General features: G+C 45.1%; 51 protein-coding genes, 1 tRNA gene, 1 riboswitch and 2 other annotated features (1 of these 55 only partly in view). Of the genes, 3 read left to right on the forward strand and 49 right to left on the reverse strand.

Annotation, left to right across the window (positions count from 1 at the left end):
- The 7 genes from FQV26_RS11180 to FQV26_RS11210 all read right to left on the reverse strand — a co-directional run.
- Nucleotides 1–1,377: VanW family protein (locus FQV26_RS11180; RefSeq protein ID WP_146557551.1), on the reverse strand; the 1,377-nt coding region annotated here is incomplete at its 3' end.
- Nucleotides 1,370–1,777, reverse strand: a complete 408-nt coding sequence (locus FQV26_RS11185) for an MFS transporter (protein WP_146557552.1) — start codon at nucleotides 1,775–1,777, stop codon at nucleotides 1,370–1,372. The genes FQV26_RS11180 and FQV26_RS11185, both read right to left, overlap by 8 nt.
- A gap of 34 nt (nucleotides 1,778–1,811) precedes the next feature.
- Nucleotides 1,812–3,314: a hypothetical protein gene (locus FQV26_RS11190; protein ID WP_146557553.1), complete on the reverse strand. Its 1,503-nt coding sequence runs from the start codon at nucleotides 3,312–3,314 to the stop codon at nucleotides 1,812–1,814.
- A gap of 20 nt (nucleotides 3,315–3,334) precedes the next feature.
- Complete coding sequence (locus tag FQV26_RS11195) at nucleotides 3,335–3,808, reverse strand: PulJ/GspJ family protein (RefSeq protein WP_186759762.1); 474 nt, start codon at nucleotides 3,806–3,808, stop codon at nucleotides 3,335–3,337.
- A gap of 5 nt (nucleotides 3,809–3,813) precedes the next feature.
- On the reverse strand, nucleotides 3,814–4,410 hold the full coding sequence (locus FQV26_RS11200; protein WP_146557555.1) for a type IV pilus modification PilV family protein: 597 nt from the start codon (nucleotides 4,408–4,410) through the stop codon (nucleotides 3,814–3,816).
- 216 nt (nucleotides 4,411–4,626) lie between these two features.
- Nucleotides 4,627–6,330 (reverse strand): sensor domain-containing diguanylate cyclase, encoded by a 1,704-nt coding sequence (locus FQV26_RS11205; RefSeq protein ID WP_146557556.1) that lies wholly within the window; start codon nucleotides 6,328–6,330, stop codon nucleotides 4,627–4,629.
- Nucleotides 6,331–6,381: 51 nt separating this feature from the next.
- A complete protein-coding gene (locus tag FQV26_RS11210; RefSeq protein ID WP_146557557.1) occupies nucleotides 6,382–7,569 on the reverse strand; it encodes a bifunctional folylpolyglutamate synthase/dihydrofolate synthase in 1,188 nt (395 codons plus the stop codon).
- A gap of 72 nt (nucleotides 7,570–7,641) precedes the next feature.
- Between FQV26_RS11210 and FQV26_RS11215 the strand changes: the two genes are divergently transcribed.
- Entirely contained in the window at nucleotides 7,642–8,505 is an 864-nt protein-coding gene (locus FQV26_RS11215) for an ATP-grasp domain-containing protein (RefSeq protein WP_146557558.1), read from the forward strand.
- Nucleotides 8,502–9,299 carry an ATP-grasp domain-containing protein gene (locus FQV26_RS11220; protein ID WP_146557559.1) on the forward strand — a complete coding sequence of 266 codons (798 nt, stop codon included), beginning with the start codon at nucleotides 8,502–8,504 and terminating at the stop codon, nucleotides 9,297–9,299. Before FQV26_RS11215 ends, FQV26_RS11220 begins: the two co-directional genes overlap by 4 nt.
- 247 nt (nucleotides 9,300–9,546) lie before the next feature.
- Here FQV26_RS11220 and FQV26_RS11225 read toward each other — a convergent pair whose 3' ends face one another.
- The 36 genes from FQV26_RS11225 to zapA form a co-directional block, all read right to left on the reverse strand.
- Nucleotides 9,547–12,180 carry a valine--tRNA ligase gene (locus tag FQV26_RS11225; RefSeq protein WP_146557560.1) on the reverse strand — a complete coding sequence of 878 codons (2,634 nt, stop codon included), beginning with the start codon at nucleotides 12,178–12,180 and terminating at the stop codon, nucleotides 9,547–9,549.
- A 50-nt stretch (nucleotides 12,181–12,230) separates the two neighbouring features.
- Nucleotides 12,231–12,452 (reverse strand) — a binding site (T-box leader).
- Between the two features lie 21 nt (nucleotides 12,453–12,473).
- Nucleotides 12,474–13,523 carry an AbrB family transcriptional regulator gene (locus tag FQV26_RS11230; RefSeq protein ID WP_146557561.1) on the reverse strand — a complete coding sequence of 350 codons (1,050 nt, stop codon included), beginning with the start codon at nucleotides 13,521–13,523 and terminating at the stop codon, nucleotides 12,474–12,476.
- Nucleotides 13,524–13,690: 167 nt separating this feature from the next.
- Nucleotides 13,691–14,980: a glutamate-1-semialdehyde 2,1-aminomutase gene (hemL, locus tag FQV26_RS11235; protein WP_146557562.1), complete on the reverse strand. Its 1,290-nt coding sequence runs from the start codon at nucleotides 14,978–14,980 to the stop codon at nucleotides 13,691–13,693.
- Complete coding sequence (gene hemB, locus FQV26_RS11240; protein ID WP_146557563.1) at nucleotides 14,977–15,960, reverse strand: porphobilinogen synthase; 984 nt, start codon at nucleotides 15,958–15,960, stop codon at nucleotides 14,977–14,979. Before hemB ends, hemL begins: the two co-directional genes overlap by 4 nt.
- Entirely contained in the window at nucleotides 15,957–16,658 is a 702-nt protein-coding gene (locus tag FQV26_RS11245; RefSeq protein WP_146557564.1) for a uroporphyrinogen-III synthase, read from the reverse strand. Before FQV26_RS11245 ends, hemB begins: the two co-directional genes overlap by 4 nt.
- On the reverse strand, nucleotides 16,651–17,580 hold the full coding sequence (gene hemC, locus FQV26_RS11250; protein ID WP_146557565.1) for a hydroxymethylbilane synthase: 930 nt from the start codon (nucleotides 17,578–17,580) through the stop codon (nucleotides 16,651–16,653). The genes FQV26_RS11245 and hemC overlap by 8 nt, the downstream gene beginning before the upstream one ends.
- A gap of 17 nt (nucleotides 17,581–17,597) precedes the next feature.
- Entirely contained in the window at nucleotides 17,598–18,428 is an 831-nt protein-coding gene (gene ccsA / locus FQV26_RS11255) for a cytochrome c biogenesis protein CcsA (protein ID WP_146557566.1), read from the reverse strand.
- Nucleotides 18,429–18,512: 84 nt separating this feature from the next.
- A complete protein-coding gene (hemA, locus tag FQV26_RS11260) occupies nucleotides 18,513–19,886 on the reverse strand; it encodes a glutamyl-tRNA reductase (protein WP_146557567.1) in 1,374 nt (457 codons plus the stop codon).
- A 417-nt stretch (nucleotides 19,887–20,303) separates the two neighbouring features.
- Nucleotides 20,304–20,885: a ribosome biogenesis GTP-binding protein YihA/YsxC gene (yihA, locus tag FQV26_RS11265; protein WP_142827692.1), complete on the reverse strand. Its 582-nt coding sequence runs from the start codon at nucleotides 20,883–20,885 to the stop codon at nucleotides 20,304–20,306.
- Complete coding sequence (gene lon, locus FQV26_RS11270) at nucleotides 20,882–23,209, reverse strand: endopeptidase La (protein WP_146557568.1); 2,328 nt, start codon at nucleotides 23,207–23,209, stop codon at nucleotides 20,882–20,884. Before lon ends, yihA begins: the two co-directional genes overlap by 4 nt.
- A gap of 327 nt (nucleotides 23,210–23,536) precedes the next feature.
- Nucleotides 23,537–24,808, reverse strand: coding sequence for an ATP-dependent protease ATP-binding subunit ClpX (clpX, locus tag FQV26_RS11275; RefSeq protein WP_146557569.1), 1,272 nt, complete (start codon nucleotides 24,806–24,808; stop codon nucleotides 23,537–23,539).
- A 173-nt stretch (nucleotides 24,809–24,981) separates the two neighbouring features.
- A complete protein-coding gene (tig, locus tag FQV26_RS11280) occupies nucleotides 24,982–26,268 on the reverse strand; it encodes a trigger factor (protein ID WP_146557570.1) in 1,287 nt (428 codons plus the stop codon).
- 102 nt (nucleotides 26,269–26,370) lie between these two features.
- Nucleotides 26,371–27,351, reverse strand: coding sequence for a tetratricopeptide repeat protein (locus FQV26_RS11285; protein ID WP_146557571.1), 981 nt, complete (start codon nucleotides 27,349–27,351; stop codon nucleotides 26,371–26,373).
- Nucleotides 27,352–27,438: 87 nt separating this feature from the next.
- Nucleotides 27,439–27,738, reverse strand: coding sequence for a TIGR04104 family putative zinc finger protein (locus FQV26_RS11290; RefSeq protein WP_146557572.1), 300 nt, complete (start codon nucleotides 27,736–27,738; stop codon nucleotides 27,439–27,441).
- Nucleotides 27,739–27,922: 184 nt separating this feature from the next.
- Nucleotides 27,923–27,996, reverse strand: a tRNA-Arg gene (locus tag FQV26_RS11295).
- Between the two features lie 144 nt (nucleotides 27,997–28,140).
- Nucleotides 28,141–28,746 (reverse strand): XTP/dITP diphosphatase, encoded by a 606-nt coding sequence (locus FQV26_RS11300; protein ID WP_146557573.1) that lies wholly within the window; start codon nucleotides 28,744–28,746, stop codon nucleotides 28,141–28,143.
- Nucleotides 28,743–29,492, reverse strand: coding sequence for a ribonuclease PH (rph, locus tag FQV26_RS11305; RefSeq protein WP_146557574.1), 750 nt, complete (start codon nucleotides 29,490–29,492; stop codon nucleotides 28,743–28,745). The genes FQV26_RS11300 and rph overlap by 4 nt, the downstream gene beginning before the upstream one ends.
- A gap of 77 nt (nucleotides 29,493–29,569) precedes the next feature.
- Nucleotides 29,570–30,373 carry a glutamate racemase gene (gene racE, locus FQV26_RS11310; protein WP_146557810.1) on the reverse strand — a complete coding sequence of 268 codons (804 nt, stop codon included), beginning with the start codon at nucleotides 30,371–30,373 and terminating at the stop codon, nucleotides 29,570–29,572.
- Nucleotides 30,374–30,389: 16 nt separating this feature from the next.
- Nucleotides 30,390–30,842 (reverse strand): MarR family winged helix-turn-helix transcriptional regulator, encoded by a 453-nt coding sequence (locus FQV26_RS11315; RefSeq protein ID WP_146557575.1) that lies wholly within the window; start codon nucleotides 30,840–30,842, stop codon nucleotides 30,390–30,392.
- A gap of 75 nt (nucleotides 30,843–30,917) precedes the next feature.
- Nucleotides 30,918–31,385, reverse strand: coding sequence for an acyl-CoA thioesterase (locus FQV26_RS11320; protein WP_146557576.1), 468 nt, complete (start codon nucleotides 31,383–31,385; stop codon nucleotides 30,918–30,920).
- 232 nt (nucleotides 31,386–31,617) lie between these two features.
- Entirely contained in the window at nucleotides 31,618–32,388 is a 771-nt protein-coding gene (gene sdhB / locus FQV26_RS11325; RefSeq protein ID WP_146557577.1) for a succinate dehydrogenase iron-sulfur subunit, read from the reverse strand.
- Nucleotides 32,389–32,410: 22 nt separating this feature from the next.
- Complete coding sequence (gene sdhA / locus FQV26_RS11330) at nucleotides 32,411–34,159, reverse strand: succinate dehydrogenase flavoprotein subunit (protein WP_146557578.1); 1,749 nt, start codon at nucleotides 34,157–34,159, stop codon at nucleotides 32,411–32,413.
- Between the two features lie 45 nt (nucleotides 34,160–34,204).
- A complete protein-coding gene (locus FQV26_RS11335) occupies nucleotides 34,205–34,819 on the reverse strand; it encodes a succinate dehydrogenase cytochrome b558 subunit (protein ID WP_146557579.1) in 615 nt (204 codons plus the stop codon).
- Between the two features lie 409 nt (nucleotides 34,820–35,228).
- Nucleotides 35,229–36,455: an aspartate kinase gene (locus tag FQV26_RS11340; protein ID WP_146557580.1), complete on the reverse strand. Its 1,227-nt coding sequence runs from the start codon at nucleotides 36,453–36,455 to the stop codon at nucleotides 35,229–35,231.
- A gap of 139 nt (nucleotides 36,456–36,594) precedes the next feature.
- A riboswitch (Lysine riboswitch) is annotated at nucleotides 36,595–36,769 on the reverse strand.
- 37 nt (nucleotides 36,770–36,806) lie between these two features.
- Nucleotides 36,807–38,603: an excinuclease ABC subunit UvrC gene (uvrC, locus tag FQV26_RS11345; protein ID WP_146557581.1), complete on the reverse strand. Its 1,797-nt coding sequence runs from the start codon at nucleotides 38,601–38,603 to the stop codon at nucleotides 36,807–36,809.
- 54 nt (nucleotides 38,604–38,657) lie between these two features.
- Nucleotides 38,658–38,972, reverse strand: coding sequence for a thioredoxin (trxA, locus tag FQV26_RS11350; RefSeq protein WP_008431421.1), 315 nt, complete (start codon nucleotides 38,970–38,972; stop codon nucleotides 38,658–38,660).
- Nucleotides 38,973–39,128: 156 nt separating this feature from the next.
- Entirely contained in the window at nucleotides 39,129–40,094 is a 966-nt protein-coding gene (locus FQV26_RS11355; protein WP_146557582.1) for an electron transfer flavoprotein subunit alpha/FixB family protein, read from the reverse strand.
- A 125-nt stretch (nucleotides 40,095–40,219) separates the two neighbouring features.
- Nucleotides 40,220–40,993: an electron transfer flavoprotein subunit beta/FixA family protein gene (locus FQV26_RS11360; protein WP_146557583.1), complete on the reverse strand. Its 774-nt coding sequence runs from the start codon at nucleotides 40,991–40,993 to the stop codon at nucleotides 40,220–40,222.
- A gap of 20 nt (nucleotides 40,994–41,013) precedes the next feature.
- On the reverse strand, nucleotides 41,014–41,787 hold the full coding sequence (locus tag FQV26_RS11365) for an enoyl-CoA hydratase (protein ID WP_146557584.1): 774 nt from the start codon (nucleotides 41,785–41,787) through the stop codon (nucleotides 41,014–41,016).
- An 18-nt stretch (nucleotides 41,788–41,805) separates the two neighbouring features.
- A complete protein-coding gene (locus FQV26_RS11370) occupies nucleotides 41,806–42,390 on the reverse strand; it encodes a fatty acid metabolism transcriptional regulator FadR (protein WP_146557585.1) in 585 nt (194 codons plus the stop codon).
- A 96-nt stretch (nucleotides 42,391–42,486) separates the two neighbouring features.
- Nucleotides 42,487–44,178 (reverse strand): AMP-binding protein, encoded by a 1,692-nt coding sequence (locus tag FQV26_RS11375; protein ID WP_146557586.1) that lies wholly within the window; start codon nucleotides 44,176–44,178, stop codon nucleotides 42,487–42,489.
- Between the two features lie 279 nt (nucleotides 44,179–44,457).
- Entirely contained in the window at nucleotides 44,458–44,871 is a 414-nt protein-coding gene (locus tag FQV26_RS11380; protein WP_146557587.1) for a DUF350 domain-containing protein, read from the reverse strand.
- A gap of 23 nt (nucleotides 44,872–44,894) precedes the next feature.
- A complete protein-coding gene (locus tag FQV26_RS11385) occupies nucleotides 44,895–47,255 on the reverse strand; it encodes an endonuclease MutS2 (RefSeq protein WP_146557588.1) in 2,361 nt (786 codons plus the stop codon).
- 197 nt (nucleotides 47,256–47,452) lie between these two features.
- A complete protein-coding gene (gene polX, locus FQV26_RS11390) occupies nucleotides 47,453–49,159 on the reverse strand; it encodes a DNA polymerase/3'-5' exonuclease PolX (protein ID WP_146557589.1) in 1,707 nt (568 codons plus the stop codon).
- Nucleotides 49,160–49,213: 54 nt separating this feature from the next.
- A complete protein-coding gene (locus FQV26_RS11395; RefSeq protein ID WP_146557590.1) occupies nucleotides 49,214–49,750 on the reverse strand; it encodes a CvpA family protein in 537 nt (178 codons plus the stop codon).
- A gap of 5 nt (nucleotides 49,751–49,755) precedes the next feature.
- On the reverse strand, nucleotides 49,756–50,016 hold the full coding sequence (zapA, locus tag FQV26_RS11400; protein ID WP_065537053.1) for a cell division protein ZapA: 261 nt from the start codon (nucleotides 50,014–50,016) through the stop codon (nucleotides 49,756–49,758).
- An 82-nt stretch (nucleotides 50,017–50,098) separates the two neighbouring features.
- Between zapA and rnhC the strand changes: the two genes are divergently transcribed.
- Nucleotides 50,099–51,031 carry a ribonuclease HIII gene (rnhC, locus tag FQV26_RS11405; protein ID WP_146557591.1) on the forward strand — a complete coding sequence of 311 codons (933 nt, stop codon included), beginning with the start codon at nucleotides 50,099–50,101 and terminating at the stop codon, nucleotides 51,029–51,031.
- Between the two features lie 37 nt (nucleotides 51,032–51,068).
- On the opposite strand, the gene FQV26_RS18800 is transcribed toward rnhC, so the two are convergent.
- From FQV26_RS18800 to FQV26_RS11435, 6 genes are all read right to left on the reverse strand, one after another.
- A complete protein-coding gene (locus FQV26_RS18800; RefSeq protein WP_186759769.1) occupies nucleotides 51,069–52,142 on the reverse strand; it encodes a hypothetical protein in 1,074 nt (357 codons plus the stop codon).
- Nucleotides 52,143–52,152: 10 nt separating this feature from the next.
- On the reverse strand, nucleotides 52,153–52,584 hold the full coding sequence (locus tag FQV26_RS11415) for a type II secretion system protein (protein WP_186759771.1): 432 nt from the start codon (nucleotides 52,582–52,584) through the stop codon (nucleotides 52,153–52,155).
- The gene (locus FQV26_RS11420) at nucleotides 52,577–52,948 is read right to left on the reverse strand and encodes a type IV pilus modification PilV family protein (protein ID WP_146557593.1); all 372 of its coding nucleotides are present in this window, start codon (nucleotides 52,946–52,948) and stop codon (nucleotides 52,577–52,579) included. The genes FQV26_RS11415 and FQV26_RS11420 overlap by 8 nt, the downstream gene beginning before the upstream one ends.
- Nucleotides 52,949–53,144: 196 nt before the next feature.
- Complete coding sequence (gene pheT / locus FQV26_RS11425) at nucleotides 53,145–55,544, reverse strand: phenylalanine--tRNA ligase subunit beta (RefSeq protein WP_146557594.1); 2,400 nt, start codon at nucleotides 55,542–55,544, stop codon at nucleotides 53,145–53,147.
- 14 nt (nucleotides 55,545–55,558) lie between these two features.
- Nucleotides 55,559–56,596: a phenylalanine--tRNA ligase subunit alpha gene (pheS, locus tag FQV26_RS11430; protein ID WP_146557595.1), complete on the reverse strand. Its 1,038-nt coding sequence runs from the start codon at nucleotides 56,594–56,596 to the stop codon at nucleotides 55,559–55,561.
- 39 nt (nucleotides 56,597–56,635) lie between these two features.
- Nucleotides 56,636–56,863 (reverse strand) — a binding site (T-box leader).
- A 45-nt stretch (nucleotides 56,864–56,908) separates the two neighbouring features.
- Nucleotides 56,909–57,671 carry the 3' portion of a TrmH family RNA methyltransferase gene (locus tag FQV26_RS11435; protein WP_146557596.1) on the reverse strand. 5 nt of this gene lie beyond the right edge of the window, so the window shows 763 of its 768 coding nt (coding positions 6–768); the start codon falls outside the window, past its right edge; the stop codon is at nucleotides 56,909–56,911.

Consider the following 57,671-nt stretch of genomic DNA (forward strand, 5'->3'; position numbering starts at 1 on the left):
CGGTACGTCATGGATGCCATCACCATTCCCATCAATAAACCCGGGTTGGCCGGCTATCGGAACTGTAGGCGTTGCCGCAACGCCATCGTGGACGCCGTCTCCATTCACATCAACAAAGCCAGGTTGACCTGCTGTCGGAACAGTCGGCGTCACCACTGGACCGTCATGGATTCCATCTCCATTCGCATCAACAAAAACAGGTTCGCCAGCGACCGGCACTGTAGCTTCCGGTGCAGCCGGCTGACTCAATGGATAAACTTCCACACGATGGACAGGCGGATAGAAATCGTTTGATACGGCCTCGACTTCCACTGCCTCGTCACCTTTCAGGATGGTCCGAATGACATTCAGGCGTTTTCCTGACCGCCCTTTTTCTTCGACTTGATTGCCGCTCGTCACAAACGCACTGTATTGTTTGATCAATCGCGGATCGATGTCCGTTTCTTCCGTAATGCCAATTGCGTAGGTGTATAGGAACGGATAGCCACTGATTGACGCATTTAAGGAATCACCCGCCTTTGACATATTCAATGTGAATGAACTGCTGTTTGGATTCGTGAAAACAAAGTCGATGCCAAGTGAACGATTGATGGCAGCTTCCTGTCCAAGCGGAATTTCAGCTGGCACCTGCGAACCAATGCTGCGCTCATTCACTTCAAAGTTTGTCTGCAGCAATGCGCCGTAAATGGTTGAAGCGATTTGCGTCAATTCTCCATCGCTGATATCCGTCAATGGCAGTTCCGTTATATATTCAAGAAATGAAAAACGGCTGCCGGGCGCCAATTGGATCCCGTCCAAAGCATCTATAATGGTCGAATTGTCCTGGCTTGAAAATGTCGCTGGAAAGACAACATCCGCGACTTTTTCACGGTTCAAACTCAAGCTGTCGTCGCTGATAGCAACTTGTGTTTTTGTCTGCCCGGCCTGAAGTGCTGTCTCCAGCTTTTGATTGATGGCTTCCACATCTGCCTCAGAAAAAGCGGCAATTGGGAAATGTTCTGTTAAAAAAGCTCTTGTCGTATCTACGGACAATTGAAAAACAAAACTGTTCTGAGAACCCGTTTCAGCGTTCCTAACGGTTTCATCCAAAAGGATTTCTGCATTCTCAAGCGGATACACTGCGGTCGCATCCTGATAAGCTACATGAAGCTCAGCGCCTTCCCGCCATGTTTCCGACTGCCCAGCAAACAACATTTTGGCAGACTCCACTTCCATATTGGAGACATCGGTCGTGCCGATATACGTGTTATCACCGAATTCTTCGGTAGGAAACAGCCAATTATCCACGGCATAAGCGCCGGCATTGGTGGCTCCGAATACGAAAACCGCCAAGCCGAATATGCCTGCAAAAATCAATCCAAATAATTTATTATCCACGGGTAATCTCCTCTCGATCAGCTTCGATCGACTGCATGCCGAACGGTTTCGGCTTTTCAGACGGCTCTATCGCTGCTGGTGTCTCTTCTGGTGTCGCCAAATACGTTTTCGCTTTTTGCAGCTTTTGTTCGCGGCGCTCTTCTGCAAGCCGCTGCTTTTCCTGCTGTTCTTTTTCGACTAGCTTCATATACACGAACGCGGCAAGAAATGACACGCCGATTAAAGCCAAAGCCACAAAGTACCAAGGGTATGTTCCCTGCATTAAAATCGCAACTCCTGCAGCGGCGACTCCACCACCGGCAACGGTCATCCGCTTCATAAGCGGTACCTGTTTAAAAAGTAAATAAGCAAGCGGCAAAACCACTGCCGCAAGAATGATGAATAGTAGTATGCGTATCATGAAAATCCTCCTAAACTCTTACTATATTGTCGAATCAGTAATCGACTTCGAAATCAAAATCCGTATCGATTACAATCGGTGATGAAATTGGAACCGTTTGGGTGCTCTTGATGGAGATTCCGCAGTTTTCCAAAAATGTTGCGTAGTTAGTGTTTCTTTTAACGTATAAAGCTGTCCGGTTTACAGCATCTGTTCCTGTGAGCTTGAATGTCTTCGAAGCATCTGAAGAATAATAAATGATCATTCCGCTATTGGTTACTTCAATAGTAGAAGCCAATCGATCCAAATCTGTCTGGCGAATTCTGTCTATGTCCATACAAAGCCTCGAGTAGTTATCGATTTGGAATTGTCCGCCTACATACAAGCGCGCATCGTTTCCACTTTCATTTCCGAGCACCATCAAATTGGTGTAGTACAAGTTTTTGATGTTCCCGCCAATTTCCATTTCCTTTAGGACAATGGTTTGCTTAGACATATTCTTCCCTAAGTTGTTCATGTTCTGCCCTGTGCTCAATGTGCCATTGATAATCAAGTTTCCGTTCACCAAGTTATTCATATTGCTTGTGGCGCCTGCATCGGTGGCTTTTACTACAACATTAGTCCCCAGAAAATCAATAGAGTTGCAGTTTGAAGTACAGACATTCTTCTGAAAATCATCAACATGCACCCAAAAATCGACAGGGTTTTTCCCAGCAGCTTTAACTTTCGCTATAAACACGGATAATTGTTGATCTCCGGTCATTTTGCATTCGTATGGTGCAATTGCTGTATCTGCGATGACGTTCGTCAGCAAGGTATCACAGGATTGCGTGGGCGATGCCAATTTGAAAATATCCCGATAAGCAGCATCTTCTTTACCTGAAATGATTTCCTGGTCCACGTTGTATACTTCACCCGGATTCAAAAACGAAGCAGGAATATTCACGGTAAACAAGGAGTTTAACGTTTTAGGGGAACTTAGCGAAGTTCCTTCTACTTCCATCTTCAATTCCAAGATACCTTTGTTCACTATCCCATCAATCAAGGCATTGCTGAGCGTTGTCAGTTCAGCATCCGTATAAGTAACGTTCAAGAGTTTCCATGTTTCTGGTGTGTACTTAGTTTGGGTGGAAGTGAACGGTTCCGTTGCTGTTCCATTGATTTTGATTAATTCATTGACTTTGATCAGAATCTTTTTCACGTAGAGCTGCTTCATTTGAAGATCTATGCTTTGTTCCCAGGATTTCCGTTCAGCTGAAGTATCACAAGCCGCTTTATTGCTGGAATACAAGCAAGCAACAATTTTATCCAATTCCAAACGAGTCTGATTCAGTACTTCCTGTTTAATCAGATCAAGTGATCTTTCAAAATCGGTCGAATAATAGAGAACTCCCATTTCAGCAGCAGCTATCGATTGATTCGAGAGATCCACCGCCTTTTCCTGTTTGGCATTATTGAGCGAACCGGCCAAGAAAGTCGCAGAGATGCCCAATACTAAAACGGTTAGCAATAAAACCATTACTAATGCATAGCCCTTTTCATTTCTCATGTATATCATCGTCTGCTCCCCTTTTGGTCCTAATTGGTTAAAATTCTTGTTAGGGTTGTTTTGACTTCAACGGACCTTGTAGGTTTAATGGCATCGGCCACCTTCAAAACTAGGTTTACATGCTTGGTCTTCGGATCAATTTTTGTTAACGGATCCCAGCTTGTAAGCGGTATCCCATCAATTGTTCCGCTGTAAAGATAATTGGAATCGGTCAGACGTGCAAATCCTTCACACACAATACCGGCAGGAGAGTCATTGCAGGTTTGTATCTCAAGCGTAGTGCCGCTTGTTTTTAAATAATAATGATCATTTCTCCGATGTTCGTTGATGAGTTTGGTTACGATCAAGTTCGCTTCTTGCTGCAGCTGGGTTTTGCTGGTTTCGACCGCTGTATGTTTAAAGCCGATTGACAGCGCATTCCAGGCGATTGCCGCTATAACGGAGACCAACATCAGCGCGGCAAGCAATTCGACTAAGGTAATCCCTTTTTGATTCAACTTCAACTTACTCAACCTCCTGGCTTTTTAGCCGTATACCGGATATAAGAATAGGTCTCGCTGCTCATCTGATAACTGCCAGTTGTTGAACTCTTATTACTGAAAACCCTTAAATGGACTTTGTATAATTTAATCCGGTCTCCTTCTGCGCACGGCACCTTTGTTCCCGCTCCGCTTGCTACAGGGTCTTTTAATAAAAAAGGTTCGCATTGCAAGTACATATCCACTACATAGCGGTACTCTCCTTCTTTTGTATATCGGACAAAGGAGTTAGCAGTGTAAGGTGTTGCAGCAGCAGAATTCGCTATGTCCTCGTTGTATCCTGAAGCTTGCAATTGGTTTTTTATTTTTTCTTTATCAAGAAACTGAGGTTCTAATGACGTTGGATCGGTCGGACTGGTGACTAAAATTTTCTCCCATTTAGATGCCTTCACAATTTCAGCCATTTCCTGCCTAGCTAAGTTCATGGTATCCAGTTTGGTTTCGGTCTTCGCGTTAAATAAGGTCATTTGAGGGAATATGGACATGATGCCAATGAACAGAATGCCCAATATGACGACTGCTGCCAGCACTTCAACTAAGCTTAATCCTTTATCATTCATGTTCATCAATTCCTTCCACCCAAACACACATGAATATATACCTTTTTATTCCTATTAAAGGAATCTTTATATCTAAATTTAACTTAGCTACATTATTACATTCTTTCTATCCTAATGAACAGTGTTTTCTCATGAATTTCACTGAAATTACTAAAAATATTAACAAACTAATATTCAAAATAGGAAAAAAGACTACAGCCGGGCATTAGCCCGTCCGTAGTCTCATTTTGAATATGCTGCCACTTTATTTCGTCCTGCCTGTTTCGCTCCAATATAGAGGGCGCGGTCTGCATTGCGGATCAGGGACATGCCTTCGTCACTGTCATCCGGAGCTGTGGAAACACCGATGCTTAAAGTGATGTGGATAATTTGCTGCTGCCGGTCTGCTTCAAGATCGCTTTCAATCAGAAAATCATGCTTTTCAATGCGCCGCCGCAAGTTTTCTGCGAGGAGCATAGCCAAATCCTTGCTGTAGTCCTGGAGCAGCACGACAAATTCTTCGCCGCCATAACGGGCGATGGTCCCTTCGTTTCCGATTTCTTCTCTCAGAATATCGGCCAGTTGAACGAGGATGTCGTTTCCGCTCTGGTGTCCGTAGCGGTCATTAATGCTTTTGAAATGATCGATGTCCATCATAACCAAAGATAGTTTTTCCATGCGGCCTTCGTTCATTTCGACAATGCAGCTTTCCAAACTTTCGTCCAGGTAGCGGTAATTATATAATTTGGTCAAGCCGCAGCGTTCACTTTTCGCAATGACCTTTTGCATATATCCTGCCTTTTCAAGCGATACAGCAAAATAGGTACTGAGGATTTCCAAAATCTGCAGCTGGTGTTTGGCAAAAGCGTATTTCTTTTTCGAAGCCAGCACCAATACACCTTCTGTTTTGTTGTTGCGGGCAATCGGTGTCGCCATCAAGCTTTCCGTATCTTTCGGAAGATTCCCTGTCATCAAGTGTTGCCACTGGCTTTTTTCGTCGTAAATAAAAGAGTCATTCGTAATTATTACTCGCCCTGCAATCCCTTTATTGTAAGGAATGGAGGCAATCTTGCGGCCTTGTAATTGATTGTTTTCATAAATTCTCAGCATCTGCTGCTGGCCATCGCGGTAATCGATGACATAGGCATACTCAACTTTGAACATTTTGGCGACTTGCACGACAAACTGATCGAGCACTTCTGCCGTTTCGAGGTGATCGGCAAGTTGATGGCCGATTGCTCCGGCTTTCTTCAAGTCAATATTGACTTGCTCCGAGTTGTTGTACATTTTCAGCACAGCGCTCATGATAAAGAATGGAACGCCCAGCAAAATCAGTGCTTCTATGCCAATATAAGATTCGAACATATACAGGGCAATGGCATAAGGGAAAATCACCAGCATCAAGGCAAAATCCCATTTGGCATCAACGGAAAAAAATTTGCTGCGATTGCCGGTCGTATAATCATAGAACTGATAAATGACTTGATTGCTCAAGACCGAAACCACTTGAAAAACCAAACCATATACGATGACATGAGACAGCTCCAAAGATCCAATTTGTCCGCCCGCTGCCATATAGGCAAGGCCGGCAATTAATGAAACCAGAAAAAACATCAAGGAATTTAACGGGATCCGCAATGACTGCGCTTCATTTGTGCGGCTTCGGTATAATACAATCAACATGGATAACTGGGAAACCAGCATTTCGATAAAGATTCCATATTTCAGAAACAGCGCGACCGTCACCCATTGCACCAAAAACGTTGAAGCACCATTGATGTTCATCGGCATCGAACTCATCAAGACAAAAAACAATACATAGGCTGCTAAATTCCAGGGATTTGCTACAGAAGGCGGGAAAAGAGTATAGACAAGCACTAAGCCTGCTGGAACGATCAACGCCCATAAACACCAAAGAATTTTTTTTCGTGTACTATCCCTCCCCATACCATCTCCCCTTCCTCTAACAAAGTAATTGCTTATTAAAGACCTTAATTGCTAACTTTGGTAATGCTTAAAAAACGAATGATTAGGACTTCTTAGCAAAGCTAAGAGATGCAAAGAACCTGTGACTATAGTCACTTCTTTTTCACTAGATACAGGTAATATATCATATAAATTTGTAATTGTCTTTCTTTTACTTCTGCTTTCTTGAAATAAACTTTCAGCTGGCATAGCACGCTCGTTTTTAAAATCAATAAAAGTAAAATGGTCGCTCACCGTTTCCAATTGCCTGAGGACGTTTTGGTAATCTTTGTCTTTAAAGATACCCATGACTATGTGGATCGGCTGTTCCGGAAAATTTTCTTTTATCGTCTCAACTAGCGCATCGATACTCGCTTTGTTATGAGCACCGTCAAAAATGACTCCTGGATATACTTCTTCGAACCGATATGAGAGAACAGCCGATTCGAGACTTTTCAACGCTTTTTCCTCACTGTAATCGGTACGAAGCAATTCTTTTGCCGCTTCTATCGCTAAACTTGCATTCTTTTTTTGATGCGCCCCTTTTAGTTTCAAAATGACATCTATTGTTTGGTGCAGACAGATCACTTCAGCATGTAGGCTGTCAGCGGTTTGCTGTACAATGTTCATTGCCTCTTGAGGCAACTCCCCGACAACCACCGGCTTCCATTTTTTGATGATCCCTGCTTTATGGCGGGCAATTTCTTCTATTGTATTTCCGAGAAAGTGAGTATGATCAAAAGAGATCGATGGAATAATCGAAATCTCAGGATTGATGACGTTGGTGCTGTCTAGTGCTCCACCCATCCCTGCTTCGATGATGGCAAAATCAGGCGCACGTTGTTGAAAAACGAGCAGGGCAGCAGCAGTCAAAAGCTCAAAATCAGTCAACGGTGTTTTTACCTCGCTCAAGCGTTCCATAACTGCACCGAGTTCTTCCCGACTGACAGGTTCACCGTTGATCTGAATTTGATCATGCAGATCTTCAATGCAGGGCGAATAGAAATTGCCGACACTGTGGCCATGTGCTTGCAGGATTGCCGATAAAAAGGCAGCTGTGGAACCTTTGCCGTTGGTTCCTGCCAAATGAATGAACCTGCCGCTCCTATGTGGGTTATCCAGCTCGGCTAAAGCAGAGGTGATTGCTTCCAAACCCGGATGGATAGCGGAATCTGTATATATATTCCATTTACTTTTATATTGTTCAAGTCCGATTATCATAATGAAGCCTCTTTTCCGCAGTAAACGTGATACACTTTTTGAGTATGATTATAGCACGAAGGTGGAATGGATATGACGAGTTGTTGGGTGATTTACAATGGAAGCTTAGTTTCCGATAAATTTGCAGACCAAGCCAGGCTTGTTGCCGAAGCGGCAGTAAGAGCAGGTATAGACGTAAAAATCATGAAAAACTACGAAACTGTTATGGATTTATCAGTTAATTTAAGTATACCTGATTTTGCAATATTATTGGATAAAGATATATTGCTTGGATATTTTTTGAAGAGCCGCGGCGTAACCGTTTACAATGATCCGGCCGTTATCGATTTATGCGACAATAAAGCTACCCAATACGTCCAATTGGCAGCACAAGGACTGCCGATGCCTCGGACCATCGTCGCGCCAAAAGTCTATCCGAATTTCTCCATCATGGATTCGGGTTATTTTGAACAGGTCATCGACCGGCTGACACTGCCGATGATTATTAAAGAAGGCCACGGCTCTTTTGGCATGAAGGTCTATTTGATTGAAACCGAAGAGCAATTTTACGAAAAAGTCGATAGCCTTCGAGGCATCGATTTCGTTTTCCAGGAATTTATCGCTTCCAGCCGGGGACGTGACATTCGCGTCAATATTGTTGGCGGCCGAATCGTCGCCGCCATGTACCGGCATTCGGAAACAGATTTCCGCGCCAATATCACCAATGGCGGAGTGGCATCCCCCATCGAGTTGACCACTGCCCAGGAGAAACTCGCACTCGCTGCCGCTGATGCAGTCGGAGCAACGTTTGCCGGTGTAGATCTGCTTTTCGGTAAAGATGAGCAGCCTTTAGTATGCGAAGTGAATGCCGCTGCTCACATACGCAATATCCTGAACGTCACGGGAATCAATGTCGCAGATGCCATGATCGCTTATATAATGGAGGACTTAGCATGAAACTTCTCTATGAAACAACCGATGCTAAACGCAACCACGGATTTATAGAAGAACTTCAGCGTATCGGAGATTTCGAATTGGTTAAATGGGACGACTGGAGTGAAAAAGGTGTTGCATTGCTAGTGGATAAATTAGACGGTGAAACCGTACTTTTCCGTGCACGTCGCCCTGAAGCAGCTCGCTATTTGGAAGACCACGGCATTTACTTGGTCAACCGCGCCGAGGTCAACCGCATCGCCAACGACAAATGGCAAAGTTATCAACTATTCCTTTTGCTGGGTGTTCCCGCAATTCCAACTTACCGGGAAGCGATTAATTTTCCGTGCGTCGCCAAAACAGCAAACGGCCACGGCGGTTCAGAAGTATGGCTCGTCAGATCCGCTGAACAACTGCCAGTTGCCACTTCCCCGCTCATTTTCCAGCCGGTCATCGAGCACGAAGCAGACATTCGAGCTTACGTCATCGGCACAGAAGTCGTCGGTGCCGTAAAACGCAGCGGCAGCAGCTCTTTCAAATCCAACTACTCGCTTGGAGGAAATGTTGAAAAATACACACTCACCGCCGCTCAGGAAAAAGATGTTCTGCGGATCGCCCGCGCTTTGAACAGTGATTACGTCGGCATCGATTTTTTGCTGCTGGAAGACGGACAGCATCTGTTCAATGAAATTGAAGATCCTGTCGGCGCGCGTTCGTTTTACGACACGCATGAGGAAAACATTGCAAAACTGGTAGTGGAACATTTACAGAAACTCGAAAAGCATGCACCATTTCGGCGTGAAGATCGGCCGAAGTAGGAGTGTGCTAATATAAATCGCTTTGGTCGCTTTGGGCATGACTTACACGCTGAACCAGGAAGAGCACCTGGTTTACCGCTCCGTATGCTGCGACCTTAATGATCTCCAAAGGTTTGTTCCATACTTTTCTCATTTTGCCAACAAAATTCAAGTTGTTTTTTATAGAGTAGCTGCACTGGTCACTTCTTAGTAGAAAGAGAAGACAAAAAAACCGCTCTCCCGTTTGGGAAAGCGGTTTTTGCATATTTTACAAGTTCTGCAATTCTTCGATGCGTTTTTCAACCGTTGCGTGCTTCTCCACGTAATCGGCCTGCTTCGCACGTTCTTCCGCGACAACTGCTTCAGGTGCTTTGGAAACAAAGCGTTCGTTCGACAATTTGCCGCTGACGAGCTTCACTTCTTTCGCCCATTTTTCCAGTTCCTTGTTCAGACGCGCTAGCTCTGCATCGATGTCGATCAAGCCTTCTAGCGGCATAAACAATTCAGCACCCGACACCACAGCGGACATCGATTTTTCTGGTGCTTCAATGTTTTGGCCAATCGTCAATGTTTCCGGATTGCAAAAGCGTTCGATATAAGCAGCATTTGCTTCAAGCACTGCGTGCGTATTCGCGTCTTTTGCTGAAATCGTCAATGGTACTTTTTTGCTCATCGGCGACTGCACTTCTGAACGGATGGTCCGTACGGAGCGGATCACGTCCATCAACAGCTTCATGCTTGAAGACTGGCTTTGGTCCGTCAAGGAATCATCCACTGCTGGCCATGCCGCAATGGTGATCGATTCCCCTTGATGCGGAAGGTTCTGCCAAATCTCTTCCGTAATGAATGGCATGAACGGATGCAAGAGACGCATCGTGTTGTCCAGAACATAAGCAAGAACCGAACGCGTCATTTTCTTCGCTTCTTCGTCTTCGCCGTATAATGGCAGTTTCGACATTTCGATGTACCAATCACAGAAATCATCCCAGATGAAGTTATAAAGGGAGCGTCCCACTTCACCGAACTCATAGCGTTCTGCCAGTTCCGTCACTTGTTCGATGGTTTCATTCAAACGAGTCAGAATCCACGAATCCGCTACGGATTTCTTGCCGGACAAATCGATTTGGTCGTAAGTCATGCCTTCCATGTTCATCAACGCGAAACGGGAAGCGTTCCAGATTTTATTGGCAAAGTTCCAAACAGATTCCACCTTGTCGTTTGAGTAGCGAAGATCCTGCCCTGGAGACGATGCTGTTGCCAGGAAGTAGCGCAGCGAATCCGCTCCGTATTCTGAAATGACATCCATTGGATCGACTCCATTGCCGAGCGATTTGGACATTTTGCGCCCTTCCGCGTCACGCACTAAGCCGTGGATCAATACGTCTTTAAACGGTTTTTCACCGGTGAATTCGAGTGCCTGGAAAATCATCCGGGAAACCCAGAAATTGATGATGTCATAGCCTGTAACCAACGCATCGGTCGGATAGTAGCGACTCAAATCATCGTTTTCCTCTGGCCAGCCGAGTGTCGAGAATGGCCATAAGGCAGATGAGAACCATGTATCCAGAACGTCTTCGTCCTGCGTCCAGTTTTCAGCGTCAGCCGGCGCTTCGTGGCCTACATAAATTTCATTTGTTTCGTTGTGATACCAGGCCGGAATCTGATGTCCCCACCAAAGCTGGCGAGAAATACACCAATCGCGGATGTTTTCCATCCAGTGCAGATAGGTTTTCTCGAAACGGTCCGGTACGAAATTAACGCCCGCATCCGTTTTCTGCGCTTCTACTGAAGCAGCTGCCAAAGGCTTCATATCTACAAACCATTGCGTGGACAGGTAAGGCTCAACCACTGCCCCGCTACGCTCTGAATGGCCAACTGAATGCAGGTGCTCTTCGATTTTGAACAGTACATCCATGTCCTGTAAGTCTTTGATGATTTGCTTGCGGCATTCGAAACGGTCTAGCCCTTCGTATTTGCCGGCGTTCTCGTTCATCGAACCGTCTTCGTGCATGATCAAAACGCGCTCCAGGTTGTGGCGATTTCCGATTTCAAAGTCATTCGGGTCGTGTGCTGGTGTAATCTTCACAGCTCCGCTTCCGAATTCCATGTCCACGTAATCGTCTGCGATGATTTCCATTTCACGGCCGATGATTGGCAGAATGATTTTCTTCCCGATCAAATGCTGGTAGCGCTCGTCTTTCGGATGAACCGCAACCGCTGTATCGCCAAGCATCGTTTCCGGACGCGTTGTCGCGATTTCAATATGGCCGCTGCCGTCTGCGAGCGGATAACGCATATGGTAAAACGCACCTTGTACGTCTTTATAGATAACTTCAATATCGGAAATGGCGGTTTTCGTCGCCGGATCCCAGTTGATGATGTATTTGCCGCGGTAAATGAGCTTTTTCTCATACAACTTCACGAACACTTCACGAACCGCTTTTGACAAGCCCTCATCCAATGTAAAACGCTCACGGGAATAATCAAGGCCAAGTCCGAGTTTTGACCACTGCTCACGGATATGTCCCGCGTATTGGTCTTTCCATTTCCACGATTCTTCAAGAAACGCTTCACGCCCCATATCGTAGCGTGAACGCCCTTCTTCTTTCAGCTTGCCTTCTACTTTCGCCTGCGTTGCAATGCCGGCATGGTCCATTCCTGGCAGCCATAACGCGTCAAAGCCCTGCATGCGTTTCATGCGCGTCATGATGTCCTGCAAAGTTGTGTCCCAGGCATGCCCTAAATGCAGCTTGCCGGTAACGTTCGGCGGGGGAATTACAATGGTATACGGTGTTTTGCCGCTTTCCGGTTTGGCTTCGAAGAATTTGTTGTTGACCCACCAATCGTAACGCCCTTTTTCAATCGATTGCGGATCGTACTTGGTCGACATTTGTTCAGTCATTGGAATTCCTCCTCTAATTTCTGGCAGAACGCAAAAAACTCCTATCGTCTGTAAAGGACGAAGGAGTTTTTCGCGGTACCACCTTTATACACAGGTCCACTTGCAGACCTGGCTCTCAAGTTACATAACGGATGTTAAGTCCGGTTCCCGCTACTCGTTTCACGGCAACTGCTCCGAGGTGACATTCAAATAGGTGTTCATGAAAACCTCTCACCACTCGGTCTTCTCTCTGAAATGCACACACATTCTACTATCCTCATCAACGCATGAATATCTAATTACTTTCATTGTACTCAATATCCGCTTTTAGCGTCAAGTTTTTTTACAATGAACGAAACCAGCGGCGCCGCCACCAACAGGATAAAGAACAGGCGGAACAGCTGAAACCCAGTAATAAGAGCCACATCGCCACCTACTGCCAGTGCCGTAATCGCCATTTCCGCAATGCCGCCAGGGGCAGCACTGAGGAAGAAGTCGAGGAATAAGTATTCGGGAAGCCACTCCGATAAGATAAACGCGATGAGAACAGTAAAGCTGATAAGCAATACATTGTTCAATACAATCGCAGCGCCGAGCCGGAGCGTCAGCTTATCTCCGATGCCTTCCATCTGTAAGCCAAGGTTCGCTCCGATGCATACTTGCGCGATTGCAATGAGCCAGTACGGCATATCAATCAGGACATCGCCAGAAACAGTCTGCACGACCGCCAGCGTCAGTATCGGCGCCAGCAGTTCGGCAGCCGGAAAGCCAATCCTTTTCATGCCTGCGTAAAGTGCCCACCCGACAACCAACGCTAGAACGAATAGCATGGGTGAAAAAGCAAAAAGCTGCTGCTCCATCTCTCCTGCGCCTCTGCCATTCAGAAAAATCGTCAGGAACGGCACAATGGTCACCACCATAAAGATCCGAATGGTCTGCATCATTGTCACGACCGTAATGTTTGCCGAAGGAACGTCCTCTGCTATGACCACCATTTGTGCCAAACCGCCGGGAATTGAACCAAGCAAACTCGTCGACAGGCTTTCATGAACCATGCGTTTGAACAGCAGTCCGAGCCCTATGGATAATGCCACAACTGATAGCGTCATAAACGCCATATAGGGCAAGTCCACCGCCATTAATAACACCGCATCTCGTGTAAACGATGAACCGATCTGCACGCCGAGCATCACCAGACCCGCTGTCCGCAATACTTTGGGCCAGTAGAGAGGAAGCTTTGTGAATTGGTTGACCAATAAAAGCGCGAACATCGGCCCAAGCAGCCATGGCAGGAACATGCCGATTGCTTCAAACACCGCGCCAGCCGAAGCAGCGATAATCGCTGTCATTATAAATGCTCTCACAATCATCCCTCTTTTCCCGTTCCGGCTATTTGATTCCATGTTACACGAAATTGCAAGATGAGTGGACATCAGCAAGAGAATTTCTATCCTCTTCCAGGCTCACCTTGAACAAAATTCAAATAAAAAAAGCTAAGTCACCTGGAAAATCCAGGTGACTTAGCTTTTTTTTATGAACGAGCCAATTTGGCAAATACAGTATGGAATGCTTCCACGGTTTTTGCAATATGCTCTTCCGTATGGGCAGTCGATAGGAACATGCCTTCAAATTGGGAAGGCGGCAGGAAAATGCCTTCTTCCGCCATCAAGCGGTAGTAATCTGCGAACAATTCCGTGTCCGAAGTTTTCGCTGTCTCGAAATCGACAACCTCTTCATTTGTAAAGAAGAACCCGATCATCGAGCCTGCACGGTTGACCGTATGCGGGATATTGTATTTCGTCGCCGCTTCCCGGAAACCTTTTTCAAGCTGATCGCCGCGCTCAATAAAAACATCGTAGCTTTCTTCCGTCAAGCGGGACAGGGTTTCAAAGCCTGCACGCATAGCCAGCGGATTCCCGGACAAGGTACCTGCCTGGTAAATCGAACCGCTTGGTGCCACCTGCTGCATGATTTCACGTTTGCCGCCGAACGCGCCGACCGGCAAACCGCCGCCGATAACTTTGCCTAAGCAAGTCATGTCCGGTGTTACGCCGAAATGACCTTGCGCGCAATTATAGCCTACACGAAAACCAGTCATTACTTCATCAAAAATCAGGATCGTGCCGTTTTCGTGCGTCAAATTGCGAAGCTCCGTCAAGAAGCCTTCATTTGGCGGCACAACGCCCATATTGCCGGCAACGGGCTCTACGATGACTGCAGCCAAGTCGTCGCCGTATTCCTGGAAAGCTAAACGCACGCTTTCGAGATCGTTATAAGGAACCGTAATGGTGTTTTTTGCAACTGAGGCAGGAACACCCGGTGAATCTGGCAAGCCTAAAGTCGCAACGCCGGATCCTGCTTTGATCAATAGGCTGTCGCCATGGCCGTGGTAGCAGCCTTCGAATTTCAGGATTTTGTCGCGGCCGGTATAACCTCGTGCCACGCGCAAGGCGCTCATCGTCGCTTCTGTTCCAGAAGAAACCATGCGCACCATTTCGATTGATGGGACACGTTCCATCACCAGTTTCGCCATTGTATTCTCGAGTTCAGTCGGTGCGCCGAATGAAGTTCCAAGCGCTGCCGTTTCCTGAATTGCTTTGACCACTTCTGGATGGGCATGGCCCAAAATCAGCGGTCCCCATGAAAGGACATAGTCGATATACGTATTGCCGTCAATATCCTTGATGGTTGCTCCGCTGCCGGATTGCATGAAAATCGGATCCATATTAACTGACTTAAAGGCGCGGACCGGGCTGTTGACACCGCCCGGCATTAATTTTTTAGCTTCCGTGAATGCTGCTTTTGAATTTTCGTATGTCATTTATTTCCCTCCAACCAGCGTGCTGCATCTTTAGCGTGATACGTCATCACAATATCCGCTCCTGCGCGTTTCATGCTAAGTAGTGTTTCCAAAACGATTTTCTCTTCATCGATCCAGCCGTTCGCCGCAGCCGCTTTGACCATGGCGTATTCGCCTGAGACGTTATAAGCAACAATCGGAATATCGAAATTATCACGGACTTCACGGATGATGTCCAAATAGGACAAAGCCGGTTTGACGATCATGAAGTCAGCGCCTTCCTGGATATCAGAAGTGGCTTCACGCAAAGCTTCCATGCGGTTTGCCGGATCCATCTGATAGGTTTTGCGGTCGCCAAATTGAGGTGTGGAGTGAGCCGCTTCCCGGAAAGGTCCATAATAAGCGGATGAATACTTTACGCCATAAGACATAATGGGTGTATTTTCAAATCCGGCTTGGTCCAAACCGTAACGGATTGCCGCTACAAAGCCATCCATCATATTCGATGGTGCAATAATATCCGCTCCAGCTTTTGCCTGAGATACAGCAGTGCGTGCAAGCAGATCTAGTGATTCGTCGTTTAGAATCACACCATTTTCGATTACGCCGCAATGGCCGTGGTCGGTATATTGGCACAGACATGTATCTGCAATGACGACGAGTTCAGGATGACGCTCTTTCGCAAAACGAATCGCTTCCTGAGTAATGCCATGGTCGTGATAAGCTTGTGAACCTACTGCATCTTTTTCGTTCGGCACACCGAAAAGGATAACGGAAGGGATTCCAAGATCCACGACTTCGTCAAGTTCTTCGCCTAATTTATCCATTGAAAAATGAAAAACACCCGGCATTGACGAAATTTCTTCCTTGATGTTTTCGCCTTCCACTACAAAAATCGGATAAATGAAATCCTCTTTATGTAAGCTTGTTTCGCGGACCATTGACCGGATATTAGCGGAACCGCGCAAACGGCGATGACGGTTAAAATTCAATTCTTTCATTTCGACAAACTTCCTTTCGCTATTTCATTGATGACATCCATATAAGTATATTTCTTTGGGGTAAAATCGACAGTTCCGCCGTTTGCCTGAATGGCCTGCTGTGTAACATGGCCTATGGCAGCGGTGCGGATTTCTGACCAGTCTCCTCCCGCCTGCCGATACGCAGACACGGCAGAAGGACTGGCAAAAAGGATGATGACGTCTTTCAGGTGTATCAGTTTTTCAGCATTATCCTTCTTGAAAATGGTATCGTAAACGGTCCATTCATCCACTTGAATCGGCATCGAGGCCACGGTATTTTTCGCCAATGCGCCTTTGATGAACAAACATTTGGCATCCCCGGCAACAGCCGGAAACTCCTGGACAAATCGATCGGCACTGAAAATCTGCGGAATAAAATCGACGTTGTAGCCTTGCTGCTGCAAAACTAGAGCCGTCCCTTCGCCTACCGCCGCAATTTTTGCCGTCACATTCTCATGTAGTTGGCAAAACGCTTCAGCGCTGGTGCGGCTTGTAAAAATCAGCCAGTCATAACTATTCAAATCGGGCTTTTCCGACTGGCGAATTGAAGTTCCGATAAGCGGCAGGTAAAGCGTCTTCGCTCCAAACGACTTTGCGTGAAGCATCGCCTCTACCGGTTCTCTGGAACCGGTGAATACGACCGTTTCACCTTCGAGCAGTCTTTCTTTCTCAGACATTGCTCTCAGCTTTAACGCGTTGAATCAGATCATAGCCACCCTGTGTACTGATTTTCTCAGCCACTACACGACCAGCTTCAATCGGATCCCGGCTGATGGCCATTTCCTTGAACACTTGATCGGCTTCTGGTGAAGAAATCAGACCCGTGAACGTAATTTCACCGTCATTCACAGTCGCATAGCCCGCAATCGGGACTTGGCAGCTGCCATCCATATCCCGAAGGAATTTACGTTCTGCGTTGACTGCCAAAGCAGTGTTTTCGTCATTGATTTTAGCCAGTTCAGTCAAAAGCTCTGTGTCTTCTTCACGGCATTCGATCGCAAGTGCACCTTGTCCGATAGCCGGAAGGCATTCATCAACTTCCATGAATTCCGTAACCAGATCATCTTTCCAGCCCATCCGCTTCAAACCGGCAGCAGCCAAAATAATGGCATCAAAATCACCAGCCTTCAATTTCGCCAGGCGTGTATCAATGTTGCCGCGGATCCACTGGATATCAAGGTCCGGACGCAGCAGCAAAAGCTGTGAACTGCGGCGCAGGCTGCTTGTTCCAACAACTGCTCCAACCGGTAGCTCCATCAATTTCACGTGGTCGTTTGCAATATACGCATCGCGCGGGTCTTCGCGGTCAGGAATACAGCCGATTACAAGGCCTTCGGGCAATACAGAAGGCATGTCCTTCATGCTGTGGACAGCAAAATCAATTTTGCGGTCAAAAAGTGCCTGTTCGATTTCTTTGACAAACAAGCCTTTGCCTCCGACTTTCGATAGCGTTACATCAACGATGCGATCGCCTTTAGTGACAATTTCCTTGATCTCAAACTCAAAAGGTGCTCCCGCTGCTTTTAATTTATCAATGAATTGATTGGTTTGCGTCAACGCCAGCTTGCTTCTTCTCGAACCTACAATAATTTTTCTCAAATGAATCCTACCTTTCTTTAATACCAAAAATGAAATTCAGATAAACGGCTGCCTAAAAAGAAATTAATCAGCAGCAATAAAAATGCATACATATGGGCCAATGCGTAATTCATGCCATTCAATGAGCCTTTACGGTGCCACCAAAGCACGAAGCTGTAGACGACCAACAAAATGAACGATCCGACAATCTTCATGTCGAGCAGCGAAAATTCAGCGAGCGAAATATATGCCCATTGCAGACCCAGTACCAGTGACACGAACAGCAAGGAAATACCGACCAAAATTGAAATCGTCATGAATTGCTGCGTTTGGCCAAGCGACGGCAGATTTGCCCATTGTTTCGTCATTTTCTTTTGCTTCAGCATTCTGTACAAAATCATATGAAGAGCGGAAAAGACAAATGACAAGGAGAAAGCCACATAAGATAAAATTGCAAAACTGATATGAATAAACAGCAGCTCCGAGACAAGTGCTTCTCCGACTGGCGACCGCTCGATCTGAACCGGAGCAAAAGTATGGATCGTCATGAAGATAAATCCAATGATATTGATGAAAAACACAGCAAAATCAAACCGGTAAAAAATCCTCAAAACGATCGACAATGTCACCAGCAGCCAGGCGTAGAAATATATGCCCTCGAACAAGGTCAATATCGGAAATCGCTGAGTCTCAAAAATATACAGCCCCAGGAAGATTGTCTGCAATACCCACACTATCCCGAGCAGCGTCATAGCAATCCGGCTGGCTTTCTTTTCTTTATATAAGTAGTCTATAAAATAAAAAACAAGGCTGACAGCATATAGAATAACCATAGCTTCGTGCAGCCTTGCCATTGTTACATCAGCCATCCCATTCCCCTTCGTTTCCATAGTTAAAGGCGCTCCGTATCTACATTTTAACATATAGATTCGAAAACGCCTCTTTGAGAAAGCTTAAAATGAATATCCGGGAGTTTCAGTTGTTGATTTTTGGGTGTTAAGAACGGCTTTATCCGTTTTCTTTTGCGGTGCTTTCGACTGTTTTTCTATTTCGATTTCGACTTCCTCTTCGATTCCGAAGATTTGCATGAACAACTCCAACTGCTCGCGGGATTTAGGCGCGCCGCCCATTTCCTTCGCCTGCAAAATCGGATCTTTCAGCAATTGATTGATAATCGATTTGGTATGCTTGTTGAGGATTTTCTTTTCACGTTCAGTCAGATCCGGCATTTTGTTTTCAATGCTTGCCATTGTCTCGGCCTGTATGCCAAGTGCTTTTTGGCGAAGCGCAGAAATAACCGGAACCACACCAAGTGTTGTCAGCCATTCGTTGAAATGCTGTGCTTCCTGATCGATCATGGTCATGATTTGGCCAGCTGCGCGTTCGCGCTCTGCCAAATTGGCTTCCACAATTCCTTGCATATCATCAATGTCGTACAAGAAGACATTCGGCAAATCGCCGATGCGTGGATCCATATCACGCGGAACCGCAATATCTACCATGAATAACGGCTTGCCTTTACGGATCTTTTCGACAAACTGCATCAATTCAAGGTCGATGACAAAGTCTGTCGATCCTGTTGAGGAAATCAGGATATCCGCTTCAAGCAAAGCACATTGCAATTGGTTCAATGGTTTTGCATTGCCGCCGAATTTGTCAGCTAATAGTTCAGCCTTCTCAAACGTCCGGTTGATGACAGTTATGCGGTCAGCACCGCTTCCTTGAAGGTTCTTAATCGCCAATTCGCCCATTTTTCCGGCACCTAAAATTACGACATGCTTGTTTTTTAGCGTGCCAAAAATCTTCTTGCCAAGTTCAACCGCTGCGTACGACACAGAAACCGCGTTTTCGCCAATAGCTGTCTCAGAATGCGCTTTTTTTGCCAATGTCACGGCCTGTTTGAATAACTGGTTGAATACTGTACCTGTGGTTCCGTGTGCCTGGCCTGCAAGAAAACTGTTTTTTACTTGCCCCAGAATCTGAGTTTCGCCTAAGACCATCGAATCGATGCCAGCCGTTACACGGAATAAGTGTTCAACCGCTTCATCCTGCTCATGAACAAATAAATATTGGGAAATCGCCTCTTGCGGCAGACCAAAATAATCAGCAAGAAACTGCTTCACATAATACTTGCCCGTGTGAAGCTGATCCACGACCGCATAGATTTCCGTCCGGTTACAGGTGGAAACTATGACGTTCTCTAATATGCTTTTTTGTTCTTTCAACGCCTGCATCGCCTGTGGCAGCTCATTTTCAATAAATGACAGCTTTTCACGAATCTCCACGGGTGCAGAGCGATAATTAACCCCAACTACTAATGTATGCATGGGTACAAAACACCTTTCACGTTCAATATTTCATCTGTATTAAGTATACCACTTTTATGGTTTATTATGCTCTCGAATTTGTGAACAAGGCATGAATATAACGCTTAATTATAATTATTATAAACTAATACTAGCAAAGGAGTTTCACGTCTACAAGTATAACGCTCTTAGTCGGAATTGACTGTTAACTTATCTAAATAAAGGTTGAAGAAATCGTTTCACACGGACGCTTTCTTATCAGTAGTCAAACCTCTTTCTCCTCGAGATTCCGAGAGAACAGAATAAGCAAGGAGCCTAAAGGGCTGCTTTCCTTTCCAGCGCTCGCTGTTACAAATTTTTTAGAACGAGGAAATACATAAGCAATAAGTTTTTTCGTCAATAAAAAAAGCACAACCCGAAGGCTGCGCTTTGATTTCTTTACATTCTGCTTTCGATTTCTTGCCATGCTTCGTCTTTCCCCAGTCCGGTTTCGGATGAGAAAACAATCAATGGATCGGATTTGTCCATGTCCAAGGTGGTGCGGACAATTTTCTTGTGCTTGTCCCATTTTCCTTTTGGAATTTTATCCGCTTTGGTAGCGATGATGATGCAAGGAATTTCAAAATGCTTCATGAAGTCATACATCGCCACATCATCTTTGCTCGGTGGATGGCGCAAATCGACGATTTGAATGACTGCGCGCAATGGCTCGCGGTCCGTGATATAACGTTCAATCATTTTGCCCCATGCTTCACGTTCGCTCTTCGACACTTTAGCATAGCCGTATCCTGGAACATCGACATAGAACAGTTTTTCTTCAATTTTATAGAAGTTCAAAGTTTGTGTCTTGCCGGGTTTTGATGAAATGCGCGCCATGCTTTTACGCCCGATCATTTTGTTGATGAAAGACGATTTGCCGACGTTTGACCGCCCTGCTAAAGCGAATTCCGGGAGGCCATCCTCCGGATACTGATCCGGACGGACGGCACTGATTACTAGTTCTACATTATTAACCTTCATTCATTTTCTCCTTCCAAGGCAATTTCCAATGCCTCGTCTGCTTGAGAGACCAATTTAAAGGTCAGTTCTTCGCGGATTGTTTCTGGGATATCTTCCAGATCCCGCTCGTTATCAATCGGCAGGATGATGGTTTTGAGACCCGCACGGTGGGCACTCAAGGTTTTTTCTTTGATGCCGCCGATTGGCAGAACGCGTCCACGAAGCGTGATTTCACCAGTCATACCGACTTCACGGCGAATCGGACGTTTCGTTAAAGCGGAAACCAACGCTGTGGCAATGGTGATCCCTGCTGAAGGACCGTCTTTTGGAACAGCACCTTCGGGAACGTGGATATGAATATCATGCGATTCGTGGAAATTCGGATCTATGCCTAAAGATTCTGCTCGGGCCCGGACGAATGATAAAGCCGTCTGTGCAGATTCCTTCATGACGTCACCCAGTTTACCAGTCAATTGCAATTTGCCTTTTCCTGCAGACAGGGAAACTTCGATTTGAAGCGTATCGCCTCCAACAGTTGTGTAGGCAAGGCCAGTTGCGACGCCGATCTGATTTTCTGTTTCTGCCATGCCATAACGGAATTTACGTTTTCCAAGGTAAGACTCGACTTCTTCTGAGCCGACATTCACTTGCTCTTTTTCTTTTGAGATGATTTGCTTGGTCACTTTGCGGCAAATCGATGCAATTTGGCGTTCCAGTCCACGGACACCGGCTTCACGCGTATAGTAGCGGACGATATTGAGCAACGCTTCGTCTTCAAACTGCAGCTGCTCTTCCGTCAGGCCATGTTCCTTCAATTGTTTCGGTGCTAAGTGGTTTTTTGCGATCATCTGTTTTTCGGCTTCCGTGTAGCCGGCAATCGAAATGACTTCCATGCGGTCACGCAACGGCCCCGGAATCGATCCGAGGTCATTGGCTGTCGCAATGAAAAGAACATTCGAAAGATCATAAGTTTCTTCTACATAATGGTCACTGAATGAATTATTCTGCTCCGGATCCAATACTTCCAGCATCGCTGAAGACGGATCACCGCGGAAATCATTCGACATCTTATCAATTTCATCCAATAGGAATACCGGATTTACAGTTCCAGCTTTTTTCATCCCTTGTATGATACGCCCTGGCATTGCACCGACATAAGTCCGGCGATGACCGCGTATTTCCGATTCATCACGGACGCCGCCAAGTGATACACGGACGAAATTGCGATCCAATGATTCAGCAATCGATTTTGCCAAAGAGGTTTTACCGACACCTGGAGGGCCTACTAGACAAAGAATTGGACCGCGCAAAGAATTGGTCATCTGTTGAACAGCCAAATACTCAAGGACACGTTCTTTGACGCTCTCCAGTCCGTCGTGGTCACGGTCCAATACTTCTTCAGCGTATTTGATATCCAGACGATCTTCTGTTGCCTCCGACCAAGGAATTGTCACAAGCCATTCGATGTAATTACGGATAATGCCGCTTTCTGCTGCTGCAGAAGGCAGTTTTTCATAACGATCGAGTTCTTTCAAAGCTACTTTTTGAGTGGATTCCGGCATATCTGCTTCTTCAATCCGCTTTTTCAAGTCGACTACTTCAGCTGATTTGCCGTCTTTATCACCAAGTTCAGTTTGAATGGCTTTCATCTGCTCGCGCAAGTAAAATTCTTTCTGGGTTTGCTCCATCGCTTTTTTCACACGTAGATTGATCCGTTTTTCCAGATCCACTACTTCCTGTTCGCTGTGCAGACGCGTTATCAACAATTCTAATCGTTTACTGATATCGAAAGTTTCCAGCACTTCCTGTTTAGCAGCTACTTTCATAGAGAGATGAGAAGCGACCATATCCGCTAAACGGCCCGGCTCTTCAATGTCCGCTACGGTATTGTAGGTTTCCGTCGTCACTTTTTTGGAACTCTTTGCATAGTTCTCAAAATGCTCTAGGAGTAAACGCATCAAGGCATCTTGTTCTGCGTCTCTTTCGGTCTCGTCAGGGAAAGATGTCACTTCAACAACCGTAAAGTTGTCTGCTTCTTCGTAATTTTTCATTTGTCCGCGTTCTAAACCTTCAACCAATACACGAATCGTGCCGTTCGGTAACTTTAGCATTTGTTTAACATAAGCCAAAGTACCGATTTTATGAAGGTCGTCTTTTTCAGGCTGTTCAGTGCTCATATCTTTTTGAGTCGCCAAAAAGACGATATTGTCTTCAAGCAAGGCCTGTTCCAATGCAGCCACAGAACGTTCACGGCCGACATCTATATGCAGCACCATTGTCGGAAATACGAGCAAGCCTCGTAACGGTAATAATGGCACGCGTTTTGTAACTTTTTTCTTAGCCATGTGAAAAGTCACCTCCGGGAATATTTTCAACGTGAATCTGAAGCATTTGGGCTGTCGAGCCTTAATAAATGCTTTCGCTTTTCTTTGTCCAGCTGCAGCAGCCAGCTCCCTGAGTGTAAGCCACTCCGGCTATGCGGCTGAAAACACGCCACTTCACCGGATCGTCTTACCCCTGTCGGAGCTAAATGGCTGCTTCTGCTTTTCTAACAAAAACGGACTAACTCAGAACGCGCGGATGCGCACGATCAAGAGTCAGCCCGTATCATCCTTTTTGATTGGTTCACTTAGCACTCAGCGAGAAAGTTCCACTGGGTCATGTTCCAGTCATTATGCGGATGTTTTCTCGTTATTGTCGTTAACGTACACGGAGCCATCTTCCAAGATAAGTTTAGGCTGTACGCTATCCGCAACAGTTTCTTTAGTAATGACACATTCAACGATATCTTCACGTGAAGGAAGATCAAACATCACTTCAAGCATGATGTTCTCGATAATTGAACGGAGTCCACGGGCACCGGTTTTGCGTTCAATCGCAAGTTTTGCAATTTCAACAAGTGCACCAGGTTCGAAAGTCAATTTAACGCCATCAAGCTCCATCATTTTCTGATACTGCTTGATCAATGCATTTTTAGGCTCAGTCAAAATTTCGACCAATGCTTTTTCATCCAATTGCTCAAGGCTTGCCAATACCGGCAAACGGCCGATGAACTCTGGAATCAAACCAAATTTCAATAGATCTTCAGGAATCAACTGGCTGAGCAATGATTTATCATCAAGCTCTTCTTTGTTCGGGTCTGCACCGAAACCGATGATTTTATTGCCCAGACGGCGTTTGATGATTTGATCCACTCCGTCAAAAGCGCCACCTACGATGAACAAGACGTTCGTCGTATCGATTTGGATAAATTCCTGATGAGGATGCTTGCGTCCGCCTTGTGGGGGTACGCTCGCGGTTGTGCCTTCCAAAATTTTCAGAAGGGCCTGTTGTACACCTTCACCAGAAACATCGCGTGTAATCGATGGGTTTTCGGATTTGCGAGCCACTTTATCGATTTCATCGATATAAATGATTCCTTTTTCTGCGCGCTCAACATCATAATCTGCAGCTTGGATCAGCTTCAATAGAATGTTCTCCACGTCTTCGCCGACATAGCCGGCTTCCGTCAATGAAGTTGCATCTGCAATCGCAAACGGCACGTTCAGAATACGGGCCAAAGTTTGAGCCAGTAAGGTTTTACCGCTCCCTGTTGGTCCGATTAATACAATATTGGATTTCGACAACTCAACATCATCAATCTTACTGTTGGAATTGACGCGTTTATAGTGATTATATACTGCTACAGCCAGTGACTTCTTCGCTTTTTCCTGACCGATTACATAGCCATTCAAAATATCCAGAATTTCTTTTGGCTTAGGCACTTCTTTGAATTCTACTTCTTCATCTGTACCAAGCTCTTCTTCTACGATTTCCGTACAAAGCTCAATACATTCGTCACAAATATAAACACCCGGTCCTGCGACCAGTTTACGAACCTGCTCTTGTGGTTTGCCACAAAACGAACATTTTAAATGCTCTTTCTCGTCATTGAATTTGAACAATGTATTCACCCCTATTCAAGCCATTATCTTACAAGATTATCGTAATTGTAGCAACTATTTAGATTCACAGTCAATTTTGCGGCTGTGGATGTATGAATTCAGTGTTCTATGTAGCGGAAAACAAGGTGCGTCTCCGCACCTTGTTCGCCTATTCTATATTTATTGCTTATGTGTTATTCAGAGATTTTAGCGTTGTCCACTAGGAACTCGACTGTATTCTGCATGCGGATATCATTTTCAAGCATTTCAGTTCCACCTAGAGCTGTTTTGATCTGTTCAATGTCCATGTTGAATTGACCAGCCATTTTTTCTAGCTCTTTGTCGATGTCTTCTGAAGTTACTTGCATGTTTTCAGCTTCAGCAATTGCCTCAAGTGTCAATGAAACGCGTACGCGTGTTTCAGCATCACCGTGCATTTGCTCACGAAGTGCAGCTTCGTCTTGGCCTGAGAACTGGAAGTACAACTCAAGGTTCATACCCTGTTGAGTCAAGCGCTGTTCGAAATCACTCATCATACGGTCCATTTCAGTATGGATCATTGCATGAGGAATATCGATTGTTGCGTTTTCAGCCGCTTTTTGAACCAATTCGTCGCGAAGCTTAGCATCAGCAGCAGATTTTTTCTCAGCGATCAAGCTTTCTTTCATTTTCGTGCGTAGTGCATCCAAGCTTTCAACTTCTGGATCAATTTCTTTAGCCAGCTCGTCGTTCAACTCTGGAAGTTCTTTGCCTTTAACTTCGTTTACTTTCACTTTGAACGTTGCAGCTTTTCCTGCAAGTTCAGCAGCGTGGTATTCTTCTGGGAAAGTGACTTCTACGTCTTTTTCTTCTCCAGTTTTTACGCCAACCAACTGCTCTTCGAATCCTGGGATAAATGAGTTTGAACCGATTTCAAGGGAGTAGTCACTGCCTTGTCCGCCTTCAAATGCTTCTCCATCTACAAATCCTTCAAAATCGATAACAGCTGTATCGCCTTCAACGATCGCTTCGTCTTCTTTAACAGTCAACTCAGCCAAACGCTCCTGGTTTTCTTTCAACTGGTTTTCGATATCTTCGTCAGTCACTTCAGTATCAGGTTTTGATGCTTCAAGACCTTTGTATTCGCCAAGCTCAACTTCAGGTTTTACAATCACTTTCGCTGTAAATACTAGCGGCTGGTTCTTTTCGATCGTTTCAATGTCGATTTCAGGACGGTCAACTGGGTTGATTCCTGCTTCTTCAACTGCATTCGCGTAAGCGTCAGGCAGGATGAAATCCAATGCGTCCTGGTAAAGTGATTCAACGCCAAAACGTTTTTCGAACATTTGACGAGGCATTTTCCCTTTACGGAAGCCTGGTACGTTAATTTCTTTTACAACTTTCTTAAACGCTTTATCAAGACCTGCGTTTACTTCTTCTGCAGGAACTTCGATTGTAAGAATCCCTGTGTTACCTTCTTGTTTTTCCCATTTTGCTGACATATTATAAGCCCTCCAAACATTTTCTACAAAGTCATTTTACGTTTTATACGAATTTTGACAACTTCAATATTATAGCACACATAGAGTCAGGTTCAACTATTTCTACCCATTCCTCATCTCGAACCACAGTTCAGCCTGCTGGATCAGCTCCAGCAGCTTCTCATCTTCATCGAATGAAGTCAGTCCGCTGAACAGTCCTTCTGTATAATCCATATACCCTTGAGCCACTTCCGCTTCTTTGTAATCGTCCCAAATGAACGGATACAGCAAGTATATATGGCGTTCAAACAGTTCTTTTACCAATTCAAGCCGCGTTGGGTCTTTCGCTAGCGCATCTTCCATAATCGCCATAATGCTTCTGATCCGGCTATTGTTTACTGGGTCTGGCAATTCGCTGATATGGAAGGTTCCTTTATAATTGAATTTCTGAACTGCCACTTCCGCTTCAATTTTTTCCTGATACAACATGAACAATATGTATGTCTTCGTCAATAAATCAGCTTCCGGATGTTCAATAATTGCCAACAACTTCTTTTTTATCGCCTGATAGGACGTGGTCGGCAAATCCAGAATCAGCTGTTCCTGCTCAGCAGGGTGCAATGCCAAAAATGGTTCGATTGCATAAAGTGATGCATCCACTTTTTCAGTCGCAGTGTTGGCAACAATCCGCTCGTTTAGCTCCCGCAGTTGGTGAAACTGCTCCAGCCGTTCTTCGGGCAGCACTTTTTCTTCTATTAAAACTTCGATCATTTTTTCCGCTTCTTCAAATTCACGGACTTGCATCAAAATACTTATGTATAACTCCATGGTTTCCAGGTAATGGATCGGACCGACATTCAACAATTCGCGGCATACTTCCAAGGCTTCTTCGAATTCACCAAGTTCATATAGGCAATAGGTATAGCCACCTAATGCAGCTGCGTGTTCAGGCTCGTAAGAAAGCACCTGATACAGGCTATCACGGGCATCTTCGTACTTTTCTTCTTTAAGAAACGTCATCCCTTCTGCCAGCAAGCGGTTTACTGTCGTCGGAAAGACAATTACATTCCCTTTGCGCTTTAAATCCCTGTATTTCTTTCGCATCCTACCACCTCTTTTGTATCTCATAATCATAACATATTCCCGTTTGGCCGAAAATAAAAACCTTATTCCCGCAATAATAATCTCTCTTTACCACAGTGGTTTCTGCTCATTGCTCAGCTCTATCATTTTAGGAATTAAGGACAGGTCGACAATAATTAAACTCGACATCATCATGATTGTATAGGACAGGGGAATATCCCAGATTGTTGAAAAAGGCAATGGCAATAATACCAGCCAGTTTATGTATGTCATGCGCTGTTTTGATTTGGGTGTTGCATACTGACTGCTTTGGCAATGTGGACAATTCATGGCTCCGCTGAACTTCCAAGAAGCCTTCATCGTTTGCTTCCAGCTCCACCGGATTCCACAACTCTTACATGTCGGCATTCGAACACCTCCCTCTTATAGTACGAACCAAAAAAGATTTAGTTCCAGATTGATTTTTATTATGCTAAGACGCTTGGGCAAGACGCCGACTTCATTAATCGAAACCAGATTTAGAAAAAAAAACCTCTCCACCGTTCACTGAACGATGGAGAGGTTTCTCTTTGTACTATGTACATTCCTATAATGTCCCAGGAGGGATTCGAACCCCCGACCGACGCCTTAGAAGGGCGTTGCTCTATCCAGCTGAGCTACTGAGACCAAAGCTTTCTTGAAGTCCAGACAGTGGCACCTGCTGTTGCGGGTGGCTTCGCTTTTCTAACGAAAGACAATTTTAATTATAGGAATGATTTTAAGAAAAGTCAATGCTATTTTAAAAAAATATTAAAAATAATAATGAACTTGTTAGTTTTGTTCAGTTAGCCACGCAGGCATGCTTTTATTGAGCTGGCGCAGCGCATTGCCGCGATGCGAAATCGCTGCTTTTTCATGAGGTTCAAGCTCAGCCATCGCTTTATCCTGAGCCGGAACAAAAAAGATAGGATCGTAGCCAAAACCACGGTCTCCACGGCGCTCATGAAGAATCATCCCTTCACATGAACCGGAAAAGGTTTCAGTCTTCTGCCCTGGAGCTGCCACTGCCAGAACACAGCGAAAACGGGCTGTGCGCTCACTGTTCGGTACGCCGTCCAATTTATCAAGCACTTTATTCATATTCGCTTCATCGCTCTTGTCAGCGCCTGCATAGCGGGCTGAGTAGACACCCGGCTCGCCATTTAACGCGTCGATTTCCAGGCCGCTATCGTCTGAAATGACTGGAATGCCTAACTCTTTTGATACTGTTTCGGCTTTCAGGATAGCATTTTCTTCAAATGTCACTCCGGTTTCTTCCACGTCCATGTCCTGCGCTACATCGAGCAGCGTCAACACTTCATAGCCCAATGGCGACAGCATCGTTTCAAAATCCTTGGCTTTGCCTTTGTTTTGAGTCGCAATCACTATTCTTTTCATCGTTCTGCAGTCACCTTTTCACCAATTCGCCCGGCAATGTCGCCCAGCGCTTTACGCTGCATCGCGATCAATTGGCTGATTCCTGCTTCTCCAAGGTCCAGCAATTCGTTCAACTGAGCACGAGTGAAAGTGGATTCTTCTCCTGTGCCCTGCAATTCCACAAAATGCCCTGCGCCTGTCATCACCAAGTTCATATCCACTTCCGCACTTGAATCCTCGATATAATTCAAATCAAGAATGGGTCCGTTTTCAGCTGTTATGCCGACACTTGTTGCAGCAAGAAAGTCGGTGACCGGGAATGCCGGCAAATCCAATTTTCCGATGGCCATTGTCATCGCGATAAATGCACCTGTAATGGACGCTGTACGCGTTCCGCCATCTGCCTGGATAACGTCGCAATCAATCCATAATGTCCGCTCACCCAGCTTCTCCAGGTCAACTACTGCGCGTAGTGCACGTCCGATTAAGCGCTGGATCTCCATGGTGCGTCCTCCGATTTTACCGGCTGATGCTTCGCGGCGGTTCCGGCTATTCGTAGCGCGTGGCAGCATGGAGTATTCTGCAGTAATCCAACCCTTGCCCTGGCCCCGCAGGAAACCGGGCACTCTGTCTTCAATGGTTGCCGTACAGATGACTTTCGTCTGTCCGACTGTGATCAATACCGAACCTTCTGGATGAATCAAGTAGTCGACGTCCACTGATACGGGACGCAGTTCGTTTGTTTGTCTATTATCTATGCGTGTCATAAAAATCCTCCTTGTATATGCTCAAATAGCTTACCATATTTCGCTGACAACGACAAAAACCTGACGGCTGTGAGCCATCAGGTTTTGTGGAATCGTATAGAGTGGATGATTGGTTCATCGATACCCAGCCATTTTTCGATGATGGAGCCAAAAATTTGCGTAGACCCCGATGTATAGAAATGATGCACCGGCGGCTGGCTCCATTCTGCAAATTGCTTTTTATAGCTCAAGTAACGCTCGACATCTTTTGCCGTTTCTTCGGCCGACGACAGCACATGCACCGTATCGCCAAGAACTTCTTCAATAAACTCCTGCAGCAATGGGTAATGCGTACAGCCCAAAATTGCCGTATCGAATTCTTCATGAGCAATAGTCGCCAATGTGTCCTGAACGATCCGGTGAGCGAACTCGCCTTCGTATTCATCACTTTCAACCAAGGGAACAAAACGAGGGCAAGCCAACTGCACAACATGCGAAGAAGAAACCAGTGACAGGATCGCTTTTTCGTATGCCCCACTCTGCACCGTTCCCAACGTACCCAAAACGGCGATCTTTTTCGTCGTTGATGATTTAATTGCTGCTCGTGCCCCTGGAAAAATAACCCCAATTACAGGAATCGGCAAGTTTTTCTGCAAGGAGTACAGCGCTGCTGCTGTTGCAGTATTGCAGGCGATGACCAGCATCTTAATATTCTTTTTCATCAATGCATTGGCCATTTGCCATGTATAGGTCCGCACTTCCGAAAGCGGACGTGGTCCGTAAGGGCATCTGGCATTATCACCGATATAGTAAATTTGCTCATTCGGCAACAGTTTCATTATTTCTTTTGCGACGGTAAGGCCGCCGACCCCTGAATCAATTACTCCGATTGGCGCATTCAACGTCATCGCCTCTATCCTATTTCATGTTTGTGTGCAATTTCTCAAGTAAGCCTGCAAATTGGACTGCTTCTTCTTCAGTAAAATTGGCTAATACTGTTTTCAAGTATTCTTGGCGCTTCTGGATAACTTCTTCAATAACCCGTTCGCCTTCTTTTAATAACTTGATCCGTACGACGCGGCGATCCTGCTCTTCGCGAATACGGACAACCAGTTCATTTTTCTCCATACGGTCAACCAGATCAGTTGTCGTGCTAAACGCTAAGAACATCTTATTCGACAAATCGCCGATTGTCATGTCTCCATGTTCAAACAGCCATTGCAGCGCGACGAATTGAGGCGGTGTAATGGTGTAAGAATTTAAAATTTCACGGCCTTTTTGCTTGATGATTCCAGAAATATAACGCAATTCCTTTTCCATAAAGGCTATACGTTCTAAATCATGGCTGATATCTTGTTTATCCTCATTCATTACAATTAACCACTCCTTGAAAAACCTATCTTATTTCTATAGTGAAGGTTTTTTATTGATATAGCAAGAACTCCCTTATTTTTTCGCAGCAGCCAATTGACCTGTCCGGAGCATTTCAATGTCCTGTTTTGTCCACGGATGCCCTTTTCCTGTCTGTTTTGAGATTTGGACAATAGCCCCTCTTCCCGTAAAGCATGTCTCCCCTTTTTCATTGACAGTCCAGTAATGGACATCAACAGAAGATGTGCCGACTCGCGCTATCTTGACATGAACATCTAATTTTTCATCGAAAAAGACCTGCTGGACAAAATCCACCTGCATATCCGCTACGACTGGAAACAACTCGTTCCCTTCCTTAAGCCAACGCTGCATCAGCCCCATCTCTTTCATGAATTCAATACGCGCGAATTCAAAATAAGCGATCGGCACTGTGTTATTGACATGCCCGAACATATCGGTTTCAGAAAAACGGACCTGCACCGGAGCGGAGAAGAAAAAGTCCTGCTTCCACTCTTCAAAATCATCAATATAATTCGCTTTCATAAGAAACCTCCGATAAAGTAGCTTTCGTTAATAAAAAAGAAATCACTTTTATATACTGATTTTATTGTTCTTATCAAAATATTAGTGGGTTGCAGAATATCAACTACAAATTAAATTTGACTCAAGTATTCTTTTTCATTTTCTTAGTATATCAAAAACTTTCTTAAAGAACAGGCATTTTCTAATCTGGACAAAATTAAAAACCCCGCCGCAGCGGGGTTTCCAATAAATACTAGTCAACCATTCTATCGCTTCCGAAGAAGTTGCGGAACATTTGAACAGTGGTATCGCGGTTCAACGCTGCGATTGAAGTTGTCAAAGGAATTCCTTTTGGACAAGATTCTACACAGTTTTGAGAGTTACCGCAGCTTGCCAATCCGCCTTCGCCCATGATCGCGTTCAAACGTGCATCGCGGTTCATGGCACCTGTTGGATGAGCGTTCATTAAACGAACTTGTGAAAGTGGTGCAGCTCCGATGAAATCGGATTTATCGTTAACGTTCGGGCATGCTTCAAGACATACGCCGCACGTCATACATTTAGATAGTTCGTAAGCCCATTGGCGTTTGCGTTCAGGCATACGTGGTCCTTCTCCAAGGTCATGCGTCCCATCGATCGGCACCCATGCTTTGACTTTCTTCAACGAGTCAAACATACGGCTGCGGTCGATGACAAGGTCACGGACAACAGGGAATGTTTTCATCGGCTGAAGGCGGATCGGCTGTTCCAATTGATCGACCAAAGCAGTACATGATTGACGCGCCTTGCCGTTGATGATCATTGAACATGCGCCACAAACCTCTTCCAGACAGTTCATATCCCAGTTTACAGGAGTGGTTTTCTTCCCTTCCATGTTGACAGGGTTACGACGAATTTCCATCAATGCCGAAATGACATTCATGTTCATTACATATGGCAACTCGAACTTTTCCCAATACGAATCTTCATCCGTAGAGTTTCTGCGCTCGATTTCAAATATAACCGTTTTTGCTGCTTCACCCATGGTAAATTAGCTCCCTTCTATATTATGCTTTAGCTGAATAATCACGTTTACGCGGTGGAATCAACGATGTATCGACTTCTTCGTAATGGAAGATAGGTGCATCATAGCCATTGAATTTAGCCATCGTTGTTTTCAGATATTCTTCATCATTACGTTCCGGGAAATCCGGTTTGTAATGAGCCCCGCGACTTTCGTTCCGGTTGAGTGCCCCGATTGTGATCACTCGAGCTAAATGTAGCATATTTCGCAATTGACGTGTGAACATTGCACCTTGATTGCTCCAAAGCTGAGTGTCGGTGATGCTGATATGATTGAAACGTTCAAGCAGTTCCTGGATTTTTTCATCCGTCTTCTGCAAACGATCGTTGTAGCGTACTACCGTTACATTGTCTGTCATCCATTCGCCCAGTTCTTTATGGAGAACGTAAGCGTTTTCTGTGCCATCCAATGCCAAAATTTCTTCCCATTTGCGTTGTTCTTCTGCTTCAGCTTTTTCGAAAATAGCTGAAGGCAGATCTTCCGCCAATACTTCAAGTCCTTTAACGTATTCTAAAGCGTTCGGTCCTGCGACCATTCCGCCGTAAATCGCTGAAAGCAATGAGTTAGCGCCCAGACGGTTACCACCGTGCTGAGAATAATCACATTCACCTGCTGCCAACACACCAGGGATGCTTGTCATCTGATGGTCATCAACCCATAATCCACCCATTGAATAATGGACAGCCGGGAAGATTTTCATCGGTACTTTACGAGGGTCATCACCTGTGAATTTCTCGTAGATTTCGATGATTCCACCTAATTTGATATCAAGTTCTTTTGGATCTTTGTGTGAAAGATCCAGGTAAACCATGTTCTCGCCGTTAATGCCGAGTTTTTGGTTAACGCAAACATCAAAAATTTCACGTGTTGCGATATCACGCGGCACAAGGTTTCCATAAGCTGGATACTTTTCTTCAAGGAAGTACCAAGGCTTGCCGTCTTTGTAAGTCCAAATACGTCCGCCTTCCCCACGTGCTGATTCTGACATCAAGCGCAGTTTATCGTCTCCTGGAATCGCTGTCGGGTGAATTTGGATAAATTCGCCGTTCGCATAGTAAGCGCCTTGCTGGTAGACGATGGAAGCCGCTGAACCTGTGTTGATGACCGAGTTCGTCGATTTCCCGAAAATGATTCCCGGTCCGCCGGTTGCCATAATAACAGCATCTGCACGGAACGATTTGATTTCCATTGTCGTCATATTTTGAGCTGTAGTTCCTTTTGCTATACCTTGCTCGTCAAGAACAAGACCAAGGAATTCCCAGCCTTCGTATTTTGTGATCAGTCCGCTTACTTCGTAGCGGCGAACCTGCTCATCCAATGCATACAATAATTGCTGGCCAGTTGTTGCGCCGGCAAACGCTGTTCTGTGGTACATCGTTCCACCAAAGCGGCGGAAGTCCAAAAGACCTTCCGGCGTACGGTTGAACATAACGCCCATACGGTCAAACATACGGATGATTCCTGGTGCTGCATCCGCCATTGCTTTTACAGGGCGCTGATTCGCAAGGAAGTCGCCTCCATAAACAGTATCATCAAAGTGGATATCCGGAGAATCCCCTTCACCTTTTGTATTAACCGCTCCGTTGATCCCGCCTTGCGCACATACTGAGTGGGACCGTTTAACGGGAACGATTGAAAATAAATCAGCGGGAGAACCTGCCTCTGCAACTTTAATTGCTGCCATTAAGCCGGCAAGGCCACCACCGACGATAGAAATTTTGCCCTTCGCCATGTTAGTATTCACTCCTCTTTTAGTTCACCAATGATTGAGACATTCTTAAACGAATGCGAACAATGCTCTGATACCAATGATCGATAATACAATAAATACTAGAAGCGTGAAATAAGTTGCATTACGCTGTGATGCTTCGGATTGTGTAATTCCCCAAGTTACAAGGAAAGACCAAATTCCGTTTGCAAAGTGGAAAACCGCTGCCAAGACGCCGACGATGTAGAATGCCAGCATAAATGGATTGTTTAAAATGTTTTCCATCATATTGAAATCAGCTTCAGCAGCTGCTCCGATCGCAACTTGGAATCTTGTTTCAAAGACATGCCAAGCGATGAAGACTACTAGGAAGACACCTGTATAGCGCTGTGCAACGAATAGCAAGTTACGCATATAGCTATAATGTCCCGGGTTGTTCTTCGAAGTAAACGCTATGTATAGACCGTAGAACGCGTGATACATGAGCGGTAAATAGATGACAAAGATCTCCAAGAAGATGACGAATGGAAGATTTGCCATGAAGTGAGATGCATTATTGAATGCCTCTACTCCTTGCGTAGCAAAATGGTTGACGATTAAGTGCTGCGTCAAGAATAAACCGATAGGAATGATCCCCAACAATGAGTGCAGCCTGCGCATTAAAAATTCACGATTATCCAAAATTTTACCCCCCTCAAAACATTAATTGGCAGCGTCCAAAGCAAACGATATATTACGAAAGCACCTGAAGCCGCACACCATCATGATACAATAATATGACATATTTATTGTACTCTTCCGAACTTAGGAGCGTCAAGGCAACGAGACTCTTTTAAAGAGATAGTTACTATGCATTATTATGTGTAAAAACGCTCTATCTATATAGAAACTCCGCAGAATGTAACCGTTTTAGCAGAATCATATCAAAAAGCGATTCTCTAATTGAGAATCGCTTTTCAGGTCAAAATCGCACTATTCTACTGTTTACAACAATGTTGCGTTTTTGCCATTGAGAATTTGAACGTTCTGTGAATTTTTTCACTTACTGTCTTTATTAAAGGATGAATAGCAGTTTTCCAAACGGTATTTTAGTTCAAGAAGTCTGGATATCAGAGAGGCCGTAGGAATCATGTAACGCATTCGCCGATTTTTCCATATCAGCTTCCGGTACGACTACTGAAATTTTGATCTCTGAGGTACTGACCATTTTAACCGGAATTTCTTGTCTTCTTAAAATATCAAACATCCGCGCGGCTACACCGGGATTGGAGACCATGCCAGACCCCACAATCGACACCTTCGACAAGCCAAGCTCGACGTCCAGCGACAAGAAACCAATCTCCTCTTGCGCTTCAGTCAAGACACGGCGTGTTTCCTCAAGGCTTTCCTGATTGATGGAAAAAGAGACTGAAGGCGGAAATTCATCGCTGATGCTTTGGACGATGATATCCACGTCAATTTGATTTTCTGCAAGCTTCGTGAAAATATTAGCCAAGGATCCGTTGAACGGTTTTTTGTAAGTTACAGTTACACGCGCGATTCCCGGTTCGAACGCGACACCTCTGACGATTAAGTTTTTCTCCACAGTGATCACCTCTTGTATGATTGTGCCAGGCTCATCTGAATAACTTGCTCTGACGGATAATGGTACATGGTTGTTCTTCGCAAACTCGACTGCCCGCGGATGCAGAACGCCCGCTCCAAGATTCGCAAGCTCCAGCATTTCATCATAAGAAATCTGGTCCAGCTTGCGCGCACCTGTGACGTATCTTGGATCGGATGTATAGACACCATTGACATCTGTATAGATTTCACATTTCTCTGCTTTTAAAGCTGCAGCAAGTGCCACAGCTGTCGTGTCAGATCCACCACGCCCAAGAGTGGTAATATTGCCAATCTTGTCCACTCCTTGGAAACCTGCGACTACACAAAAAAAACCGTTATCCAGCACGCGTTCAAGCCGCTCGGTATGGATTTGTTCGATACGGGCATTGCGCGGCACGGACTCTGTTTCGATTCCCGCTTGCCATCCAGTGAACGATAACGCCTCATGGCCGAGTTTTTTAAAGGCCATGGCTAACAAAGAAATGGTAACTTGCTCTCCTGTTGCAAGCAGCATATCCATCTCCCGCTTTGGCGGTTCAGAAGAAATCTCCCCTGCGAGTCCGAGCAGCGTATCCGTCGTCTTGCCCATTGCCGAAACAACAATGACCACTCGCTTGCCCTGTTCTTTTTCACGAATAGCCCTTTTGGCTACTCCAATAATTTTTTCTGGAGTCGCAACAGACGTGCCTCCAAATTTCATAACGATCGTTTCCATTCCATTCACTCCCACATTTAGTATGTGGCCCTCAATATGACTGGCGGTGTTGCTACATAACAGCACCTCCAGACACAAAAAGAGGCAGCTCACCGCAACCGCGGCAAACTACCTCTTTAATCATGTACGAAAAACGTCCATGTGAGATAGCCCTCCAGAGATTGACTCTGACAGCTCTGCACTTCTTAAATGCAGAACCAGCATGCGCAACAGCAGTAACACGCACACTTCGGCGACCGTCCCTTTCACCATCCATCTCAGATTCTGCAAATCTCCGAATGCTTACTTATAACGTTCGCGCCTCTATCATCACTTTTCCAAGTGATTCAATTATTCTCTTACAATATCATGTTACGATTCGCTTGGCAATGTATCTTCTGCAAAATGCTGCTCAATGGATAATGCCAATGCTTCCGGTATTCCGGCTTCTTTTATTTCTTCTACGGATGCTTCTTTTATTTTCTTGACAGATCCAAAATGCTTCAGCAGCTGCTGTTTGCGTTTTGGCCCCACTCCTTCAAGACCATCGAGCGCCGACTGAATCGAGTTCTTTCCACGCAGCTGACGATGGAAGGTGATGACAAAACGGTGGACCTCGTCCTGGATCCGCTGCATCAAGTAGAAAGCTTCACTGGTCCGTTTTAAAGGAACAATTTCAGCTGGCGAGCCATACAATAACTGAGATGTCTGGTGCTTCGCGTCTTTGGCAAGACCAGCAATCGGAATTGATAAGCCGAGTTCGTCTTCCAAAATTTCACGCGCCGATTCCATTTGCCCTTTGCCTCCATCGATGACAATCAGATCCGGCAAAGGCAAGCCATCTTTCAAGACACGGGAATAGCGCCGCCGAATGACTTCACGCATTGCTGCATAATCATCGGGCTTCGAAGCATTGCGTGTTTTGTATTTACGGTAATCTTTTTTGGACGGTTTTCCGTCAATGAACGTAATCATCGCAGAAACGGCATCGGCTCCTTGAATGTGGGAGTTATCGAACGCTTCAATACGCAAAGGCGTCTGGATATTCATCGCTTCGCCGAGGTCTACACAAGCACCGATTGTCCGTTCTTCCTGGCGCTCCAGCAGCTGAAACTTCTCTTTGATAGCAATTTCGGCATTTTTCTTCGCCAGCGCCACCAAATCTTTTTTCTTTCCGCGCTGCGGAACCAGCACCCGAACTCCCAGCCATTCTTTCAGCATCTCTGGATCGTCAGCTTCCGGAAGCAGGATTTCATTTGGTTTTACGTGATTTGCTTTTTCATAGAACTGACCCAGGTAAGTTAAAAACTCTTCTTCCGGATCACGGTATAACGGGAACAGCGACACGTCGCGTTCAATCAGTTTACCTTGGCGCACAAAAAAGACTTGCACGCACATCCAGCCTTTGTCGACTGCATAGGCAAACACATCGCGATTGGTGAAATCGTTCATCGCCATTTTCTGTTTTTCCATAACGGTTTCAATCATGGAGATTTGATCCCGGTATTCCTTAGCCCGTTCAAACTCCAGATTTTCTGCTGCCTGAGACATCTTTTCGACCAATTCATGCTTCACTTCACGGAATCCGCCATTTAGAAATTTGGTGATGCCATCGATCATTTCCTGATAAGTCTCTTTTTCTACAGGCTTCACACAAGGTGCCAGGCACTGCCCTAAATGGTAGTACAAGCAAACCCGGTCGGGCATCTTGTGGCATTTGCGCAGTGGGTACAAACGGTCGAGCAGTTTTTTTGTTTCCGCTGCTGCGTAGGCATTTGGATAAGGACCGAAATACTTGCCTTTATCCTTCTTCACCTGACGGGTCGTGATGAGCTTGGGATGACGCTCTCCTGTAATTTTTAAGTATGGATAGCTTTTATCATCCTTCAGCATGATATTGTATTTCGGATCGTATTTTTTGATCAAATTCAATTCCAGAATCAAGGCTTCTTTGTCAGAAGACGTGACAATGTATTCGAAATCCTCGATTTCATTGACCAAGCGCTGCGTTTTTGCATCATGGCTGCCCGTAAAATACGAACGCACCCGATTTTTAAGAACTTTTGCCTTGCCCACATAAATAATGGTATTTTGGCGGTCCTTCATCAAATAACAGCCCGGTTGATCAGGCAGTACTGCCAATTTATGCTGAATCAATTCATTAGCCATCTATTATCTCACCCTATTAAAAAACCGGGCGCCATTACTGGACCCGGTTAAGAATTATGCGTGTTTTTCAACCAATTCAGCCAATGCTTCTTTTGGTCTGAAACCAACTACTTTATCAACTGTCTCGCCGTCTTTCATCAATAACAAAGTCGGAATTGACATGATGCCGTAATTTCCAGCTGTTTCCTGGTTTTGATCCACATCAACTTTTACAATTTTAACTTTATCGCTCATTTCAGCGTCTAATTCTTCTAGGACTGGAGCGATCATTTTACATGGTCCGCACCAAGTTGCCCAAAAATCTACTAAAACGAGTCCTTCTGATACTTCTTGTGAAAAGTTCTGATCTGTGCCGTGTACGATTGCCATGAATAATTCCTCCTTATGATTAAACCAAACTATATACAGAGTATAGCATGCGATAAAAACACTAGCTATTTTTTTGCCTACTCTTTCATTACCCGGCATTTCCTGCTTTTAAACGAAAAATGGCGGCAGGTCTATTCGACCTGCCACCACTCAAAATTACATAACCTTCTTGAATTCTTCAGTTAACATCGGAATGACTTCGAACAAGTCTCCAACAATGCCGTAATCAGCAACTTTGAAAATGTTCGCTTCCGGGTCTTTATTGATCGCAACGATCACTTTCGAGTTGGACATACCGGCCATGTGCTGGATAGCTCCAGAAATACCTGCTGCGATATACAAATCAGGTGTTACCACTTTGCCTGTCTGTCCGATTTGTAGAGAGTAATCGCAGTAATCCGCATCACAAGCTCCACGCGAAGCTCCGACAGCACCGCCAAGAAGATTCGCCAATTCCTGCAAAGGTTCAAATCCTTCTGAGCTCTTGACGCCACGGCCACCAGCGACGATCACTTTCGCTTCAGAAAGATCGACACCTTCAGATGATTTGCGCACTACGTTTTTGATGATTGTCCGTAAGTTTGTGATATCCACAGACAATGAAGTGACTTCACCTGAACGTTCTTGTCTTTCAAGCGGAGCAATGTTGTTTGAACGCACTGTAATAAAATCAACGCCTTCTTTTAACTTCACCTTTTCAAATGCCTTACCTGAGAAGATTGGGCGAATGAAAACTGCATCATCGCCTTCGCCTTCGATATCCGTTACATCTGAAATTAATCCAGCTTGCAACTTGGATGCGATTTTCGGCGCCAAATCTTTGCCGACTGCTGTATGGCCAAAGACAAGACCTTCTGGATTTTCCTGTTCAACGACTGCCATAAACGCCTGTCCATAGCCGTCAGATGTATAGGACTTCAAGTGTGGATGTTCAACCGTTACGACACGGTCAGCTCCGTATGCGATCAATTCGTTGCCGAAATCAGCAACTGAATCCCCAATAAGAACGCCTACTACTTCTCCGCCTCCTGAAATTTTCTTGGCAGCTGCAATTGCTTCAAATGAGACATTACGCAAAGCGCCTTCGCGCGTTTCGCCTAAAACTAATACTTTTTTCGCCATAGTCCGTTTACCCCCTAAGTAGATGTGAAAATATGTGGAATGTTAATTAGCCGGTATTCAAATGGAAGTACCCAACTCTTTGGACACTATGCCTTTCAGAGCTGAACAGGCACTTCCGCTTTTCGTTATATAACCTTCGCTTCGTTGCGCAGCAGGCCTACCAGTTCTGATACCTGGTTGGAGATGTCGCCTTCAAGAATACGGCCAGCCGCTTTTTTCGGAGGCAAGTAAATTTCGATTGTTTCAGTTTTCGCTTCAACATCGTCTTCTTCGATATCCAAGTCATCCAATTCCAATTCCTCAAGCGGTTTTTTCTTCGCTTTCATGATTCCTGGAAGTGATGGATAACGCGGCTCGTTCAAGCCTTGCTGAGCAGTTACCAGAAGCGGCAATGATGTTTCCAATTCTTCCGCATCCCCTTCGATATCACGGACGATGGTTACGGTATCGCCTTCAATGTTCAAGCTTGTAATTGTCGTAACATAGTTGATGCCAAGCAAATCGGCAACACGCGGTCCAACTTGTCCAGAGCCGCCATCGATTGCTACGTTTCCTGCCAAAATCAAGTCAGCTTCTTTGTCTTTCAAGTATTCAGCCAGTATGTACGCAGAAGTAAACTGGTCCATTTCTTCAATATCGTCTTCTGTATTGATCAATACAGCTTTGTCAGCGCCCATTGCAAGTGCTGTGCGCAGCTGTTTCTCTGCTTCGTCGCTGCCGATTGTGACCACTGTCACTTCGCCGCCGTGTGCGTCACGCACTGTGATTGCTTCTTCAATTGCGTACTCATCGTAAGGATTGATGATGAATTCCGCTCCGTCTTCCTGGATTTGTCCACCTGAAACGACGATTTTCTCTTCTGTGTCAAACGTACGTTTTACCAATACATAAATGTTCATGAACGTAAACCTCCCAAGTATTATTTCCCTTTAAATTGTGCTTCACGTTTTTCCAGGAAAGCCTGGATTCCTTCTTTTGCATCTTCTGAAACAAAAACGGTTCCAAAAGATTGTGCTTCAGCATTTACGCCTTCATGGTATGAGGCGGGCTTGGTGTACTGCAACATCTCAATCGCCGCTTTGACAGAAACCGGGCTTTTTTTCGCAATCTTCCGCGCAATTGAAAGCGTTTCCGAAAGTAAGTCTTCTTCTGCATAAGCACGATTAGCCAAACCATACTGGGCTGCTTCTGTTCCGGAAATCGGATCACTCGTCAGCAGCATCTCTGCCGCTTTCGCTGCCCCTACATATCTCGGCAGGCGCTGCGTACCAGCAAATCCGGGAATCAAACCTAATTGAAGCTCCGGTAATCCCAGTTTAGCATTTTCAGTAACAAATCGCATATGGCAACTCATTGCCAATTCCAATCCGCCGCCTAAAGCTGCTCCATGGATCGCTGCGATCACCGGTTTATGGAAGGTTTCAACACGTTCAAAAACTTCCTGGCCGCTCGCGGATAATTTCGAAAATTCTTCTCCTGAAGATACTTGCGTAAACTCCTTGATGTCAGCTCCTGCGGAAAAGAACCTTCCTTCTCCATGGATGACGACGACGCGAACTTCTTCATCATTTTCCACTTGGTTCAACAATTCATCTACTTCCAAAATAAGTGAACGCGACAGTGCATTTGCCGGTGGGCGATTAATCGTCGCTACAGCTACCCCATCTTCTTTCTTCCAACTGATAAATTCCATCCAATTGAGCCCCTCTCTTTAAGCCTGCATGCCTTTCAGCAGCATACGCTGAACTTTCGGTGCGAGTTCGACTAAATCATACTTATGGTCATTCATGACCCATGTCGTGATGGTCTCATCCATTGTACCAAAAACCATCTGTCTGGCTAAACGAATATCCATTGCTGCATCAAATTCTCCGTCTTCCATGCCTTTGACCAAGATTTTGTCCATCAGCTTCAAGTATTCCCGCAGCACGTTATTAATCTTCATACGAATTTCATAATTGGACTGCCGCAGCTCGAGCTGCGTAACAATTGCTAAATGAATGTCACTTGCCAAAAGTTCAAAATGACTTTCAATCATCAGTCCTAATTTGGATGCAGCATCCAAGTCACGAGAGATGATTTGTTCCAGCTTGCTAACAAAAACACCCATCTTCTCTTGAAATACGGAAATCAAAATATCTTCTTTGTTTTTGAAATACAAATAAATGGTTCCATCGGCTACACCAGCCTGTTTAGCTATTTTTGAAACCTGCGCCTGATGGTAGCCATTTTCTGCGATGACAATAACTGCCGCATCAATGATTTGCTTATATTTCGGCTTATCTTTTTTTACCATACTGTCACCACCCAAAAAAATATGAAAATATGAATGGCGATTCATTCATATTTTCATATTATAGTTTATTCAATAATGTGTCAAGTTATTATCCACTTACGATGGAACCGCTTCGTTTTGTTTCGCGACTTCTTCGTCCACCAGTGAACGGCGCAGAATTTTTCCGACTGCTGTTTTCGGCAGTTCTTTGCGGAATTCATAAATGCGCGGCACCTTGAATGAAGCCAAATGTTCGCGACAGTGAGCATTGAGTTCCTCTTCTGTTACAGTATACCCTTCTTTCAGCACAATGTATGCTTTTACTGTCTCACCGCGATATGGATCTGGTATTCCAGCCACCACACATTCTTGAATGGCTTCGTGTTCATACAGCACTTCTTCGATTTCACGTGGATAGATATTGAAACCGCCCGCAATAATCATATCTTTTTTACGGTCAACAATAAAGAAGTGTCCTCCCTCATCCATATAGCCAAGGTCTCCAGTCAATAACCATCCATCGACGATTGTTGCTGCCGTCTCTTCCGGCTTATTCCAATAACCTTTCATCACTTGCGGGCCTTTAATGGCAATTTCTCCAATTTCACCTGGCGGAACCGGATTTGTTGTGCCGGTCTGGAATATTTTGCAATCTGTATCCGGATATGGCAGTCCTACTGAACCTTTTGTCCGTTCTCCCCATACCAAATTTGAATGGCTGACCGGTGAAGTTTCCGTAAGTCCATAGCCTTCAACCAATTTACCGCCAGTCAGCTTTTCAAATTTCTCCTGCACTTCCGCCGGCAATGGCGCTGAACCGCTTAGACACGCTTCAATCGAAGACAAATCGTATTTTGCGATATCGGGATGATTCATCAATCCAATATAAAGTGTCGGTGCGCCAGGGAAAAGAGTAGGCTTTTGTTTATTGATGGTCTTCAATGCTGTTTCCGGATCGAACTTAGGCAGCAGCACCATCTTATTGCCAAGCATCACGGATAGAATCAATACCGTCGTCAAGCCATAAACATGGAATAGCGGGATGATGCCCATAATCGTCTCTTCGCCTTTTTTGCATCTATAAAGCCAGCTGTCGCACATCGTTGCATTTGAGATGATGTTTTTATGAGTCAGCATAACTCCTTTTGGAGAGCCAGTCGTTCCGCCAGTGTATTGCAGCAAAGCCAGGTCTTCCTCGAAATCGAAAGGCGTTTCCACAACAGTCGGTTGTGAGGTTTTCATGACTTCAGTGAACAGGTGATTAATGCCTCTGTGTTCGACTTTGACGGTCATGCCATACTGTTTTTTCTGGATAAACGGATAAACCATATTTTTTGGGAAGGTTAGGTAATCCTTAATACCGGTGACAATAACATTTTCCAAGTCTGTTTGTTTCAATGCTTTTGAAATTTTTGGAAACAGGATGTCCAGCCCAATAATAGCCTTTGCACCCGAATCTTTCATTTGGTAAGCAATTTCCCTTTCTGTATAAAGCGGATTGGTCATAACGACTACCCCGCCGGCATAGAGGATGCCGTAAAAGCTGATGACCGCTTGCGGACAGTTCGGAAGCATAATCGAGACCCGGTCACCTTTTTTAATGCCGATCTTCTGAAGATAATTGCCAAACTTCATCGAGGATTGATAAAGTTCCTCATAAGACAGTTCCTTGCCCATGAAATGAATGGCCACTTTTTGCGGGTATTTCTCATATGCCTTTGTTAAATATTCCTGTACCGGCATGCTCGGATAAGACAGCGTATGAGGAATTTCCGGCGGGTAATGTGCGAGCCATGGCTTTTCTGTCATTCTTTTGACCTCCTACTATTTATTAGAATCGTGCGAATATTCCTATTTTTAATTATAGAGAAAAATGATACCGCTTTCAAACTTTATTTCAAAATATGTTGAAAGAATAGCAAACATATGAAATTACCCACTAGAAGCCGGTAATTTACACATAAAAAAAGCCAGCTCAAGGCTGGCTTCTATCCTTCACAGGATGAACAGAAAAATGACTCCCACAATCAAAAAGATTGCGCAAAAAACGAAAAGAATCTTTATAAGGTTTTCCATGACATCCAACTCCTATTGAATACTGGCTCCGATGACAAACGATAGTCCGACAGAGATGGTCATTGAAATGAAACCGACAGAGCGGTTATCCTGCTCAATTTCATCATCCACTTTAAATTTAGGCGTCAGGAACTCAAACAGAATATAAGCAAAAATCAGCAAAGTAAAACCGAATAGCCCCCAACCGATCATTTCAAATAAGGAATTATGCTGTTCGATGGAAAAGCGGAAAATATTGGTGACCCCAAAAATCTTTCCGCCTGTCGCCATCGCCACTGACAAATTGCCTTTTTTGATTTGTTCCCAGTTATTGTATTTTGTCACCATTTCGAAAATCACCATGGAGACGATCAAGCATAAAACTACCACACTAAAATAGCCAGCAGATTCCACCAGCGGATGTGTCCAAAATCCTGTTTCTGTCATTTCTTATACTCCTCTGCGGAAACTTACTTTAATTCGGCAACGGTCACACCGGAGCCGCCTTCCCCTGCTTCACCAAAACGGTAGTTTTTCACTCGCGGATGTTTTTTCAAATATTGTTGGACACCTTGGCGCAATGCACCTGTCCCTTTTCCATGAATGATCGACACTTGATGGTAATTTGATAGTAACGCATCGTCCAGGTATTTTTCAACACGTGCCAATGCATCTTCATATCGTTCACCGCGCAAATCGAGTTCCATTTTCACATGGCTGTCACGGTCTTTCAACGTTGCCATGGTCCGAGTTTCTTTCTGCTTCTCCGGTTTTGTATAAGATAAATCAGATTCAGGCAATTTCATCTTCAAAATACCGATTTGGACAATCCATTCATTTTTCGACACTTTCTCAACCAACGTACCTTTCTGTCCAAAAGAAATCACTTTGACTTCGTCATTTGGCTTCAAAGGTTTCGCTGCATTGTCTTTAGCCGCTTTTTTTAAGATGCGATTTTGAGGCATGGCATCTTCCAGCCGTTTCTTTGCGTCAATCAGCTCATGCTCTTTAACCGATGACCCTTGATTGAGTTGCATTTTTCGCAATTCCGATATGACGGCTTCCGCTTCTGCCCTTGCCTGATCGACAATTTTCCTTGCTTTTTCTTTTGCTTTTTCTTCCAGCCGTTCTTTTTGCTGCTCATATTCTTCCAGCTGCTGTGCCAGCTCTTTTTTCAACCGCTCGGATTCTGCTAAGACTTCCTTGGTTTTCTCAGCGTCGTGTTCCGCTTCGCGGCGACTCTTTTCAAGAGACGCAATCATCGAATCGACCGCTTTGCTGTCAGCACCCGTAAAGCTCTTGGCATGATTGATGATATGCTCAGGCAAGCCAAGACGCTTTGAAATTTCAAAGGCGTTGCTTCGGCCAGGCACTCCGATCAAAAGACGGTATGTTGGGCTTAATGTTTCCACATCAAATTCTACGCTGGCATTTGCCACACCTGGGCGATTAAAGCCATATGCTTTCAATTCAGGATAATGCGTCGTCGCAATGACACGCGCACCCCTGCCATGAACTTCGTCCAATAAGGAAATAGCCAAAGCGGCACCTTCCTGAGGATCTGTACCTGCTCCGAGCTCATCGAAAATCACTAAAGAATTCTCATCAAACTTTGTTAGGATATCAACAATGTTGACCATGTGGGAAGAAAAGGTACTCAAGCTTTGTTCAATCGACTGTTCATCACCGATATCCGCAAAAATTTGATCGAATACCGCCAATTCAGAGCCGTCGAGTGCCGGCACCGGCAATCCGGATTGCGCCATCAATGTCGACAGTCCGACAGTTTTCAAGGTGACCGTTTTACCGCCTGTATTTGGTCCTGTGATGACGATCGCTGTGATGTCCCCACCGAATTCAATATCGTTCGGCACCACTTCATCTTTTGGAATCAAAGGATGGCGGGCTTTTCGTAAATTGATATAGCCTTCAGTATTCATCACCGGCTTTGTGCCTCTATGGGCTGAGCCGTATTTCGCTTTTGCCAGGATCAAATCAATTTCTCCCAGAACTTCAACCAAGACGAATAATTCATGTGCCACTTCCTGCACCTGCGCTGAGAGCATGAGCAGGATGCGATCGATTTCTTCCTTTTCCTTCATCTTGAGACGGCGCACTTCATTATTCGCCTGTACCACTGCATCTGGTTCAATAAACAGTGTTTGTCCTGAAGAAGATTGGTCATGCACAATGCCGCCATAATGGCTGCGGTATTCTTGTTTAACCGGAATAACAAAACGGTCGTTTCGGATTGTCACTATGGAATCCGATAACATTTTCGAGGCATTTTTTCCGCGCACCAGGCTTTCGAGCCGTTCACGGACTCGGCTTTCCTGTGTCCGCAATTGCTGGCGGATTGAACGCAATTCAGAGCTCGCGCTGTCCAATACAGCGCCGTTATCGTCAATACAAATGTTGATGGCATGCTCAAGAGCAGTCAGAATTGGCATTGATTCTTTTTTCTCCAGGAAATGCGGAATTTGAATCACCGCTTCTTCCTGAATCGTTTCAAAAAACTGGCGCAAAATCCGGCTCGCGCGGATGGTCGATGAAACCTCCATCAACTCCATTGGACTCAGGCTTCCGCCAATTTGAGCCCGACGTGCATGCATACGGATATCAAAAATTCCGCCCATCGGCACATTATTTTTAACACGCAATACTTGCGCGCCTTCATCCATCTGTTCTAGTAATCGATTGACTTCATTTATATCCGTGGATGGCAATAAATTATCCACATGGGCTTTTCCGAGTGACGAAGTACAGTAACGTGCTACTTCATTGCGAATTTTATAAAATTCAAGTGTCCTTAATGCGCGTTCTGCGATCATTCAAGACCCTCCTAACGTTGAATATACGTAATATTTAATACATCGATATTCAGAAAAACAACTCCGCTTTCGAATCTGCAGTATGCAGCTGACGCGACAAGTCATTGCGGTGTCAGCTGCTACAGGTTTGCGTAGGAGTCTTCGCTGTTTCTTTTATACCTTGGTATTATTATATGCAAATAGAATAAAACTATTCCTCACTTATGGTTCAAGTATTCTTTCAGCTTTTCAAGCGACCATGTATTTACCACCGTGTCTTTTTTCAACCAGGCTTTTTGGGCATGTTTGACACCGGTTCCCATGACTTCCAAGCCTTCGATCGCGTGCGCATCCGTATTGATAGCTACCGGAACGCCTTTTTCCTGTGCCATCACTAAATATGGAACAGCCAAATCCAAGCGGTAAGGACTGGCGTTCAATTCGACGATCTTGCCGTATTCTTTTGCCCAATCCAAAATCTGCTCAACATCCGGGTCGTAGCCTTCACGCTGACCTACGATTCTGCCGGTCGGATGCGCAATCATATGCACGTACGGATTTTTCATGGCTGTTAATATGCGTTCCATGATCTGTTCCTGCGGCTGTTGGAAACTTGAATGGATGCTGGCAATGACAAAATCCAACTGCTTTAATAGTTCATCGTTAAAATCAAGAGTGGCATCAGGCAGAATATCCATTTCTGTACCTGACAGCACTTCAATTGCCGGGTATTGTTCATTTACTTGACGGATTAGGGCATGCTGTTCTGTCAATCGCTCAGGCGTCAAGCCGTTTGCGACTTTCAAATATTGCGAATGGTCGGTGATGACCATGTATTGATATGATTTCGCTATACACGCTTCAATCATTTCATTCAACGAATTGGCGCCATCCGACCAAGTAGTATGCATATGCAGATCGCCTTGAATGTCTTCGATTGTCACCAACTCAGACAATTCATCCAAGCGATCCAATTCGCGGCCATCTTCCCGCACGGATGGCGGAATGAATGGCAAGCCAAAATGCGCAAAAAAATCTTTTTCAGATTTAAACGTCGCAACAGATCCATCTTCCTGCTCTACTCCGTACTCAGAGATTTTTTTATTCTGAGATTTCGCTAACTGCCGCATTTTCACATTATGGTCTTTCGATCCGGTAAAATGATGCAGCGCCGTTACGAATTCTTCCGGTGCTACCAGTCTGAAATCGACATCGATCGGCTCCAGCACATCGACGGTCACCGACACTTTCGTGTCCCCTGAAGCAATTGTCTCCTGTACAGGCAAAGCTGCAAGCAATTGTTCTTTTACGCGTGCCGGCTCAGCAGTAGCAATGATGAAGTCCAGGTCCTTGCTGGTTTCTTTGGTTCTGCGGAAACTACCGGCCACCGAATACTCTGTTACTTCCGCAATCGTAGTAAGTACATCTTTGATGAATGCCACCGTTTCCTCTGTTTTCCAAATTGGCTGACGATCTGGTTTCGTTTCAAAATCATTTAACTCTTTTAAGATTTTTTCTTCTGATTTCGGACCGAATCCTGGAAGTTTCTGGATTTCATTGTTCAAGCAAGCTGTCTTTAAAGCTTCCATTGAATCAATCCCCAGTTCCTTGTAAAGCTTGGCAATCTTCTTGCCGCCCATTCCTTGAAGCTTCATCATCGGGACAAGACCTTTCGGCACTTCTTCCTGAAGCTCTTCCAGAACCGTAGACTTGCCGTCATTGATCAATTCCAGAATGACATCTCCAGTCCCTTTGCCAATGCCTTTAAGTTTAGTGACATCTTCCATTTCATCCAAGCTGCGCTGGTCCAGTTCAAGCGCTTGGGCAGCTTTACGGAAAGCCGATACTTTAAACGGGTTTTCCCCTTTGAGTTCCATGTATAACGCAATTTTTTCAAGCGTTCTGATGATAATCTTCTTATTCACCAAGAGCCCCCCATTTCGATTAAAAAAACTTCCCTCGTAAGAGAGAAGTTCCTACTACATATAAATATACCACCATTCCTTCACTTTCTCAGAGAAATAAGGCGTATGCTCCAGCATAGACTGCGCAATTCCTGAATTCTCCAATCTGCTTTGCACAGCATCCAACGGAAGCAGCGCAAACACATAGACGAAAATAAAGAGCAGTATGTATGCTTCAATAAACCCTAGCACCGCCCCAAGGATTTTGCTGAAAAATCCGAGTACAGGCAAATACTTCAAAAAATCGAACATGGATGCAATCAACTGCAAGGCGAACTTCACCACAAAGAAAATCAAGGCAAATGCCAGTAATTGATAGAAAGTTTGTTCCAAGTCTAATTGTTCGACTACCAGCGTAAACTGGGAATTCTCGTTTACAGCCGGATAAGGAATCCACAACACAAAGTATTCGGACAAGGGTTTGTAGTATTTATAGGCCACGACAAGTGCAATAATAAATCCGATCATATGAATCAGCTGGACAACAAAACCTCTTTTGGCGCCCACGATGATGCCACCGATCAGTAGGATTAATAAAAGTATATCAATCATCCACGTCAACCCTTCAGTTTTTTCAATTCATTTTCTAATTGTTCAACTTGCTCTTTCAGTTTAAGATAGTCATGTACCGCATTTGATGCAGTCAAAACGGCAAGCTTCGCCTGATCCAGCGATGGATTCAAGGCATTGATTTCCCGCATCTTGCTGTCAACTATCGATGCAACCAGACGCATGTGGCCAGATGTTTCGGTACCGACCATTTTATAGGTGTTGCCATAGATGTCAACGACCGTGTGAATTTTATGTTGCTCTGACAATGCAATATCCCCCTTTGGAATTCTATAGACCATCATACCATGAACACAAGCTGATTGTGAATCAAAGAAAGGTGACTCGTCCATGTCAAATACAGTTCTGAAATTACCAGAAGAAAGTCTCCTTCAGGTAATGTCACATTATGAGAAAAACAAGATTTCGACCAAGAATCCTTACGCCCGCTTCAGTGCTAAACTGCCGGATACAGTCGTGACCGTCTATACTTCCGGAAAAGTTATGTTCCAAGGAAACGGAGCCGAGCGGGAAGCAGCCAAATGGGGTGCAGCAGATGCTGCGGTTGAAAAGACCGCTTCCACTAAAGGCGATAAATTGCCGGATGGATTTGCCAAACTCTCTGTTTTGGGTTCAGACGAAACCGGAACCGGCGATTTCTTTGGACCGATCACTGTCGCCGCCTGCTATGTGCCAGCGGATAAAGTCGAACTTGCCCACGAACTCGGCGTCAAAGATTCCAAGCAGCTGACCGATACTTGGATGCGCCAAGTAGCACCTGACTTAAGAGAAGCATTTCCCCATAAGGTATTAACCTTGAAAAATGATAAATACAACAAAGTTCAAAGCCAAGGCTGGTCACAAGGGAAAATAAAAGCCCTGCTGCACAATCAAGCCCTTAAGCACGTTTTAACTAAAATTGCGCCTGAAAAACCCGACGCCATCCTGATTGACCAGTTTGCCGAACGCGGCATCTACTACAAGCATATTAAAGAAGAACCGGAAATCATTCGTGAGAACGTCCTGTTCTCGACAAAAGCGGAAGGTCTGCATGTCTCAGTCGCGTGCGCCTCCATCATCGCCCGCGTTGCTTTTCTGGAAGAAATGGACCGCATGAGCACGACAGCCGGAGTCACGTTGCCGAAAGGCGCTGGAAAGATTGTCGACGAGGCAGCGGCGAAGATTATCCTTAAGCACGGTGAGGAGTATTTGAAAGGCTTAACAAAGCACCATTTTGCCAATACGCAGAAGGCGAAGGTTTTGGCTGGGAAGCGACGTAGGTAAACGAAAACCCTCGAGAAAGATTCTCGAGGGTTTTCGTTTAATGGTAAATGGTATACAGGTCGTTATTCAAGTTCCAATTGTATTCCTTCCCATTTTGAGCGACTTCTATCGGATCGGGCCACGTAACGACACTTGCACAACTATTGGTATATCCTCCAAAATTTTTGTAAGCATTAGTCAATGTTTTAGAGGCCCCTACATAAGTATTTCCTATCACATGGATTTTAGCGGTTGAGTTTCTAAGTGCTACTGAGCCTTTTAGATAGGCATCTCCATAAACCAGAATCAAACTATGAGGTCCCAAATTTATATTACCTAGAACAGTCAAGTTCCCTTGGACGTAAATGCAGATGTGGTTTTGTGAATGCACACCACCACCGATATACAAGTCTTTTTCAACCTTAAGTGATTCATCGTTATTACCACCGGCAACCATTAATGCAGTCGTCGATTCCTGAGTATTAATAATAAACGATTCATAATTATAAGAAGCTCTATTAATTGTAAATGGTGCATTTAATTCCACAAATCCCCTAACCTCGCCCGATGAAGGATAAGAAGTGATTGGCGCTTGACCGGTATTGTTTACCGGCTTAGAAGGGATAGCGGGTCCAGTCGTGGGAGTTGCGCCGCTTGCAACAATAGTCGGAGGCGTCACTTCCATGCTGCCTTCAACTAGTTTGGTTGTGCCGCTTTGAGCAATTCCGGTGCTGTTCATTGTAATCGTAATCTTTCCTGAATCTCCAGACGCACATCCACTCAACGTGGCTGTTGGAACCTTGTATGAACTTCCAATCCTGCTTTGTTCAACCTTGCCGATGGCCAGAATTTTATTGCAGAGCTCCTGGCGGCTTTTGGAAAGTGCCGTACTCGCTCCTGCTTGTGTAGCTGAAAACTTATACACTTCCACTGCATCCTCAACCAATGCCCGATAATGCAACAACCCCATTTCGGCGTAATGCCGAGCCTGCACCTGGTCTTCCTTCATCGAAAACTGCTTGGAGGCATTCACATTCATCAGCAGCAACCCAAGTCCTAGGATCGTGAAAAGCACAACCAAAAGCATAACAAACAATAGCGCATAGCCTTTTTCACTTTTTAACTCTTTCATTATGCTCCTCCTAGTTTAATTTACTGAATGCTGTCTGGATGATAAATTCCTGTCCACCTTTTTTTAAGGTTAGTTTCAGTGGAGATCTTTTTTCACGGCATAGAGTTGTTCCTTCGCTTAATTCATAAGTATATCCTTCCGAAATAAGGACGCCATCCATTCTTAATTGGCTGCCATTCGAAGCAACTGAGATATTGATCAACTGATTTTTATTGCAGCCATTGACGATCTCAGTTGTTGTAGATGCAGGGTTTTCCAGATAATAAGCACGCACCCTCTCCACAATGAGATTGCCTTCCTGTTGAATCTCTTGACGGGTAGACGTACGATCAGCAGAGTTCGTGCCGGTTGAAAGTACAGACATGATTCCAACTATGATAATGCCCATTATTGCCAAAACCGCCAATAATTCAACTAATGTAATGCCTCGCTCGTCATTCATCAGGCACCTCATAATACATCTCAGTTTTAAATTCCGGTTGCTTGCTTCTTGTACCTTGCGCTGATTTTACTGTGATGATTGCCCTCTTTAAATTAGGTGTTGGTCCATTTGAACTGACAATTTCAATCGTATATTGAGGATAACGCGTTCTATAGTCAGAGCTCACGAGCCCTTTTTCACGTACATTCGAAATAACATCTTCAGCAACTTGAACTGCTGTCAGCTTTTCATAATTATAGGTGGTGAACTTAGCGGATTGTGTAAAAAAACTCATGAAGCTCACTAGTACAATACCCAGAATGACTAAGGCTGCCAAGATTTCCACTAGAGTCAGCCCTTTTTCGTTCTTCCTAATAATTTTCATAAGATCGTCCTCCGCCCTAATTTACTCATTCATAAGAACTTTCTTGAAATCAACATTTCAATATTATCATATAAACTATGAAAAAATGATTAAAATTTCTATTAAAAGTAAATTATTTATATCATGATACTCATAAATATAAAAAGAGAGCAGAATCACAAGGATTCTACTCTCTTTTAGACTATGCCTTATTCTTCTAGCTTCTCAATTCAGCTCCGACTTCCGTTAAAGCAGCCAATACTTTTTCATGGGCATTGATCACTTCTTCGTCCGTCAAGGTTTTTTCAGGATCGAAGTAGGTTAAGGAAAATGCTACTGATTTTTTGCCTTCTTCCATTTTATCGCCTTCATACAGATCGAATACACGAACGTCTTTCAACAGCTTGCCGCCTGCGTTGCGAATCACCGTTTCAATTGTTGCCGCTTCGACGATTTTGGAAAGCACTAAGGCAATATCACGCGAAATTGACGGATAGCGAGGCACTGGTGTATAGAGCAATGCTTCTGTCTCCAGATTCAACAGGGCTGCCAGGTTTAATTCCATAACGATCGTCGTTTTTAAATCTCGCGCTTTTTGTTCCGACGGATGCAATTGACCCATAACGCCGATGCGTTGGCCATCAAGCATGATGAACGCCGTTCTGCCTGGGTGCAAATCATCCATTTGACCACGTTCGAAGGTTAATTGAACGCCAAGTTTGTTGCCGAGACTTTCCACGATCCCTTTTAGGACGAAAAAGTCGACGGGCTTTTTCTCACCCTGCCAGCTGTTGTCGAGCCATAAGCCGGTCATGGCAACTGCCAGGTGCTCCTGCTCGTTTAATAGCTCGTCATCGCCTTTAAGGAATACCGAACCGGTTTCGTATAAGGCTACTGAATCCATTCTTCTTGCCGTGTTGTATGTGACAGATTCCAATAAATGCGGAAGCAAGCTTTGGCGCAGGATACTGCGTTCTTCGCTCATTGGCATCAATAGACGCGTCGTCTCTGTTTCTTCCAAAGCAAATTGCTTCGCTGATTTCTCTGAAGTCAGTGAATACGTTGTCGCTTGAAGCAAGCCTGCACCTTCCATCAAGTTGCGGACGATGCGGCGTTTTGCCTGATAAGGCGTCAAACCACCCGGTGTGGTTTCCGCTTCCGGCAAAGTTGCCGGAATTTCGTCGTAGCCATACAGGCGGGCGATTTCTTCTACCACATCTTCTGGAATCTGAATATCCTGGCGACGTGTTGGCACAGAGATTACCAATTGGCCATTTGCTGCTTCGGTATTGAATTTCAGGCGGTTCAAAATATCCCACATATCTTCGAATGAAATCTTCATCCCCAGACGGCTGTTGATGAAATCGGGTGAAACTTTGACGATTCTCTCTTCTTTATTCAACTCGTCGAATACCACTGATCCAGCCAGCACTTCCCCGCCAGCAAGTTCGGACAGCAATTGCGCTGCACGTTCTGCGGCTGGAATGACACGGTTCGGATCTACACCTTTTTCATAGCGCGAACTAGCATCACTGCGAAGACCGTGGTCTTTTGAAGTTTGGCGGACAGAACCGGATGCGAAATAAGCGGATTCGATGACAACAGTTGTCGTCGTTTCGCTGACTTCCGAATTGGCACCGCCCATGACACCGGCTATCGCCACTGGTTTTTCGCCATTGGTAATAACGAGATGATGGCCGGACAATTTACGTTCAGCATCGTCCAAAGTCGTAATCATTTCGCCTTCTTTGGCGTGACGAACCGTGATATTGCCGCTACCCAAGGCATCATAATCGAATGCGTGAAGCGGCTGGCCATATTCCATCAAGATATAGTTGGTGACGTCGACCACGTTATTATGCGGACGGACGCCGGCTGCCATCAAACGCTGCTGCAGCCACATTGGCGACTCCTGCACTTTAATGTTGCGGACAACTTTTGCTACATATAATGGATTGGCTTCAGGTGCATCGACATTCAAGGTCAGCATGGACGCAGCTGTATCAGATGCTTCAGGGTAACTGATTTTAGGCAGTTTGACTTCTTCAGATAGAATCGCACCTACTTCATAAGCGACTCCAAGCATACTCATAGCGTCTGCACGGTTCGGGGTCAAACCAAGCTCCAACACAGTATCATCCAAGTCGAAATTCGTTAAAACGTCAGAACCGGTTTCAGCGTCTTCAGGCAATACATAAATGCCTTCCGCGTATGCTTTTGGCACCAGCTTGCCTTCAATGCCCAGCTCCTGCAATGAACAAATCATTCCATTCGATTCTTCTCCGCGAAGTTTAGCTTTCTTGATTTTGATATCCCCTGGAAGTTTAGCGCCGGGACGAGCCACAATCACTTTCTGGCCAGCTGCAATATTCGGTGCACCACAGATGATCTGTGTGGTTTCTTCACCGACATTGACCTGGCAGATCGATAATTTATCCGCTTCCGGATGTTTGACGCAGGATTCAACATAACCCACGACGATATTGGTCATACCGTGCGAACGGTCGATGACTGCGTCGACTTCGATGCCGGAACGCGTTATTTTTTCGCCCAGTTCAGCGGGCGGCAATTGTTGTGTGTTTACGTAGTCTTTTAACCAGTTGATGGATACGAGCATGTGTTAGTTCCTCCTTAAAGTTCTGTACGTTGGAATTGGGATAAAAAGCGGACATCGTTCGTGTAGAAATGACGGATATCTTCGACACCGTATTTTAGCATGGCAATGCGCTCTGGCCCCATGCCGAAAGCGAATCCAGTCAGGCGTTTCGAATCATATCCGGCCATTTCAAGTACATTCGGATGCACCATTCCAGCGCCCAGAATTTCGATCCAGCCAGTTTTCTTGCAGACGTTGCAGCCGCTTCCGCCGCATTTGAAGCAGGAAATATCCATTTCAACTGAAGGCTCCGTGAACGGGAAGAAACTTGGGCGAAGACGGATTTCCCGGTCGTCGCCGAACATTTTCTTGGCGAATACGGACAGTGTCCCTTTCAAGTCGCTCATGCGGATATCTTCCCCGATTACCAATCCTTCGATTTGTGTGAACTGATGCGAATGCGTCGCGTCATCGCTATCGCGGCGGTACACTTTACCCGGACAGATGATTTTGATCGGCTCTCCGCCTTTTGCTTCCATCGTCCGCGCCTGTACCGGTGATGTATGGGTGCGCAGCAAAATATCTTCTGTTATATAGAAGGAATCCTGCATATCTCGTGCCGGATGTCCTTTTGGCAAGTTCAATGCTTCGAAATTGTAATAGTCTTTTTCGACTTCCGGACCTTCTGCAACTTCATAGCCCATAGAGATAAACAGATCTTCAATTTCTTCCACAACGCGCGTCAACGGATGCGAGTTGCCTGTTTTTACAGGACGTCCCGGTAAGGTGATATCAATTGTTTCGCTTTGCAGCTTTTGATTGATTGCTTCTTCTTCCAGAATAACCATGCGGCCTTCTAATTGCGTCGTCACTTCTTCGCGCACAACATTGACCAACGCACCCATTTTCGGACGTTCTTCAGCCGGCAGTTTTCCCATGCCTTTCAATAAATCCGTTATCGGCCCTTTTTTCCCGAGATAGGCCACACGAACATCGTTCAATTCTTTGACGGTCGAAGCTTCAGCGATTCTTTCAAGTGCCTGTGTTTTCAATTCCTGCAATTGTGCTTCCATTTTTTTCTCCTCCTTAGACAGTAAAAAGCCCCGTCCCAGAAAAGGGACGAGGCATTATTCGCGGTACCACCCTAGTTATTGCCATACAGCAATCACTCATTTACATAACGGCTCTTCACCGGCCCATCTTTACAGCATTTCTACTGGTCCCGTCGGGCAGCTCGCGGGGTGAACTTCTGAGGCGTTTACATATCCACACTTCCAGTCAAGGTGCGGAATCTCTGGGATGTAAGGGCGCAACGTACTTTTCCCGTTCTTCGCTTTTACTTATTTACTTACTCATTATACGAAAGTTCAACGCTTTTATCAAACTTAGTTTTTTGGTACTAGACTGTACAATAGAATGCCTGTAGCGACTGCGACATTCAGCGATTCTGCGCTGCCGTAAAGCGGCACCATCAAATTCTCGTCTGTTTGTTGCAGCAATACTTGATCGACGCCGCTGCCTTCATTTCCGACAATCAACGCGAACTGGTCATGTGTTTCAGCTTCGTGGACCGGCACCGAATTCTGCAGCGCCGTTCCAAAGATTTTGATGCCGTTTGCTTTGGCTTGTTCAGTCCAGTCGATCAATTCGCCTTTAACGACGGGAATCTGGAAATGGGAGCCTTGCGCCGAACGGACCGTTTTCGGGTTAAAAGGATCTGCACAGCCCTTGCCGAGAATGACTGCGTCAATGCCGCTCGCTGATGCCGTGCGGATCATCGTGCCGATATTGCCGGGATCCTGTACTGCATCGATCATCAATAGCTTGGTCCAGTTTTTTTGCTCGTCTTCTGTAAACTCAGGCTGCGCGCAATGAGCAAAAATCCCTTGTGTATGCTCGGTTTCAGATATTTCTTTTGCTACAGCAGCTGTTACAGAATAATGCGGTACTCCTTCAATATCCCAATTGGCAGGAATGTCCACGCCTTCTCGGACAATCAGCGATTTCACCAGGTCTTTTTTGCGAAGTGCCTCTTCCGTCAAATGAAAGCCTTCCACCAGGAATTCCGCAAATTTATCTCGTTCTTTGCGGGTCGTACCAAGCTTTTTCCAATGCTTGACGAGCGAGTTTTGGTTCGATTCAATTCTT

The organism is Planococcus sp. CPCC 101016, assembly GCF_007859295.1.
In the GTDB taxonomy this organism is placed as follows: Bacteria; Bacillota; Bacilli; order Bacillales_A; family Planococcaceae; genus Planococcus.

What these genes read in the sequence shown, in the direction of transcription:
- FQV26_RS11215 (WP_146557558.1), top strand. Translation starts at nt 7,642, where the DNA reads ATGACGAGTTGTTGGGTGATTTACAATGGAAGCTTAGTTTCCGATAAA.
- pheS (WP_146557595.1), bottom strand. Translation starts at nt 56,596, where the DNA reads ATGGAAGCACAATTGCAGGAATTGAAAACACAGGCACTTGAAAGAATC.
- sdhA (WP_146557578.1), bottom strand. Translation starts at nt 34,159, where the DNA reads ATGGCGAAGGGCAAAATTTCTATCGTCGGTGGTGGCCTTGCCGGCTTA.
- trxA (WP_008431421.1), bottom strand. Translation starts at nt 38,972, where the DNA reads ATGGCAATCGTACACGGCACAGATCAGAACTTTTCACAAGAAGTATCA.
- ccsA (WP_146557566.1), bottom strand. Translation starts at nt 18,428, where the DNA reads ATGGCTGATGTAACAATGGCAAGGCTGCACGAAGCTATGGTTATTCTA.
- FQV26_RS11385 (WP_146557588.1), bottom strand. Translation starts at nt 47,255, where the DNA reads ATGATCGCAGAACGCGCATTAAGGACACTTGAATTTTATAAAATTCGC.
- FQV26_RS11395 (WP_146557590.1), bottom strand. Translation starts at nt 49,750, where the DNA reads ATGATTGATATACTTTTATTAATCCTACTGATCGGTGGCATCATCGTG.
- FQV26_RS11300 (WP_146557573.1), bottom strand. Translation starts at nt 28,746, where the DNA reads ATGAAAAGAATAGTGATTGCGACTCAAAACAAAGGCAAAGCCAAGGAT.
- FQV26_RS11290 (WP_146557572.1), bottom strand. Translation starts at nt 27,738, where the DNA reads ATGCCGACATGTAAGAGTTGTGGAATCCGGTGGAGCTGGAAGCAAACG.
- FQV26_RS11380 (WP_146557587.1), bottom strand. Translation starts at nt 44,871, where the DNA reads ATGACAGAAACAGGATTTTGGACACATCCGCTGGTGGAATCTGCTGGC.
- rph (WP_146557574.1), bottom strand. Translation starts at nt 29,492, where the DNA reads ATGACACGCATAGATAATAGACAAACAAACGAACTGCGTCCCGTATCA.
- FQV26_RS11355 (WP_146557582.1), bottom strand. Translation starts at nt 40,094, where the DNA reads ATGGCGAAAAAAGTATTAGTTTTAGGCGAAACGCGCGAAGGCGCTTTG.
- FQV26_RS11285 (WP_146557571.1), bottom strand. Translation starts at nt 27,351, where the DNA reads ATGCGAAAGAAATACAGGGATTTAAAGCGCAAAGGGAATGTAATTGTC.
- FQV26_RS11185 (WP_146557552.1), bottom strand. Translation starts at nt 1,777, where the DNA reads ATGATACGCATACTACTATTCATCATTCTTGCGGCAGTGGTTTTGCCG.
- FQV26_RS11205 (WP_146557556.1), bottom strand. Translation starts at nt 6,330, where the DNA reads ATGGGGAGGGATAGTACACGAAAAAAAATTCTTTGGTGTTTATGGGCG.
- FQV26_RS11365 (WP_146557584.1), bottom strand. Translation starts at nt 41,787, where the DNA reads ATGGAATTTATCAGTTGGAAGAAAGAAGATGGGGTAGCTGTAGCGACG.
- FQV26_RS11190 (WP_146557553.1), bottom strand. Translation starts at nt 3,314, where the DNA reads ATGATATACATGAGAAATGAAAAGGGCTATGCATTAGTAATGGTTTTA.
- FQV26_RS11200 (WP_146557555.1), bottom strand. Translation starts at nt 4,410, where the DNA reads ATGAACATGAATGATAAAGGATTAAGCTTAGTTGAAGTGCTGGCAGCA.
- FQV26_RS11415 (WP_186759771.1), bottom strand. Translation starts at nt 52,584, where the DNA reads ATGAATGACGAGCGAGGCATTACATTAGTTGAATTATTGGCGGTTTTG.
- hemA (WP_146557567.1), bottom strand. Translation starts at nt 19,886, where the DNA reads ATGCATACATTAGTAGTTGGGGTTAATTATCGCTCTGCACCCGTGGAG.
- FQV26_RS11210 (WP_146557557.1), bottom strand. Translation starts at nt 7,569, where the DNA reads ATGATAATCGGACTTGAACAATATAAAAGTAAATGGAATATATATACA.
- FQV26_RS18800 (WP_186759769.1), bottom strand. Translation starts at nt 52,142, where the DNA reads ATGAAAGAGTTAAAAAGTGAAAAAGGCTATGCGCTATTGTTTGTTATG.
- yihA (WP_142827692.1), bottom strand. Translation starts at nt 20,885, where the DNA reads ATGAAGGTTAATAATGTAGAACTAGTAATCAGTGCCGTCCGTCCGGAT.
- lon (WP_146557568.1), bottom strand. Translation starts at nt 23,209, where the DNA reads ATGGCTAAGAAAAAAGTTACAAAACGCGTGCCATTATTACCGTTACGA.
- FQV26_RS11315 (WP_146557575.1), bottom strand. Translation starts at nt 30,842, where the DNA reads ATGAATGAGGATAAACAAGATATCAGCCATGATTTAGAACGTATAGCC.
- FQV26_RS11320 (WP_146557576.1), bottom strand. Translation starts at nt 31,385, where the DNA reads ATGAAAGCGAATTATATTGATGATTTTGAAGAGTGGAAGCAGGACTTT.
- rnhC (WP_146557591.1), top strand. Translation starts at nt 50,099, where the DNA reads ATGTCAAATACAGTTCTGAAATTACCAGAAGAAAGTCTCCTTCAGGTA.
- FQV26_RS11220 (WP_146557559.1), top strand. Translation starts at nt 8,502, where the DNA reads ATGAAACTTCTCTATGAAACAACCGATGCTAAACGCAACCACGGATTT.
- hemL (WP_146557562.1), bottom strand. Translation starts at nt 14,980, where the DNA reads ATGACATACGAAAATTCAAAAGCAGCATTCACGGAAGCTAAAAAATTA.
- uvrC (WP_146557581.1), bottom strand. Translation starts at nt 38,603, where the DNA reads ATGGCTAATGAATTGATTCAGCATAAATTGGCAGTACTGCCTGATCAA.
- FQV26_RS11420 (WP_146557593.1), bottom strand. Translation starts at nt 52,948, where the DNA reads ATGAAAATTATTAGGAAGAACGAAAAAGGGCTGACTCTAGTGGAAATC.
- tig (WP_146557570.1), bottom strand. Translation starts at nt 26,268, where the DNA reads ATGTCAGCAAAATGGGAAAAACAAGAAGGTAACACAGGGATTCTTACA.
- hemB (WP_146557563.1), bottom strand. Translation starts at nt 15,960, where the DNA reads ATGAAAGAATTGAATTTTAACCGTCATCGCCGTTTGCGCGGTTCCGCT.
- FQV26_RS11225 (WP_146557560.1), bottom strand. Translation starts at nt 12,180, where the DNA reads ATGACTGAACAAATGTCGACCAAGTACGATCCGCAATCGATTGAAAAA.
- pheT (WP_146557594.1), bottom strand. Translation starts at nt 55,544, where the DNA reads ATGCTCGTATCCATCAACTGGTTAAAAGACTACGTAAACACACAACAA.
- FQV26_RS11375 (WP_146557586.1), bottom strand. Translation starts at nt 44,178, where the DNA reads ATGACAGAAAAGCCATGGCTCGCACATTACCCGCCGGAAATTCCTCAT.
- sdhB (WP_146557577.1), bottom strand. Translation starts at nt 32,388, where the DNA reads ATGGGTGAAGCAGCAAAAACGGTTATATTTGAAATCGAGCGCAGAAAC.
- FQV26_RS11370 (WP_146557585.1), bottom strand. Translation starts at nt 42,390, where the DNA reads ATGGTAAAAAAAGATAAGCCGAAATATAAGCAAATCATTGATGCGGCA.
- FQV26_RS11360 (WP_146557583.1), bottom strand. Translation starts at nt 40,993, where the DNA reads ATGAACATTTATGTATTGGTAAAACGTACGTTTGACACAGAAGAGAAA.
- FQV26_RS11340 (WP_146557580.1), bottom strand. Translation starts at nt 36,455, where the DNA reads ATGGAAACGATCGTTATGAAATTTGGAGGCACGTCTGTTGCGACTCCA.
- FQV26_RS11245 (WP_146557564.1), bottom strand. Translation starts at nt 16,658, where the DNA reads ATGTCTGAGAAAGAAAGACTGCTCGAAGGTGAAACGGTCGTATTCACC.